Source organism: Natronosalvus amylolyticus (assembly GCF_024298845.1).
Taxonomy (GTDB): domain Archaea; phylum Halobacteriota; class Halobacteria; order Halobacteriales; family Natrialbaceae; genus Natronosalvus; species Natronosalvus amylolyticus.
Genome location: NZ_CP101156.1, coordinates 2,511,676 through 2,569,346, shown reverse-complemented (window position 1 = coordinate 2,569,346; position 57,671 = coordinate 2,511,676). Strand labels below are relative to the sequence as shown.

Here is a 57,671-nt window from a genome sequence, read left to right as displayed (position 1 = left end):
TGGTACATCGCAGTGGGCGCCCTCGAACAGGGACTCTGGGTCGTCACTGCCTTCGTCGTGTTCTCGACGCTCTTGACGCTCGGATACGTCATCCCGTTCGTCGACCGGATTTACTTCGGTACGTTCGATGGGGTCGATAACGGGTCTCAGTCGATCACCGCCACGATGGTGGCTGTGGTCGTCCTCGCAGCGCTGCTCTCACTGGCTATCGGCCTCGCCTCGGTGACCTTCGAGGCGTTCCTCAGGGAAGCGATCGAGGGGCTCGTGGCGGCCCCCGTCGAGTGAGCGTCAGGGGAGTGGTTCACACTCGAGAAATCGACGAACGTCCGCTCAGCAGTCAGAACGTCCACTCAAGGGAACGTTCGTTTATTTTGAAACCGAGTTATATTTGTTCGTTTATGGTTGTGTGTAGAAATAATATTTATGTGTGAAAAACAATTACATCATAATTGTCTATGCGAACATCCAGCACGCCACTCGCCACCAGTGACCGCACGCCGGAGGGACCGCGATGAGCGAATACCAGCCTGAAGCCGAGCTCTCGCGGCGTTCAGTGCTTCGAGGAATGGCCGCAATGGGGGCCGTCGCCGCCCTCGGGAGTCAAACAACCGGTGGCGATACCGGTACGGGCACACTGTTCCCGAGCGGTTTCGATCCCGAGACGCCTGTGGAGTCACACCATCCTGGAGCTCCACGGTTCATCAGCGTGGACGAACCGATCGTGAATCCTGTCTGGACACTCGGAGCCGACACCCGCGGCCTCGAGGCCGACGAACCCCCGGCCTGGGCTCTCTGGGATAAGGGCCGTGACAACCTCGCACCCCGCCTGCCCGATCTTCGGGCCGACCCACACGACTACGACGCAAGCGACTTCACGTGGACCCTCGTCGACTGGCCCGAGGCGAGCGACGGCCCCGACGTCGTCTCTTTCGCGACCGCCACCGGGGACGACCTCGGACGATACGACGAAGGCCAGGACACCGTCGCGGAGTTCCGCGCGGACGCACCCGGCGACTACATCCTCGAGCTCGAGGCGCCTGACGGTACCCACGAACTCACGCTCCACGCATTCCCCAGGGGCGACGGCGGCGCGGCGGTCTACAATGGCGACCCCGATAACGCCCCACGTCTCGAACTCGAAGCGACCTACGACGACGAGGCCGAGGAGTTTCGGCTCGAGACCAACGCCCAGCCCGCTCCCTTCGCCGACTCCTCGAGCGACGACCTGTGGGGCGTCTTCCGGGCCGACGACCGGGACGCCCTCTCGAGCGCAGCGATCGAAGAGGCAGACGGCGGTCTGCGGGCGACGATTCCCGTTGACGCTCTCGAGGGAGAATCCGCCCGTGTTCACGCGGCGGTTTACGACGACGGGGCGGCGACAAAGAGTGCACAGGACCTCGTAGTACTCGACCCCGACGGGAGCGTCGACCTGCCGAACCGGCCGCCAGAATGGATGGCCGACGGCATCATGTACCAGCTCTTCCCCCGCTCGTGGGCGGGCGAACGCGAGGCGACCACGCTCGAGACCCTGATCTCCGGCGACGACGACACGGGAGCACCCGGTCTCGACTATCTCGACGAGATGGGCGTCGACGCCATCTGGCTCACCCCTACCGTCCCGGCGACGAGCGTCGAACGGCAACTCGACGGCGAACTGTCCGGCGGCGGTCCCCACGGCTACGATACGGCAGACTACACCGGCGTCTCCGAGGATCTCGTCCCCGACGGCGAGGACCCGCTCGAGGTCTACCGCCGGTTCGTCAATGAGTGTCACGACCGGAACATCAAGGTCGTCTTCGACATCGTCATCAACCACGCAGGTCGTACGAATCCGCTATTCGAGGATACCATCGGCGAGCGTGCGGACGGCCCCGGCCCGTGGGACACCGTCACCGAGTGGGACGAGGACCACCGGGCGTTCGACTGGTGGGATCGCGCCGAGGTTCCCCGACGGAACGAGGACGGCGAGTTGCTCGAGGCCGAACCACGACCAACCGGCTTCGCCGATCTGCAGGTGATGCCCAACCTCAACTTCGAGAGCCTCTCCCTGCGCGAGTACATAATGGGCGTGGCCGACTTCTGGTCGCGGCCACAGTCTGCGGGTGGCATGGGCGTCGACGGCTTCCGCGCGGACATCGCCTACGGCGTACCCAAATCCGTCTGGAAAGAAATTCGCGAGATCGGTCGGTACAACAACGAGGAGTTCCTCATGTTCGACGAGACCATCCCGCGGGACGCCAGCTACACCGAAAGCGAGTTCGACATGCACCACGACACAGCTGGGTTCCTCAATCAGGCACAACAAGTCGCTGCCGACGACGCCCACGGTGGCAGCCTGTTCGACACGATCGACGAGCGGAGCCAGATCGGGCTCCCCGACCACTCCCTCGTCGTGAACGCTCTCGAGAACCACGACGAACATCGCATCCTCAACCAGGCCGCAGTCGACCTCCACGACCCGAACCACGACGACATCGACGACGGCACGTGGGCGTACTACGCCAACCGGGTTCGGTGCTGTGCGGCCGCGGCGTTCGTCCTCCCCGGCGTGCCACAGCTATACTACGGCATCGAGCGCCAGATCAGCCGGTATGGAGAGGGTCGCCACCTGGGCGAAGACGATCACCGCGGCTACGACGACGACGGAAACATCAACGTTGCTGCCGACGTCCGCGAAGGTGGCCGCCAGCGAGCGTTCATGAACTGGGATGACGGCCCAGACGAGTACCACACGAACTTCTTCGAGAATCTCTCGACGCTGTACGACGAGGTCGAAGCATTGCACCCGGATGCCGAGTTCGACGGCATCCCCTTCGAGGCCGATGACGACGCCGAACTGCTGCTCTGTGAGCGTCGCGTCAGCCGACGGGAAGACATCGATGGACCGTCGACTGTCGCCGCCATAGTCAACTTCGGCGACGGCGATACCGAAGTCGAAATCGACGCCAAATACGAAGGCTACGACCTGTTCAAGGACGAAGACGTCCTCCTCGAGGACCACGGCGACACCATCACGGTTGAGGTCGGCGACCTCATCGTCCTGCCGGCTGACGACGAGGAAGACGAAAGTCTCGAGGGAACGTACCGTATCCTCGCCGATCACAGCGGGAAGGCCCTGGACGTTGCTGACGTCTCCACCGATGACGGCGCGAACGTCCACCAGTGGGAGTACGTCGGCGGCGACAATCAGCACTGGACGCTCGAGGCCGTCGGCGACAACGAGTACCGCATCGTCGCCGACCACAGCGGCAAGGTACTGGACGTCGAAAACGCCTCGGGCGAGGACGGTGCGAACGTCCACCAGTGGGAAGACGTCGGCGCCGACAACCAGCGCTGGTTCGTCGAGCCGGTCGACGACGCCGATACTCTGTACACGATCACGGCCGTCCACAGTGGCAAGGTCCTCGACGTCGAAGGCGTCTCGAGCGACGACGGGGCGAACGTCCACCAGTGGGAGTACGTCGGCGGCGACAACCAGCACTGGCGACTCGAGGAACGGTAATCACACGGCAGGTCAACTGCACACGGCGACAGACGGCACTCGTTCCCACCCTCCCCTTCGAAATCGCACGGGCACGGTTTCTGTCCCGCAGCCGGGGACACGTTTATTTCCCTGACCGACAAAGGGGTCCACATGGTGAAACAACGAATCAACCGTATGCTGAGCCGTGCACGCTACGCAGCCATCGGTGCCGCTATCGGCGGCTTCCTCGGTGGACTATTCAACAAGAACCTTGCGAGCTCCGGTGCCGCCGTGGGTGCTCTGGCCGGTGCCGTGATCGGCGAGCGTCGACCCGACGCCGAACAGCGCTTTGGCGAGCTGAAAAATCGGGGCGAGGAGAACATCAAAGGGCTTCGATCGGGGTCCGAGTCGGCCGAATAGCCCTTTGTGACAGCACTCCGTTCTCGAACAGCGTAACGACGCTCGAGTCAGTCGAAACGCCGCTCGAGCGGACACTTGTAGCGTGAACCTCAGGCGGACCGAAAATCAACGAACCCCCGATCGTTCAGCACCGAGAGCACCGTACCAGTGGTTGGCAATATGACTGACATTCATATGCGAATCAGCACTACGTGGGCCTGGAACGCCAGTTTGTGCGTTCTGATTCAAAGAAAGTAAACCGAGTTGCCAACAACAGTTACGGCGCATAGTAGTATTCGCCTTCCCGTTTTTGTTGCCGGTCGAGTTGTGACTCGGGCTTGTTGATACGCGGCCTCGAGGTTCGCTCGTCCCGCCGGAACGTGACCTCGAGGTTTGCCAGGAACTCGTTCATCCCACCGCGCATCGACTGTGGAGTGCCCGCACGACCGTGAACGGCCGGTTCGCCATCGAACACCATCAGGCGGTCAGCGAGCAGGTCGATCATGTAGATGTCGTGGTCGATAACCAGGACGGTGGCGTCCTGCTGTTCGGCATAGCGACGAATCGCCCGCGTCGCCTGCACTCGCTGTTCGACGTCCAGATGTGCCGACGGTTCGTCGAGCAGGTACAGATCAGCTGAATCGGAGAGACAGGCCGCAATCGCCACCCGCTGGCGCTCACCACCGGAAAGGTCAGAGAGATTTTGTTCCATAATTCGCTCGAGTTGCAACGGCTGGGCGATTTCGGTGTTCCAGTACGACGAGCCGAACTGGTCAGTGATCGACGAGAGGAACACGTCGACGCGCATGTGCTGGTCGATGGTGACGTACTGGGGTTTGTACGAGATGTCCAGATCGAGGTCCGCATCGCCCGAATCCGGCTCGAGTGCGCCGGTCAACAGCTTCGCGAACGTCGACTTCCCGATGCCGTTCGGACCGACGATGCCGAGCACCTCGTTCTGTCGAATCCGCCCGCCCTCGACCTCGAGTCTGAACTCGCCGTCGCCGTACGACTTCGTGAGGTCGGGGTATTCGACGAGCGTGTCGGCACGCGAAATCGTCCGTGGGGCGTGCTCTTCGAACTCGATGGGATTCGGTCGAATCCGCATGTTCTCGTTCTCGAGGTAGCCCGCGAGGTACTCGTTGATCCCGTTGCGGACCGATTTCGGTGTCGTGATGACACCGTAGGCGCCGGGCTCACCGTAGGCGACGTGAAGCGTATCGGCGAGTAAATCGAGGACTGCCAGGTCGTGTTCGACCACGAGCATCGACTTGCCGTCGTCTTCGGCGAGTTCCCGGATCAACCGTGCGGCCGTCACGCGCTGGCCGATGTCGAGGTAGGGCGTGATCTCGTCGAGGAAGTAGAAGTCCGTGTCTCGAGCCAGGGTGGCAGCGATGGCAACCCGCTGGAGTTCCCCGCCAGAGAGGTCGTCGATCGCCTGGTCCATGACGGGACCGATGGAGAGTCGCTCGACGAGATACTCCAGTGCGTCCCGTTCGTTCGTCCGCTCGAGGAGTTCGCGCGTGTTGCCGTCGAACTGGTTCGGAATCTGATCGACGTACTGCGGTTTCCGCGCGACCGTCACGTCGCCGTCGCGAACGTCGGCGATGTAGTCCTGCAGTTCCGTCCCGCGGTAGGCCTCGAGGACGTCGTCCCAGTCCGGTGGCTCTTCGAATCGACCGAGGTTCGGCTCGAGTTCGCCCGCCAGAATGCGAACGGCCGTCGTTTTCCCGATGCCGTTCGGTCCGAGAATCCCCGTCACTTTCCCTTCCTGTGGGGCTGGCAGGCCGTACAGCGAGAACGCGTTTTCGCCGTACCGGTGAGCCGGATCGTCCTGCAGTTCCTGGGGCAAGTTGATGATCTCGATCGCATCGAAGGGGCACTTCTCGACGCAGATACCGCAGGTTTCACCCAGACAGATCTCTTCGGAGATACGAACCTGCTCCGGTTGGCCCTCGTCTGCGTCCTCGCCTCGAAGTGTGATACACTCCTTGCCGGTCCGGTTCGGTGGACAGTAGTTCTGGCACTCGTAGTTACACCGGTCCGGTTGACAGCGATCGAGGTCGACGACAGCGATACTGTCTTTGGCCATGTTAGAACGATGCCCCGGTTGACAGAATAATACCCCACGTGATGAACCAGAACGAGAACGTCATCAGCGTGATAAACAGGTAGTGTTTGATTCCGAACTCGTCCTCGTCGTAGATGCCGAGGGCCGGCAACAGGACGAGCTGGGCGACGATCACCCCGAAGACGAGGAGATAGGTGAGCGGGTCGGCCGCCGCGTCGTTGGCGGCCTCACCAGCAGTGAGTATCGCTGAGCCGATCGCGACGCCGACGCCAGCGAGACAGGCAAAGGCCGTCACGCTGATCGAGCGTATGTGTTCGCGCCGCGGGCTCATCGTTTCGGTCGACATAGGCGTACCTCTGTTTCCGGTGTTAAAAAGCCGTTCGCATTGCTCGAGTGGCGGTTTGCCTCGGGTTAGGTGTCGTCGATAACCTCGACACCATCGCGCTCGCGGAGTTCAGCGATGAGTTCTTCGTGAGTGTCGAACGCATCGAGTTCGTCGATATCGACCTGCTCGAGTTCGGATTCGGTGACTGTGGTCGATCCAAGTCCATCGGCGTGTTGCGTTGTCATCGTTCCAGTAGCAGCCGATTCCGTTATCCAGAACGAATCCGTACCCGACTCGCCGGAATCACTTCGCGTAAATTCGGCGGATCCGAATCCGAAGTCGAACCAAAAGCTCGAGACCGTTTCGACGTTCGAGAGTTCGACGACGAGCTCATCACCATCTTTAATTTGACCTTGTGCAGTTACCTCGAGGACGATCTCGCCGCCATCAGCAGCGACGATTTCGACGTCATCGTTCGCCTGTCCAACGATGTCGGCGGATGCGTCGGTGTAATCGGCCCCGATGAACCACCCACCCTGGGTTGCACTCACCGCAATCGTCACGGTGTCACCGTTACCGATAGACCCGTCAGGCGTAAACGAGAGCGTCTGTGTAGTCGGACCCGGCCCGTCAACATCGCCCGCCTGAACGGTCGTAAACCCACCGCCAGGATCGCCCTGTCCAGTGCAGGTGTAAGCGAACGTGTGTTCGTACGTCACTCCCTCGATAGCGAGTTCGCTACCGAAGGCGTCAGCGTCGACCCTAACAGTGGCCTCACCGCCACCACCGCGTTCACACGTAACCTCGAGTCCGGTCTGCTCGTCCGAAGCAAGTTGGTCGTCGAACGGGTCGCTCACGCTGATTCGATCGTTATCGCCCTCGATCGTCACCGAAGTCTCGAGTGAGGTGAAATCGACATTCGCATTGTTCGTAATCTCGAGTATCACTGCATCGTTCTGATTCGTCGGCGTCGCATCCGTTCCCGAAATGGCGAGCAACGCCTGCTCGGTTTCGGCGGTTTCGGCGGTGACACCGCGGTCGGCGCTAAACGTCGTAAAGCCAAACACTGGACCCGAAAGTAACAGGATACCGACGACCACCAGAACCATCGCGACTTTGGAAACCACGTTCATCGGCTTTCCCTCACGGTGGGCGTTCCCCCTGCCCCAGCCGCATCCGGCGGTTCTCGAGGACGTGCACCACAGCAGAAACGGCGAACAGGCCGACCAGTATCGTCGCCCAGCCGAGCAGTGGGACGGTTTCGGTTGGGACTACCTCGAGCCATAATCCAGCCAGCACGACCCCAGCCAGTGCGGACAGGCCGAGGTAGTACACCCCCCACGGGACCGAGTCCTCGGGGACGACGTCGAGATACACCTCGAGGTCGCGGGCGTTTTCGGTGAGTTCGATCGTCCGATCGTCGAAGGTGACCATCTCCGCGCGCTCGAGCGTCGGCAGATGGGTCTGCTGGAGCGAGGTGTAAATCCGCTTTCGCTCCGTCGAGGTGAGTTCGGCGACGTCTTTCTCGAGTTCCCAGGCGGCGACGTGTTCGGCGAGTTCCCCGAGTTCGACGGGGTCTTCCTCGCGTTTGAGATAGTGAATCGTATAGCGCCGGCGCTGATTGCTCAGCAGGCTAAAGACATCACCACGGCTGGTCCCCCCGGACGTGTGCTGTACACCCATGAAACGTGTCGCTCGTAGTGATAGATTGCCGATTGGGACATATATCTCTGTTGGCCAACGTGCGTGAGCGTGACTCTCACGACGGCGTTCTCAAGCCCGGCCTGTAGCCTATCGCTGACTCGAGCAGCGGCTTCAGGCCGGGCTTGAACGGCGGTATCAGTCGGTGTGAACGGGTTCGGGCACCCCAATACAAAGTGGGTAGGTGTGTGTAGGTATGGATAAGAACTGCCTCGAGTAACTGGCGGTTACGGTTACTCGGGCAGGTCGTACGGAGACATTACCAATGAGAGCAAACAGACGCAACGTGTTGATTGGACTGGGAACGATTGTCGCTGGCGGCGGTGCCGCACTCGGAACGGGTGCGTTTAGCAGTGTGGAAGCGACTCGAGACGTGGACATTGATACTGCAGGTGACGACGCTGCACTGATTCGGTTTGATGTCAGTGGAGACTTAGCTGGTGGGGACGCTGACCAAATTGAATTAGATCTAGACGGTGACGTAAATGAAAATGCAGTAACTAGGTTTGATGACGTTCTCACCATCACCAACCACCGCGAAAACGAGGAGGACAAAGTAGATATCGAGATCCAAGATGCTAATGAAGCATCTAATACCTATATCACATCAAATGCTGGAGATGACGGCGGATTCCAATTTGAAGTAATCAGTGGCGGCGATTACGACAGCGTTGACGATAACGAGGTTAAGCAGTTGGATGGAGCTGGAGGAAAGGTTGAATTTAATGTGGTATTTGGTTACCAGGATACGAGTTCACCCAGTGACATACCGGAAAATGGGATCACCATCATAGCAAATAGCGCATAACTGCGAACTGCCGTTTGGATTGGCCTCGGTACGTAGTGATGACTCTGAGATTATAAATGCAAACCAAACTCGTGGCAATCGCGGTAGTATTCGTCTTAACGCTAGCCGTGCCCACAGCCGCAATCTCACTCGAGGACGATGCCTCCGGCGACATCCGATTTGATGCCACGAGCGAATACGCCGACATCGAGGACGGTAAGCTGGTGCTCGACTTCGAGGGACTGAACGAGGACGCGGTCACGAGCGTCGACGAACTGTTTACCGTCGAGGCCGGTGACGACCGCGTTGCTCATCTGTGGATTGAGCCCGAAAGCGATGGCCTCAGCTTCTATGGGACCGGCGACCGAAGCGACGAAATCAACGAGAATGAGCCGCTAACCCTCGAGACTGACGACCCGACCGGTGTCGGAATTTCCATCGATACCGAGCGGACGATGGAAGGCTCGAGCAACATCACCCTCGCGGTGGCCTACGACGACGGGGACGGCACGCCACCACCAGCCCCGCCGATGATGCCATCGCCGGACCCACCAGCAGATGACGACGAACCACCCGCCGGACCGTCACTGGTCGACCTCGAGGTCACCCCACTCGAGCTAACCGCCGGCGAGTCGGTCACCATCACCGGGACCTACGAAGGCGGTGACAGCGACGAGGACGTGACCGCCCGGCTCACCGTCGATGGGGTCGTCGTCAGCCAGCAAACGGTGTCCGTGCCCGCGGATTCGACCGCCACCGTCACGTTCGAGCAGACGCTCGAGGACCCCGGGACGGTTCCGGTCGGTATCGGAGACGAAACGAGAGACGTCGAGGTGTCCGCGGACGAAACGGGCGAACCAGCCGCGAACATTACCGTCTCGAGCGTCTCCCTGAACACCGGACAGATTCAGCCCGGAGAGTCGGTGACGCTGACCGCGAATGTAACCAACGCGGGCGAACTCGCCGGCGAACGCACCTTCGACGTCGTCGTCGGCGGCTTCGTCGTCGATACGGTGACCGTCGACCTCGAGCCGGGCGAATCGGAGACGGTGACCCTCGAGCGCACGTTCGAGAACGCCGGGAGCTACAGCCTCGCGTTCGGTGGCGTCGATGCTGGCAGCGTCGCCGTCGTCGAGCCAACGCTCGTCTCGGCCTCGGTGACCGAACTCCCCGGACAGACAGGCGTTGCCCTGACGGTTCCGATACTGTTTGGCTTCGGACTGCTGTACTCGAGACGCATGGGCTGGCTGTGACGTGGCTCCGATGGCTAGAAGCAAACACGAGGACACCCCGACCCGCTTGTCGGACCAATTAAGATTCTTCGGCCTCGAGAGAGGAACGACTGTGAACGGGCTCGAGTGGGTGAACGGGAGATGCAGGTGACGACAGCGCTCAAGGGAGGGGTGAGCTTCGTCGTCGGCCTCGCGCTCGTCTTGCTCATCGTGGGCCAACTGCTGGGCCAGCCGGTGTTGCTCGGCTACGTCGCGACGGGGAGCATGGAACCGGCGCTGAACGCCGGCGACGGGTTCGTCGCCGTCCCGAGCATCGTTGCGGACGATCCAGAACCCGGCGACGTCGTCGTCTTCGACGCCCAGACCTTACACGAGGGTGGCCTGACCACACACCGCGTCGTCGAGGAGACCGACGAGGGGTACGTAACCAAAGGCGATGCGAATCCGTTTACCGACCAGGACGGGGGTGAGCCCCCGGTCACCGATGGCCAGATCGTCGCCGTCGCCTGGCAGGTGAACGGGGCGGTGGTCCGGCTCCCCCATCTCGGCACCCTCATCATGAGCGTCCACAGCGTGGTCGCCGCGATTTTCGGGCTGCTCGCCGCCCCACTCGGCATCGCGGCCGCGTTCGACGCCGACGGCGCCGGTGCGCTGCTCGTCGCCATCGGCATCGCACTGCTCGGTGTGGGGTTGCTCCTCGAGCGAACCGGGGCGACCGAGCGGGATACGGAGCGAAAGACGAACCGTGAAAACGTCATCGGACTCTGGTCGGCGATTTCGGTCGTCGTCCTGTTGCTCGCCGTGTTCGCAACCGCAGCGATGGTTATCCCCGCAGGTGGGGCGACCTACGAAGTGCTGGCCACCGAAAATCCGACGGCTGACCCACAGACAGTCGCCCCCGGAGAGGTGGCAACGGTGACGCGGACGATCGACAACAGCGGCTACGTGCCCATCGTAGCAGTGCTCGATACCCCGGGAGAGGGGGTTTCCGCAGACCCGCGGTCGACGACCGTCTCGCTTCAGGATACGGGCGAAGTGACCGTTTTGATGACGGCACCGGACACCGAGGGTCGGGCAACGATGACGGTGTACGAAAACCGGTATCTGCTCGTGTTGCCCCCCTCGATGCTGGTCTGGCTCCACGGAATCCACCCCTTCGTCGCCATCGCCGCCGTCAACGTCGTCGTCGTCGGCGTCGCGGTCGGGTTGATTCTGGCGCTCTTCGGTCGCAGCGACTTTCGACTGCGTTCGACCGGGCGAAACGTCTCGCTTTCGACGCGACTCGACCGACTGATTGACAGGTGGCTGTAGTGGCGTCACTGTAGTGCAGTGTTCGAAGGCAACAACAGAGCCACTACTGTTATACCATTCGACACCTGAGTTATCAGCAATCGGTTCAATCAGCAAAACGCGGATGATTGCACCTGAAGAGACGTCAGGTGGGGCCTGACTGGAGGACGTTGTGACCGAAACACCACGACTTGACCTGCTCATCGCCCAGCACGGGCGTTCGATACTGATCGCCTTACTCGTCCTCGGAGCGGTTGCACTGCTCGCAACCGGCTGGGTCATCGCGACCCCCGGAACCACGACGGTAACCGAAGAGATTGGCCAGCAAACAGTCGAAACCGAAGTCGAGACGAGTGCCAGGGTCGTCGAATCCGGCCTCTGGGAGGAAGGCACCCACCTCGAGAACAACCCTGCCTACATCACCAACGCAACCCCCGAGTTGCAGGTCACTGCGGAAACCAGCATGCCGACCGACGACACTCGAGTCAGTCATGCGATTCAACTCAGATACGAGGCGAGCCGTGACGGCCAGGCGTTCTGGGACGACACCGTTACCCTCGAGCCCACGGAGGCCTTCGCGACGAATCAACGGGCGGTGACACAGACGACCATCGATGTGGAAGCCGTCGCCGAACGCGTCACCGAACTCGAGGACGAACTGGCCGGCATCAGTACCGTCGACATCGAACTCGTCGTCGTCACGAGTTACGATACGGGCACCCACGAGGGTACCCAGACGGCGTCGACACCGTTCGTCCTCACCGGCGAGACGTACTACCTCGAGGAGCACCCATCGTCGAGTGACACCCACCCGTTGACACAGACGTCCGAGCAAACCGAGAGTCCGAGTTCGGCTCTTCTCGGCGCACTCGTCCTGGTCGCGCTCGGTTCGTTCGGCGGAGCCGCGTTCGTCAACGCGCGTTCGGACGTCGACGTCGAACACGCCAGACAGCGGATTCACGAACAGCGGTACGCAGAGTGGATTTCACAGGGGTCGCTCCCGATGTGGATCGGTGACGAACAGGTTTCCCTCGATACCCTGGAAGACGTCGTCGACGTTGCTATCGATACGAACGAACGGGTGATACAGGACCGAAGCCGTGGACTGTTCGCCGTCGTCAGCGACGGAGTCGTGTACTACTACAGCGACCGAGGCCTCTGGGAGGAGACGGCCTGGCCCGACTTCGACCTCGAGCGACAATCGCTCGAGACGGATTCCTCGAGCGAGACAACCCCACCGGACGACGCAACGACAGCACCGCCAACCGCTGAAGAGGCGAGTGAACAACCGCCGAAGCTCGATGACTTGCCGGACCCGGAAGACGACGACGCCTGGCAAAATCTTTGAGGGCCACCGTAGGGGCGTGGAACTTTCTCCGGGAATTGTGGTAATCGACTCCCACCGACCGCCTCGCCGATTGACGAGCACGTGACGATGTGGTGGAGTCGCGTCCCGGGTTGGGTATTGACATGGAAAAATCCGCCCGTTATGGTCGAATGCAGCTCCGGCCAACGACAAGCTGTACAAAAACTGACTGACCAGTCAATTTTTTGCTTCACGGTAGCCAGTGGCCTCCTATCGACAATTTACAACACAACGTTCGCGGATCAAAGTCGCGATTGGCAACCCAGTAAGGCTCAACTTTTATACCCCTGGCGGCTTTCGTTTCGTAATATGGTAGAGACTGACGGGGAAGAAATCACTGACTTGCCCCCAAGCGCGAAACTCGTCTTCAAGGTACTCGAGTACGACGGCCCGCTCACCCAGAAACAGATCGTCGAAGAATCCATGCTCTCGGCCCGAACGGTCCGATACGCCCTCGAGCGACTGAACGACATCGGCATCGTCGACGAAGACATCTACTTCGCTGACGCGCGCCAGAGCCTGTATCGCATCCGAGAACCGGTTGCTGCAGACGGCGGAAAGGGCGGGAACAAAGACGCCTGCTGTGCGGAGTGAACTCGCTCGAGTGACACGGTTCGAGTCGTAGACGATTCTCACGATTCATCGGGACTATTCTCGCCACGCTTCGCCGAGGGTCGACTCCGTAGTGAGCACTCGAGACAGAAACGACAGCACACCCACACACCAACTGGAATTATTCTTGCTAAGACGACGACACGGCATCGGGACACCCCTTCGAAATCGGTTTCAGACACCTCGAGAGTCAGTCGAAACTGTATTTTGCCGGGGTGACCCACTGTCTGTATGGACAAAGATTCGTTGCCTCAGTGGGCGTGGTTGTTGCTCTCGCTCATGGCCGCTGCCGTGTTCGCCAACGCAATCGCACTAGGGTTCGGTGTCTCCGAAGACTGGCAGATCGCCGTCGTCGTCACGGTCATGTCGCCCGTGCTCATCTACGTGGGTGTCTGGTACGAAGAAGAACGCCAACACTACTGGGAGCAAGCACGAGCGAAAATCGTCGGCGACCTCCTGTTTTTACTCACTGGAGCAGCGATCGGTTCGGGTATCGCTATCGCGCTAACGCTCGACCTTATCGGGACGCGAATCGTCCGTGACATTATCGCAATGATCGGCGGCTTCCTCGCCGGTTGGCTCCTCTTCTGGTGGCGGAATCCAGGGCTGTATCGACCGACCGAGTGAGCGGGTGCCGTGGCCAGCCTCGAGCCTGCACCGGTCACTGGACAAAATCGAGCAGTTCGACACTCGAGTGATGATTCGTCAGCGGACACAGTACAGTCACTCGAGTGGACGGATTAGTACTCCGGCCAGCGTCGATTGATGCGGGAAACCGGACACCCGCAATCGATTTCATTCATCCGTTCAGGTTTGGGAAGCCACTAGAGGCTGTACAGGTCGGTAAACTTCTCGTCGACGTACTCGAGGAAGTACTTCGCAGTCAGCGGTTCGCCCGTCGCAACTTCGATCAGTTCCTCGGTTGGATAGCGCTGGCCGTGACGGTGGACGTTCTCGGTCATCCACTCGCGAAGCGGGTCGAACTCGCCTTCGCGGATGAGGTCGTCCACGTCGGCGTCGAGATCCTCACGCATCGCCGCATCGAGTTGGGCCGCGAGTACGCTGCCGACGGTGTACCCCTGGAACCCGGCGAAACCGTACGACCAGTGGGTGTCCTGTAGACAGCCGTCGGTGTCCGTCTCCGGGCGGACGCCGAGGTAGGACTCCATCTTGTCGTTCCACACCTGCGGAATCTCCGAAACCTCGAGGTCGCCTTCGACGAACGCCCGGTCGATCTCACACCGGAGGATAATGTGGAGGTGGTAGGTGAGTTCGTCCGCCTCGACTCGAATGCGGTTGTCGGGGTAGATCCGGTTGGCCGCCGCGTACGCCTCCTCGACGGTCACGTCCTCGAGGTGGGGGAAGTGTGTTTTGACCGTCGGTAAGAACAGTTCCCAGAACGCCTTCGTTCGGCCGACGTGATTCTCCCAGAAGCGCGACTGGGACTCGTGGACTCCAGAGGAGCGAGAGGCTCCGAGTGGCGTGCCGTACTGGTCTTTTCGGAGGCCGAGCTGGTAGGTGGCGTGGCCGAACTCGTGAATGGTGGCCGTGAGCGCATCCAGCGGGTCGTCCTCCCTGAACCGCGTCGTGATCCGGGCGTCGAACTGGTTGCCCGACATGAACGGATGGGGAGCCGTATCGAGACGGCCGTGTGCTCGGTCGTATCCAAGCACGTCGAGTGCGGCCTCCGAGAGCTCCATCTGCGTTTCCTCGTCGTAGGTGTGGCCCGAAAACGGGGTCGGGAGGTCGCGGCCGTGTTCCTGAATTTCGGTAATGAGCGGCACCAGATGGTCGCGCAACTCGTCGAAAATTCGTTCGACCGTCTCGAGAGGCAGATACGGCTGGCTGTCCTCGTACAGCACGCGATAGGGGTTCTCGGCCGGGTCGATGGCGGCCGCCCGTTCGCGATGGAGGTCGATCAGTTCCTCGAGCGCCGGGGCAAATTGCGAGAAATCGTCGGCCGCTTTCGCTTCCTGCCAGGTCTGTTGGGTCTGGGTCTGGTGGGCCGTCAGCCGTTCGACCAGTTCGGCTGGAACGTCGACTGCCCGGGAGTACTCGTGACGAAGCTCCCTGACGACCGCCGCCTGTTCGTCGGTCAGTTCGTGGCTAGAAGCCGTTTCCGGCCCCCCGACACCACCCGTCTCGAGTGTCTCGAGCCACGCACCGACGTCGTCGTCGACCAACAGTTCGTGGGCCATCGACGATAACGTCGATAGCTGACCGGCTCGAGCCGGCGTTCCCCCTTCGGGCATCATCACGCGCTGGTCCCACCCCAGTACCATCGACGCCATCCGGACGTTCGTCAGCTTCTCCGACCGCTCGATCAGCCGCTCGTAAGCGTCCGGAACGTCAGTGGCAGCCTCGTCAACAGTTGCCATGTTTCGTCTCGAAATGCCCACGGAACCGTCCTAAATGTTTGGGCCACCGACAGCTCTCTCGGAGTGCTGTCGAACCTGGGGCGCGATGCTCGATCGGCGTTCGGGAACGATGGCCGCCGACGAGACGTACAATCAGCAGGTCCTCGAGTCACGAACCGTCGAAAAGAAGGAGCCGCTGCTCGGCTCAGTACGCCTCGAGGTCGTACAGCTCGCCGTATTTCGTTGTCGCGTAGTCGATGAAGTACTCGGCCGTATAGGCTTCACCGGTGGCGTGTTCGACCAGTTCGGGCGTCGTGTAGCGTTTGCCGTGGGCGTGAATCGCCTCGCGCAGCCAGCTATTCAGATCCTCGAACTCGCCGGCTCGAGTGCGTTCCTCGAGGTCGCCAAGTTCGGCCTCGGCGGCCGCGTAGAATTGTGCCGCCAGTACCGAGCCGAGCGAGTACGTCGGGAAGTAGCCGAAAGAGCCGTGGGACCAGTGAATGTCCTGCAGACAGCCCTCAGCGTCGGTTTCGGGGCGAACGCCCAGGTACTCCTCGTACTTGTCGTTCCAGGCTTCGGGAACGTCCGACACCTCGAGGTCGCCCGCGATGAGGTCCCGTTCGATCTCGAACCGAACGACGATGTGGAGGTGGTAGGTGAGTTCGTCCGCCTCGACGCGAATCAGGTTGTCGTCGTACACCTGATTGGCCGACTGGTAGGCCTCCTCGGCTGTCACGTCCTCGAGTTCGGGGAATCGCTCGCGAGCGATGGGCAAGAAGTGCTCCCAGAAGGGTCGGGACCGGCCGACGTGGTTCTCCCAGAGCCGCGATTGGGATTCGTGTACCGTCAGGTCTCGGGCCTCACCCAGCGGGGTGCCGTAGCCCTCGTCTGGGAGGCCGAGGGTGTAGTTCGCGTGGCCGAACTCGTGGATGGTCGAGGTGATCGACCCCAGCAGATCGGACTCGTCGAAGCGGGTGGTCACCCGGGCGTCGAACTGCGTGCCAGAGGAGAACGGATGGGGCGCGGTGTCGAGACGGCCGCGATCCCAGTCGTAGCCCAGCGAGTCGAGGACGTCGCGGGCGAGTGCCTCCTGGTCGTCGTCGTCGAACTCGCCGGCGAAGGCGTCCGTCTCGATCTCCGCGTCGCTCTCGTCGATGGCCTCGATCAGGGGGACGAGTTCGTCGCGCAGTCGCTCGAGGACGCGCTCGGCCGTCTCGAGGTCGAGGTAGGGTTCGTACTCCGCAAAGAGGACCGCGTAGGGGTCGGCGTCGGGGTCGACGTGGGTTGCGTACTCGCGCTTGAGCTCGACCAGTTTCTCGAGGGTGGGCTCGAAGATCGAGAAGTCGTCCGCCTCGCGGGCCTCCATCCAGGTCGGGTGGGCGTTCGAGGTCGTCTCCGAGATCTCCTCGACGAGGTCCTGAGGGACGCTCGTTGCGCGGTCGTACTGGCGACGAACTTCGCGGACGACGGCGGCCTGTTCGCCCTCGAGGTCGGCCGCCTCGAGTTCGTCGAGCAGTTCACCCGTCCGTTCGTCGGTCAGCAGTTCGTGGCTGAGCGAGGAGAGTGTCGAGAGCTGTTTCGCCCGGGCGGGCGTCCCACCCTCGGGCATGATGACCTCCTGGTCCCAGCGGAGGATGCCGGCGGCGTTACCCACGTTCGCGATGCGTTCGATCCGCGTCTCGAGTTCGTCGTAGGCCTCGAGATCGGCCTCGGTTTCCTGTCCAGTTGCCATACCCGTACACTTCTTGGGCCCGCGGTAAGAGCGTCGTGGTTCCGGTGACGTCACCGATCTAACGGGTGAGACCGTGTCGAAGGTGGACGAGCTCCACGCTTCGAAAGACAGTCCGCTCAACTACGTAGGTTGCTTGGTTACCATAGAACCCACCACAGCTTCTTGAGCAACTGGCAGGTAGCCGAGTCGGCCATCGGTGTGTCACTGGTTGCAGGTGTGACGACGGGCGAATCGATTCGGATCCCGCAACGCGGTTTGCGAGCGAACCTCAACAGACCACTAACCGGAATCGGAGACCGTCGACGACACAGACAGCTCCGTCCTCACCGAGAGTGCAGGGCGAACAGGGCGGGGGAGTTCACGACTTATCAACGACTGGGTCTAAATGTTGTCCCTGCGCAGCCGAGTGGTCGCCGTCGAGCGGAATTGCGCTCTGTTCCCAGAGCGTCCCCGATAGCCCCGTGCTCACCTCGTGGAGCGTCTGGGTGGCTTTGGTATGCACTTCGCTTTCGATAAACCTCGACCACTCCTCGAGCGACTGAAACCCGAACCGGAACCTGATCTCTGGCGACAGGCCGTTTCGGTTGTGCTGGACGGTAAACGATCCCACAGCCTGATGGCTTACCCACTGGATGGCGTTCCGTGAGAGCCAGCGCTCGTAGGCCGCTCGAGACGACCGAACGATGTCGAATTCGATTTCGTACGTGTATTCTGTGTCCATATTGAACTCCGTTTGCGTGGCTTTTGCAGAGGTGACCCCACAGTCGGTGCTGCGTGTGATAGGTATACGCACATCTCCGACTTCGGTGTGTAGCTCAATAGTTCAGTATTTTAAATGCACCCGTCACCGAAATGCCGAGACAGCGAGTTTCGATTCGACAGCAGAAAGGCGCTGTGACATGGCCGATTTCGAGATTCCAGCCGCAGCCGCGAGTTCACCCACGGTTGCCTCCCGAGGCGTTTCGTAGTAGCCAGCGGCGACGGCGTTGGCCGCGGCTTCACGTTGTTTGTCAGTTAAGTCATACAGCTCGAGAACAACTTTGTTCGACCGTTCGGTTCCGTCGCCGTCGATGCGGGTGAGTCGACGCAGTGAGACACCCGCAGTCGCGTGTTTGAGGCCATCGATCAGTGCGGTGAGTCGCTCTCGGTTGGGGAGATAGGTCTCGACAATGAGGGAATCGGCACCGTACTCGGTAATATGGGGGATACAGTCGAACTCGACGAACACCGGACAGTGACAGCTCGCATCGAGTGCCTTCTTCGAGTGAACGATATCGGTTTCGTCGTCGTTCTGGACGGTCGTGTCCGTATGACAATCGTCACCAACCAACTGTTGGTTGATGGATTCGACGCTGCCATCGAGGTCGTCGATTGGGCAACTCACCGAGTCTGCAGGAGTGATCTCGAATTCGGCGTATAGCCGATGAGTTTCGACCGCTCTACTCGGCTGGTCATCACTCATATCGCCCATATCGTGTCGTTTCACGCCACGTCTACATAGCTGTTGGGCCTCTATACTGGTCTGTAAGAATGGATGAGGTCGCTACAACAGGGGACCTGACGCAGAGCAACCTCAGTGACGGAGACGGCTGGGATAACGGAAGGACTCACTGCCGAGGTCGGGGTTTTCGGCCTGCGACGTGGGTGAAACCTATCCCAGAGGGGGTGTTTCGGAGTTACACTGTCGACGCATCATCGTGGGATTGAACGTCGCGCTTACATACGTCTCGAGTAAATACGTGTTGTCGAGGCCGCTCGCTGCGATACCACCGACCCCAGTATGACACCGCCAACTGCAGGTGACCGGGCCCAACCCACGCGGGTCTCCGTGCTGTTCGAGCGGCGACGCCGACTGCTACTGGCGCTGTTAGTTGTCGTAACCATCGTCGTCGGTAGTGGTCTCGTGTTCGGCTCGGGGGGCGGCTTTGAGGTTGCAACGTTCGGGGTTACGTCCCCGGAACACCAGGCACTCGAGTCGAGCAGTGACCGGTTCGACCGGGAGACACGGCCAGTCTCACAGGTCGTTATTCGGTCCGAGTCGACCGATACAGCCTCGAAACCAGTGCTGTTGGAGACGCTCAGACTCCAACAGGAACTCCGCACAGACCCGACTGTGAACGAGACACTCGTAGAGAGCCAACCGACAGTCGGAGTTGGGAATGCGGTCGCGCTGGCGTCGGATCCGCGGATGGCGTTCGGTGATGAAACAGACGCTGAAACGAAGTATCGAACGCTCGAGGGACGTACCGACGAGCAGGTCGAAGCCGCACTCGGGGTCGCCCTCAGAAGCGACGATCTGTCGCCGCCCGGTCAGCCACCAGTATCCGCACTGCTCCCGCGGGGGTACGAGGCCGGCGAGCACGCCGACGCGCAACTGATCGTCGTGGTTCACGACAGCGAAGCAACCGACACGGAGTTGCTGGCAGCCCAACAGGCGATCGAATCGACCACGGAATCGCACATGGAGGCGTTCGACGTCGACTCATTCGTATTCAGCGAGCAGCTTGTTTTCGATCGGAGCGGCCAGGCGACCGCGGAGAGCATGCTGCTTGTCGGCCCACTGATCGTGCTCGTCGTGGTCGGCCTGTTGGCGTTGAGCTACCGGGATCCACTCGATGTGGTCCTGGGGTGTATGGGAATCGGCATCGTCTTCGTCTGGTTGGGCGGTTCGATGGCCTGGCTCGGGCAGTCGTTCAACCAGTTGTTGATAGCCGTCCCGTGTCTGTTGGTCGGACTGGGCGTCGATTACGCGCTCCACGTGGTGATGCGATACCGGGAGTCCCGATCGGCCCACCCGGAGTGGCCTTCCGAGATGGCAATGGCTGCCGGGATCACCGGCGTGGTAATCGCGCTCGGAACGACGACACTGACGACTGCGACCGGATTTGTAGTGGGCGTTGTCAGCCCAATCGAGATCCTGCGCGTGTTCGGGCTGGCTGCGGCTATCGGCATCGGATCGTCGTTTGTCGTGTTTGCGCTGTTTATTCCGGCACTCAGAATCGAAATCGAGACGCTACTCGGTCGGTCCGAGCGGCCGGCACAGCCGCCAGCCACCGTTGGCTCACTCGCCAATATTCGTCGGCTGCTCAACGCTGTCGGGTCCGTTGGAATTCGGCAACCGCTGCTCATCGTTGGGGTGGCAATGCTGGTGGCAACCGGCGGCATGATGGGTGTAACTGCCGTCGAGACGTCGACCGACCGAACCGAGTTCTTACCCGAAGAAGGGGCCGCCTGGATGGAACCGCTTCCGGAGGCACTCCAGCCGGAATCCGCCGGGGTCAGGGAGCACGCACAGTTTTTGGAGACGACGTTCGAGCCGTCGTCGGATCGGCAGGTCGAGATACTGATCGAGGGGAATGTCACAGCCGACTCCGTCGGTCCGACACTCGACGGGGCACACGAGCAGGCAGCCGACCAGCCCACAACCGTCCGATCACCCACGGACGAACCGCGAATCGAGACGCCGCTCACGACTATCGAGCGAGTCGCCGCCGGCAACGAAACCGTCGCCACCCTGTCCAACGAAAGCGACAGCACGGGTGATGGTGTGCCCGATCAGAACCTGACGGCCCTGTTCGACGCCGCCTACGCCGCTGACGAAGCCGCGGCGAGCGAAACGATCCACCGCACCGACCAGGGCGAGTACGATGCCGTTCGGCTGACCATCGTGGTGGACGACACTGCCGACGCTGCCGACGTCCATGCTGACGCCGAGTCCACGGCAGCACTCGTCGATTCGGACCCGAATCTTCGGGCCACGCCGACCGGCGAACCAGTGATCGAGGCCGTCGAACAGCGGGCGATCCTCGAGACCGTGCTCACCACGTTCGTGCTCGCACTTGCGGTAATTACCGTGCTACTGGTCGGCGTGTTCCGCCTCCGCCACCGCTCGTGGGTGCTTGGACTGGTGGCGATCATGCCGGTGCTGTTGGCCATCGCGTGGCTCTTTGGGACGCTCTCGTTGCTGTCGATCCCGTTCAATGCCGAGACTGCACTCATCGTTGCCATCGCAATCGGGTTGGGAACCGACTATACGGTTCATCTCACCGAGCGGTTCGCGACCGAACGCCGGGAGCATGGCCGTCGCCGGGCACTGCACTTGGCAATCACCGAAACGGGTGGGGCCGTGCTCGCCAGCGGGCTGACGACGATCGCTGGCTTCGGGTTACTCATGTTGACGGTCATCCCCTCGTTACAACGGTTCGGCTTCGTGACTGCAGTCGTGACCAGCTATGCACTCCTCGCGACGCTCGTCGTGCTTCCAGCGCTGTTAACGCTCTGGGATCGACACTGGCGGTGAACGCCGACCGGGCGGACGGCTTTGGGAACCTGTTCGTCACCCCCGAACTGACCAATGTAAACCGTGCTCAGTAATATAAATACCTGTATTGTGAAGAAATGATTAATTGCGATGGGAGTGGCTACGTTCACCTGTTATGGCTAACGATAGCGACGAAGCGCTACCACTCGACGACGAGGAGGTAGCCGAAATCGAGGAGGAGCTAAACGGGACATTCACTATGCCCCGCGGCAGTTCCGAGACGCATCGCCGACGCCTGCTCGGCGCGATTGCCGGCGCTGGGACGGTCGCCGTGGCTGGCTGTCTGGGACTGTTCCAGGAGCCGGATGGTCGAGAAGAGACCGACGATCCCGGAGCTGACGATGACGAGCCCGCGGACGACGATGATGAGATAACCGAACGACCGGATTATACCGAAATCGATACGATGATGCCGGACTGGGTAATGAAGGATCTCGTCATCCCGCTCGATACCCAGATCGCGTACAACGACGAGCAGATCTTTTTCAATTTCACGTGGGAGTGGGACGTGCCAAACGGTTGGTTCCATGATCTATTCGTCTACGAAGATGATGAGTGGGTTCGATACGGCGAGCCAAATCCTGGAGTCGCAGACCCCGATTACGGAGTCGGTGATATCTTCAGCGGCTTCACTGAAGATCGGCTCTCGTTTATGATCGACGACGGGAGCGTCGAAGGGTTCGAAAATTTCGGTGGATGGCTAACTATTCACGAAGGGACGCGGACATTGCCCGGTGCAGTCGAGGGTGAAGAAGTCGAAGATCACCCACACCACGGCGACATTCTCGAAAACGACGACGTTCGCAAGTACATTCCACAGTCTCGAAACGGTGAGTGGTGGGAAAACGACTGGGACGACGTCAAAGATCAAGAAGAACTCGACGAGATGCTGGAAAACGGCGAGTTCCTCGATATGCCGATGTTGCGAGCAGCCCGAGGTGCCCCTGGTGGGTACGCAACGACCCACTGCATTCTCGATCACCGACACGGTGCGATGGACGAACCATCGACGCGGATTCGTGACAGCCAAGATATCGTCGACGGCAACCCGGAGTTCATGTTTGACCCTGAGGTGGTCGACGGTGGAACACTTGATCTCGATGAAATCTATGAGGGCAACGTTCCGCAAACCGACACACACGGGCTTATTGAAGGCGAAAACATGGTTCCATTCGACGAGGATGAAGCCGATGTCTATGAGGGCGCCGTGATCCCACGTCGGTACAACCGCCCGGATGCGGTCGAAGGCCCTGGTGCAATCTGGCAGGTAGATGCGACGTATGAAAACGGCACGTGGACCATGGAGATGTGGCGGGATCTATCGGTTGATTTCCTCGGCGAAAAAGAGTTCGAACCAGGCGAAGTGTATGATTTCTCCCCAGCAGTCCACGGCGGCGGCGCTCAACGATGGCACTGGGTTGGGTATCCATACAAACTCGGCCTCGGCGTTGAACCAGAAGACCCTGTCCACGAGGATGCAGGTCTCGTCGCCCAAGAGGTCGACGGCCGACCTGACTGGGATGAAGTCGAGACGTATACCATTCCGCTGATGTATCCCGGACAGACCGACTGGACATGGCTCGTGAGCGATGAACACCCTCGCGTCGACGAAATTCGCAACAACGAGATCAACATCTGGGAGTACCACGACGAAGACCCCGAGGCGTTCGCCCAGCGGATGATCGACCTCGAGGAAGCGATGGCCGCCCGGAAGTAACACTCCGACGCGACTCCTTTTTTCGAGGATGCACAGCCAAGTTACCGGTACAAAGAGCCTCCCTCTCGGGGAAGCGATCGATCAGGAAGGGACTGGAATCGGACGGTCACTATATAAATTGCTGAATTATACAGCGGGGGTGATAGGCAGGTTGCGTGAGCATCTAGATGTATGAGCACATCAGATCCCCCAGACGATATCGAGAGTGAAGCCTGGGAGCAGTGGGCGACAGATGTCGTCGAGGGCACCGGATTCGATGCGGACCTCGGCGTTGGCCTCGCCCGTGACGCCCAGCGTGTCGCCAGAGGCGAGATGAGCGAAACCGAATACCAGGCCAAATACCACGACGACGTTCTCGAGGAGTTCGGTGTCGACGACCGGCCAACGGCACCGGAGCCACAAGCCGCCGACGGCTCGCCACTGCCCGGCGTGCCCGGCACTGGCAACGGCGAGCGATCCCGACGCTCCGTGATGAAAACGGCCGGTGCAGTTGGACTGGGTGCACTCGGACTGAGCGCAGTCCAGCAGTCGACCCGATCCGCCGCCACCCAGACCGGTGATGACGAGTCGGCGTCGGACGTCCAGATGGGGATGGCGATCAACACCGATCGCTGTATCGCCTGTCTGCAGTGTATGGACGCCTGTAACGAGGAAAACGGTAACCCTGCGGAGTCGCTGTGGATGGCCGTCCTCCGGTACGAGGAAGACGACTACACCGACAACGAGGAGTACCTCACTCGCCCCTGCCAGCACTGTTCGGACGCCCCGTGTGAAACGGCCTGTCCGACCAACGCGCGCTACACCCGCGAGAAAGACGGGATCGTGCTCACCGATTACGACCAGTGTACCGGCTGTCGGTACTGTGAAGTGGCCTGTCCGTACGGCGTCAACTACCTCGAGTGGGCCGAACCCGACGAGGCCAACAGCTTCGAGGGGGACACCCAGGTCGGCGATCGGACCGCCGCCGGCTCGGCCCCACAGGGGACGATGGGCAAATGTACGTTCTGTGCCCACCGCCAGGACAGCGACGACGAGGCGCTCCAGGGGACGACCGCCTGTGAGGATGTCTGTCCGGTGGATGCCATCCACTTCGGCGACATGAACGACGAATCGAGCGCGCCACGACAGCACCTGGCCAACGACATCGACGGCCAGCCGACCTACAAACTGCTCGAGGAGAAGGGAACGGAACCGAACATCGTGTACGTCGGCAACGAGCCCTCGGCGACGGCAACGCAGGTAGACGGGCCGACCGGCGAAGACGAGTTCGACCTCGTACGTGAACGACACGGACGAAACGAGATCGACCTCGGCAGCAACGAGGATGATGACTGATGGCAACAAAAACAGATGACGTTCTCGACCCAATGCGGACGATTGGCACGAAGTTCCTCGCGCTGGTCGCCGTGCTCGGTATCGCCGCACTGATAACGGTTGAAGCGATCATCCACCAGTTGCGACACGGGCTTGCCGTCACGGACCTGGCCAGCTGGGGCACCCAGGAGGGTGTCACCTGGGGACTGTACATCGGTACCTTCGAGTGGTTTGCCGGGATGGCCGTCGGCTCGATTGCGGTCGTCGGGTACGTCCGGTACCGCGAGCTGACCCGCTACGACGTCATAGCGCGAATCGGCGAGCTGTGGGGGCTCATCTCGGGGCTCTCGGCGGCCTACCTGATCGTGATCGATCTGGGTCGACCGGACCGCGTACTCAACATTCTGACTGCGTGGTTCGTCACCGTCCAGTACTCGCCGCTGGCGTGGGACGTGACGTTCGTCACTGCGCTGTTGGTGATGACCTCGACGATGCTCATCCTCTCGTTGCGTCGTGATTTCAGCGAGATGGACCGCGACAGCCTCCCGGTTTACACCGCCCTCATCGGTGAGGTGCTGACAGCCGGTTACCGCCCGGCCGAACGCGAAAAGCTCGATTCGATGCTTCGCTGGCTCGGATTGGCGCTGTTGATTCTCGCCTTCACAGGCGGGATGGTGCCCGGCTGGCTGCTTGGCGTCGTCGGCGCGCAGGCTGGCTGGTACGGCGGCATCGCTGGGGTGTCGTTCCTCGCCGGCGGGCTGTTGAGCGGCGTTGCGGTCATCGCCCTCATCGCCGGTGTCATGCGCTACGTCTACGATTGGGAAACAGTGCTGCCGACCGACGTCCTCATCGGGCTCGGAAAGGCACTCACACTGTTCGGGTTCGTCTACCTCGTGATCCTGTTCAACGAGCTCCTCCCGAGCATCTTCCCGATGGCCCCGCTTGCGGAATCGCGTGTCGGGGAGGCAATGTTATACGGCCACTTTGCGGCCGACTTCTGGCTCGCAATGGCGGCCATTGCGATTCCGGTCGTCGCGCTAGCGGTGTTCCGCGAGCGGATGCTCATCAGCGGAACCGGGCTAGCAGTCGCAAGCGTCATCATGCTCTGGGGGGTGTTCGTCAAAAAGCAGCTGACGGTCATTGAACCGCTCATGTACCCCTCGGGGCTCCCGTACGAGGTCGGCAGCTACGTCCCCACGCTCGTCGAGTGGGTGATCACGATTGGGGCGATCCTGATCGCAATCCTGTTGTTCGTGATCGCAACAAAGATCTTGCCGATGGGTGGCCCAACAGGTGGCCAACAGTCGACAACGGAGGTGAACGAACAATGACAACCGCAATCGGGATCCCCATTCTGCTTGGAATCCTGCTGTTGCCGATCTACACCGTCGTCGCCGGCTTTCTGCTCGGCGAGCCGCGGGATTTCAGAACCGCAGGCATCGGCCTCGGCGTGATGCTGGCGATGGCGATCTTCATGATCGCCTCGACCGCGATGATGGGGGTCGTCTTCGGCCGTATCACACCGTTTTGACCAACACCCCCCGTATCGTCCGTGCCGTCTCGGTTCAGCGTCGCTCACCATCGCATGGCTCGACACTCAGCTAACCCGAAGATGACGGTTGCACCAGCAGCAGACGAGGGGTCTGCACTCGAGTTGCAGGCCCACGTACAGCGGTACGTCGACGAGATCGTTGCCCGAGAGGTCGCAACTGCAGAGCAAACGTTGGCCGCACAGTCGACGCTGACAGAGGAGGAGGCTATCGTTATCAGAGCACTGGCCGACGCAATCGCGGCCGAGTTGATTACGGAACGGGTTCGGTTGGCGGTCAGTGGCGAACTCGACAGCGGTCCGTTCGAACACCCAGACGGGGAGCAATGCGAACGAATTGCCTCGCTGTTTGAGCTCGCAGCTGTCGACGGCGATGGTGAACAGTCGACAACCGCTGTCGATCAGTGAAGGAATCCGTGGGTGCGCGGTGTTTCGGCTGTGTACAGACGAGACGAACCCGCAGGTTCATCGATGACGCAGTTGACGGAGATGGAAACACCATCATTATCAGCGTCCCAGCCATCCGCTCACGCAACCGCTCATGACTGAAACACTTCGCGAGGAGCTACGCACGGTTTCGGCACCCACCCCACTCACGACACGGCCTGATGGAACCGAACTGGCAGACAACATCGTGTCACAGGGACTCGTTGGCGACATCACGGTTACCGACGTCACCGCACATATCGAACTCGCTCTGGGGGCGCCTCACTCGCCAGCCGAGACCGAACTCGTCGAGTCGGTCCGCGAAGTGATCGCGGACGCAGGCTACGAGCCGACAGTGACGGTCGACATCGATGATAAAACCCCCGCGTCCGAGGGGCCGATCGTGATCGCCGTCTCCTCCGGCAAGGGTGGCGTTGGAAAAAGCACCATCTCGACGAATCTAGCCGCGGGCATTGCCGACCGGGGGGCGGCGGTTGGGCTGTTCGACGCTGACGTCTACGGCCCGAACATTCCGCGTATGCTCGGTGTCACTGACGAGATGGTCCAACCCGGAGGCGAAAATACGATCTTACCGGTCGAAACACACGGCATACGGGTTTTGAGTGTCGGCTTCATGGTCGACGACTCGAATCCAATCGCCTGGCGTGGCCCGGTCGTCGATCGAATGCTGACCGATCTCTGGCACGACGTCGACTGGGGCGATGTCGATTATCTCGTGATCGATCTCCCACCGGGGACCGGTGATGCCCAGTTGACGATGCTCCAGCAGATGCCGGTCGTTGGATCGGTTGTCGTCACGACACCCCAGGACGTCGCCCTCGATAACGCTCGCAAGGGCATCTCACAGTTCGACCCTCACGAGGCTGAAGTGTTTGGCATCGTCGAGAACATGAGCGGGTTCGCCTGTCCGAGCTGTGGTGACCACCACGAGGTGTTCGTCGCCAGCGGTGCCACGCAGTTAGCCGAGGAGTTCGAGGTGCCCTTACTCGGTCGCATTCCGCTCGACCCGGCGATCGGCGAGAGCTGTGAAACCGGTGAGCCGATCGTCTTCGACGACACCGAGACGGCTGCCATTTTTCGGTCACTGGCTGATGATGTGCTGGATGCGGTCGGTCGGCACCGTCGACACGCTCACAGTCGTGGCCTCTAAACGAAAGGCAGCGCGAGTTCCCTGCCCTTCCGAAAACCTGCGGTTTTCGGCTTTCGCAAATCTTCGATTTGCGTCAACACCGCGCCCGAGGTTGTTTACGCTGCTTGTGCAGCCACAACTGGAGGACGATCGACGGCTCGAGTGAATCGACGTCGTCGAAAACGGCCCGTCGCTGCGCACCGCCTCGGCGAGCACGATGGTTGCCATCACGGTGAGCAAGCGCCATGGTCGTCCCTTCCCCTCGCCAGCCACTCGGTCACGAGTCGTCGATACGTCTCGAGACAGCGCTCGAGGACGGCCATCGAGACACTTTCATTTTTTGTGTGTGCCTCGCCCGGTTCGGCAGGACCACAGACCACACAGGCAGTGCCCGCTTTCGCGAGCCACCCGGCGTCCGTAGCGTGTGGTTTGGTGACGAGTTCGGGTGACCCGGACTGGGCGGCGTCGGCTGCTTCGAGCACTCTCCGGGCGAACGATTCGTCAGCACACTGCATGGGCGGCAGGTCCTGATCGACCGTCCACTCGACCCCCTCGAGAGCGGCCACGGTCTCGAGTGCGGCCCGTTCGCCCGGCACGGTGCGTTCGTCCACCGTGATCGAACACGACGCGGGGATGACGTTGATTCCCGAGCCCCCCTCGATTTCCGTCGCGACCACGCTGCCCGCGAGGGACTCCCCAGCCACCTCGACGGTCGGGACCTCGAGATCCCGGAGGACGTCGATGGCTTCGCCAGCGCGGTAAATGGCGTTCTCACCGGCTTCGGGTTCGCTGGCGTGTGCCGCAGTGCCGCGAGCCGTAATGGTACTCCCGCGACGACCGCGGTGGGCGACGGCCACGTCGGTCACGTCCGGGCCCGAGTAGTTGGTCGATCCCTCGCCGACGATAGCGCAGTCGGGGATGAACCCGTTTTCGATGGCGTGTCGAGCACCTCGCCCACCGCTCTCCTCGCCGACGAAACTCGCGAACCACAACTCGGGCGACCCCGTGTCGCCTGCGCCGGTAGAGCCCGTTCGTCCGTCAGCGGCCCCATCTCCAGTCTCGAGGTCGCAGTCTCGAAACGCGATGGCCGCGGCAGCGACTGCCCCTTTCATATCCGCCGCTCCCCGACCGAACAGCCGCCCGTCGCGTTCGGTGAGCACGTACTCGCCATCCCGAGTGACCTGTGTTTCGTCCGGTGGAACGACATCGTGGTGGCCGACGAGCGCCAGCGAGCGGCCCGAATCGGTGCCGTCGTCGGTGCTCGCATTCGTCTCGTCCAGGCGAATCGAATCCGGCCCGCCACGACGGGCGAGAACGTTCCCGGCCGCATCCCGGTGGACGACGGCGTCGGTTTCGCGCCTGAGCCACGACTCGAGAAAGTCGCCGACCGCGGTTTCGTCCTCGTGACTCGGTATCGAGACCAGGTCGCGGGTGAGTTCGCGAAGCTCCATGGTGATGGCTTCGTCGCTCGAGGAATAAATCTGCCACTAAGGTTTATGTCATTGCGTGTGTACGCTCGGTCGATGACCGAGTGCTCACTCGGCGACCTCGTCCTCATCCACCTGCTCTCTCAGTCGCCGGCGGACACCCACAGCGCCGACGCCACAACGCGTAGCCTCGCCACCGTCACCGGTCTCGGAAACACGCTCTCCGGACGCATTTCGCTCGCATCGGCACTCTCCCGCCTCGAGCGCGACGGCCTGGTTACCTCGGAGGCAACGAGCGTGACGGGAAAACGTCGATATCAACTCACAGACCACGGGCTCGAGTACGCACGCGAGTTCCGTGACCGGTTGGTGGAGACATTCGTCGTCGTCCACAGTGACGGCAAACGGCGAGAACTCCCGCTCGGGGACGTGCCCGCAACCTACGACATCTCGCTCGTCGAGGCGCTTGCAGCGCGGTCGCCGGACGGCGACATATACCTCGAGACCGACCTCGAGACGGGGCTGGTCGGGCGGACGACCGAACGTGAAACGCTCGAGTCGATGCTCGGGGCGACCGAAGAGCGTCCGCAGGTCGCCCTCATTACGGGCGAGGCTGGCACCGGGCGGACGACACTGGTGGAGTGGCTGGCACAGACTGCCGACGAGCAGGGTTTCCAAACCGCCGTGGGTCGCGCACGACGAACCGGGGGAAAACCGTATCAGCCGTTTCGAAGCGCGCTCGAAGCCGCACCGATCACCACCGACTCGTTCCCGCTCGATGACGAGGAACGCCTCGAGAACACACAGGAAGGCATGTACGATACACAACAGACCGCCCTGTACACGCGGGTGAGCGAGTGGCTCACAGACCGGGTCGACAGCCAGCCACTCTTGCTCGTCCTCGAGGACCTGCAATGGGCCGATGCAGCCACCATCAACCTGTTCGAATACCTGCTCGAGGACACGGAAATTCCAGGCCTGGTACTGGTGGCAACGTCTCGAGCGAGTGCCCATACCGAAGACGCTGCCCTCGAAGCGATTGTAACTGCTATCGAGATGGACGACAAGGCCCACTTGCTCGAACTCGGCCCGCTGGAGCGAGACGAAGTCGGCGACCTCATCGAACGACAACTCGGCCAGCGCGGCGTCCCATCGGGGTTCGTCGAAACGGTTCACGAACGGACGGGTGGGAACCCCCTGTTCGTCGTCGAAACGGTGCAAGCGCTTCGAGAGCGCGGTGCGATCGACCTGCAACGGGGAACGTTTCCCACGGCCGACCAGATCGGCGTCGCCGACGCGGTCCAGACGACCATCAGAGACCGCCTCGAGCGCCTCGACGAGGAACCACGGGCCATCCTCGAGGCAGGAGCCGTCATTGGGGACACTCTCTCACTCGATACGCTCGGCTCGGTGCTCGACGCTGATGAGGTCCCCGACACCGTCGTCGACCGACTGGTCGAGATGGGGCTCTGGCAACGAATCGGCAACGAAACCGTGCGGTATCACAGCGACGTCATCCGGAGCGTCGTGCTCGAGGAACTCGACGACGACCGACGCCGCCGATTCAGTCGTCGCGCAGGGGAAATTCTGGCGTCCGAAGACGGCGATGATGCGACGATAGCAGCTCACTACTACCACGGTGGATGCCCCAGACGAGCCGTGGACCACTGGATTGCAGCCGGTGACGAGGCGAGGACGGTGTACGCCCACGACGACGCAATCGAGCGGTACGAACGGGCGCTACAGATCGCCCACGGCCAGTCGCTCGAGGACGTCGTGCTCGACGTCCTCGAATCGCTCGGCGACATCTATTACACCCAGGGCGAATACGACCAGGCCGACAAGCATTTCCGGTACATCCGGGCCCGGACGGACGACCCCGAACGGCTGCGTCGAACCTACCGGTATCAGGCGCGAATGCGTTTTGAACAAGGTGCGTACGACGAAACCGCCGAAGCCGCCCGCGCAGGCCTCGATATCGACGGCGAGCCGGTGACCATCGAGGTCTGCTGGCTACACGATTACCTGGCCGGGTCGTACATGAAACGAGGCGAATACGAGACGGCTATCGAGGGGTTCGAAACCCAGCGCGACCTCGCCGCCCAAATCGATGCGGACGTGCTGTTGGGGCGCGCCTACCAGAACCTCGGCTCTTGCTACGCCCAAACCGGCGAGATCGAAGCCGGCGTCACGTCGCTCGAGCGAGGCGTCGCTCTGCTGGAAGCAGCCGGTGACGAGCGTGAGCTCGCCCGGAGCCTCAACGATCTCGCAATTGTCTACGACGACGCGGGTCGCCAACAGCAGGCCGAACGAACGCTCAGGCGGGGTGAACGGATCGCCAAACGCACCGACAACTTTCGCGTCCAGTTGCTCGCGCTCAACAACCTCGGCGTTTTCGCCCAGTACGACCTTCGCTGGGACGATGCAGACGAGTACTACGACGAACTCCTCGAACTCGCCGACCGACTCGACCACGACGAGTACCGTTCACTGGCGCTGGTGAACAAAGCCGGAATCGAAGCCGAACGCGGGTCGCTCCAGGCCGCCATCGACATGGTCGAACGCAGTCTCGAGTTGATCGAGAAGCTTGGACGCACCCACCAGGTCGTCCATCGGAACCAGGTGCTCGGCGGCTTCGCCCTCCTGGCCGGGAACCTCGAGCAGGCGGCGGAGTACCTCGAGTCGGGCCGAACGTTCGCCACCGAACACGAGTTTTCCGCTTCGCTGGCCGAACTGGAAAAACTCGAGGGGACCATCGCCCGCACACAGGGTGAAGCGGAGACAGCACTCGCCTGTCATCGCTCATCGCTGGAGCGAGCACTCGAGGTCGCCACACAGCTCGCTATCACGAGTCAACGGATCGAACTGGTCGAAACGCTGTGTGCGGCCGATCAGCCTGAGGAAGCGCTGGAAATGGCCGAGACAGCCGTCGACGAACTCCCGGACGGATACCGGTTGCTCGCTCTGAAAACTGATACCGCTCTCGGCGTAGCCTACCGGCACGCTGGTCACGAACAGGCACGCGAACACCTCGAGAGCGTCCTCGAGCGAGCCCAAGGCGCCTCGAACGAAGCGACACTGAAAGCGCGACGTGAACTCACAGCCCTCGCGTTCGAGAACGAACGGTTCAGGGCCGCACACGCCCACCTCGAAGCAGGGCGGACGCTCGCTCGAGAAACCGGGTTCGGCCACTATTACGAGCAGTTCGAAGCACTCGAGGCGAACTACCGAGTGCGCGAGTAACCGATCGGGCAACGGCCGCTCCGGCGGCGGCTACGTCGCCGACTCGAGGCTGACCCGGAACCGAGCCCCACCAAGTGGAGAGGATTCGACGGCGATTTCACCGCCGTACGTGTCCGCAATCCGTGTCGCGAGGTAGGTGCCGAGACCGGTCCCAGCCGCCTCACCCGCAGTTTCACCACGCTCGAGGATCGTCTCTTTGACCGCTGAATCGATGCCGACCCCGTCGTCGTCAACAGTGACGTCGACCCATCCTTCCCCGGCGTCCTCGTCGGTCCCAAGTCGAACCTGCGAGCCGTCCGAATGGACCAGCGCGTTCTCGAGTAAATTCGAGAACAGTTCCGGCAGGAGCGCACCACCACGGATCCGACAGTTGGGGGCGACGTCGACGGTGACGGCAATGTCGTGTTTTTCAGCCAGGTCGACGTGACGATTGACGCTCTCGCTGAGGACCCCCTCGAGATCGATCGGCTCGACCGCCTCCTCGGCTTCCACTCGGTTGAGCGTCCGAACCTTCCGCACCAGGTCGATGGCTTCGTCCACACCCCCGGTCGCATACGAGAGGTACTCACGCTGCTGGTCGGTCAGCGACGTCTCGCCGAGTAACTCGAGATAGCCGTCGGTCACGGTGAGTTTGTTTCCGAGGTCGTGGCGCAACAGCGAGTGAAGGAACGCCGCACGCTCTTCGGCCTCGGTTCGTTGTGAGATGTCCGTTGCGACACAGACGATGCCGTCGATCGCGCCATCGTCACTCTGGAGGACTGACGCTGATAAACTCGTCCGGACCGGCTCACCCGAAGCTGTCTCGAGAACCGTCTCGAACTCTGTCACCCGCCCGTGGGCGAGCAACTGCTCGACGAGTCCGCCACCGTTCGGTCCCGCGCCGTCGACTCCCTCGCTTGCGAGAATGTAATCGATCGGCTGTCCCTCGAGCGATGCGGGTTCGTAGCCGAGCACGTCGGAAACGGCCGCATTGGCCAGCAGAATCCGACCATCAGGCCCGATTTTGAGGAGGACGTCGACCATCGTGTTCATCACGTTCTCGAGGTCGGCCGTCCGCTGACGGACGCGTTCGGCGAGTTCCTCCCTCGAGAGGATGGTGAGTTCGTCGCCCTCGGAGAATCCGGTATCGTCCATCTGTACCCGATTTCGGACCGAGAGCAGTTAAATCCGATTGCCCCCTCCCGTCCGATAAGAACGACCGGCAGCTTCCGTTCCTCGAGGGAACGCGATCGCGTTTGCCTACGCTTTCAGGCGTGAAAACACACTGCAGGCGGAAAACGATGCACTCCTCCGATACTCCCAATCAGTGTCGATCGGACATGGAGGGCTGGTCCGTTTCCTCCTCGGTAACGAGTCGGTCGACGGCTGCCGAGATTTCGCCGACGCTCGCGGTCTGTTCTTCGGTTGCAGCAGCCACCGAACTCGCCGAGTCGGCGATTTGATCGGCTGCCTCGGCTGCCTCGCTCACGGTATCCGCCGCCCGTTCGACGTTCGTCGCCTGCTGGTTCGTCGCCACGGCCACGTCGTCCATCCCGGCAACCGTTCCCCTGGCCGAGTCGTGTATACCCTCGAGCTGCGTTACGGTGTCACGGACCTGCGTCGTACCACGGTCGACCGCCCCGACGGTCTCGTCGGTCGTCTCGAGCGTTCGCTCGGTCTGTTCACGGATATCCTCGAGACTCGCTTCGATGGCCTCGAGATCGCGTCGTGACTGCCGGGCAAACGACGACACCTCTTCGGCGATGACTTCCATCGCACCACTCCCGCTCCCGCTTCGACGAGCCTCGACCCCGGCATTGGTCGCGAGCATCGACGTGCGTTCGGCGAGCGAATCGATGCGTCGGACGATAGAATCGATCTCTTCGACCCGTTGTTCGAGCGTGCTGGCAGCCGTGGCAACGCTTTCGGTCGCCGTCTCGATGGTTTCGAGGGCGTCGCTCGCATCGTCCGCCGATTCTCGGGCCCGTTCGACGCGTGCTTCGGTTTGCACGCTCTGTTTTCGAACCTCGTCTGCGGTGGCCGCGATTTCTTCGACGGCAGCACTCACGTCAGTGATTTCTTCGGCCGCGGTCTCCAGGTTCCCCTGCTGGGTGTCGGTCAGTTCGGTGATCTGGACAGCCTGATCGGCGACAGCCTCGCTCGTCGTCTGGAGTTCGTCGATCGGCGTCTGAACGTCGGCTTCGACGGCCGCAGCAAGCCGTTTGCGGCGCTCGATCTGCTCTTCGAGGCGCTGAGCGTAGGAGTCGACGTACGTGTCGGTCGCGACCTGCAAATCGAGATTGATGATTTTGAGCAACGCGAGGACGTCGGCCATTCCGTCGTCGATAGCCTCACGGACGACCCGCTCGAACGACTCCTCGAGGCCGTCCTCGTCTCCCGTCTCACCGAATCCGAACGCTTCGACGAACCGGCCAAAACTGCCCCCGTCGGCTTCTTGCTCGTCGGCCCAGGTTTCGATGGCGTCGATGACCTGTTCCTGTACCCGGTCGTTGACCTCGTCGAACAACAGGTCGTAGTAGACGCCGTACTGGCCCACGTAGTGTTTCAGCGGCATCTCGAGCAGTTCGTGCAGTTTCCCGATTCGGGCGCGGTTTTTGAAATACGCCTCGTCGTATTCACCATCAGCGAGCGAAACCAGATACGCCTGCTGGGTCATCTTCAGCGCGTCGACGCCTTTCGGCGAGCGGTCGATGACGTCCATCGTCTGCTCGTGGGCGAGCAAATTGTCGTAGAAGTCGTCGGCGATCGTCTCACGGTTGCGCTGGAGCAGTGATTCGAGGTCCTGCAGTCGGCGTTCGTCCTCACTATCGAAGCCGATGAACGATTTTCGCCAGGCGATTTCCTCGTTATCGAGGCCGATTCGGTCGACCAGGTCGTCGGTGTCGACGAGCGTATTGAGTTTTCCACGCCCGAACTGCGTCTCCGGATTCATATCGTGTCTCGAGGTAGTCGAATTTGAAAATAAGCACCCATCGGTTATTCCCACTATCGTAGAATCACCGCAAGGGAACGGCGATAACACGAGCCACACCGGTCCCGCAGCCTTATACCTGCAGGTACCCAAGCGACGCCCATGAACGTCGTACCGGATACGAGCGTCGTCATCGACGGCCGGGTATCGGCTTCGATCGACGACGGGCAGTTCCACGGCGCGACCGTGTCGGTCCCCGAAGCCGTCGTCGCCGAACTCGAGGCACAGGCCAACGACGGCCTCGACAGCGGCTGGGACGGCCTGGGCGAACTCAAACGCCTGGCCGAACTCGCCGACGAAGGTATCATCGAACTCGAGTACGTCGGCGAGCGCCCATCCGCCATCGAGCGTGGCCACGCCGCCGAGGGAGAAATCGACGCCGTTATTCGCGACATCGCAGAGGACCTCGAAGCGACGTTCGTCACGAGCGACATCGTCCAGGCCGAAGTGGCTCAGGCGAAGGGACTCGAGACGGACTACCTCTCGCCGGAGGTTCGCCGCGTCGGCACCCTCGCTATCGAGGAGTACTTCGACGACCAGACGATGAGCGTCCACCTGAAGACGGACACCCTGCCGAAGGCCAAACGCGGGGCGATCGGCGAGATGCACTACGAGGCCGTCGCCGACGAACCACTGGACGAGGCGACGATGGACGAGTACGCCCGCGAGATCGTCGACGGGGCTCGCGAGGCGACCGGCGGCTTCATCGAACTCTCCGAACCGGGCATGAAAATCGTCCAGTTCCGCGATTACCGTATCGCCATCGCCCGCCCTCCGTTTTCGGACGGCATCGAGATCACGGCGGTTCGGCCGATCGTCCAGACCGATATCGACGACTACGAGCACGCCGACGAGTTGAAAGGGCGACTGCTCGAGCACCAGCGCGGCGTCCTGATTTCGGGTGCACCGGGGGCCGGCAAATCGACCTTTGCCCAGTCGGTCGCCCGCTTCCTGAACGACAACGATTACGCGGTGAAGACGATGGAGAAACCGCGAGACCTGCAGGTCGGTCCGGAGATCACCCAGTACACCGAACTCGGCGGCAAGATGGAAAAGACCGCCGACGCGTTGTTGATGGTGCGCCCGGACTACACCATCTACGACGAAGTCAGAAAGACCGACGACTTCGAGGTGTTCGCCGACATGCGACTGGCCGGCGTCGGGATGATCGGCGTCGTCCACGCCACCCGTCCGATAGACGCCCTCCAGCGACTCGTTGGTCGCGTCGAACTGGGGATGATTCCACAGGTCGTCGACACCGTCGTCTACGTCGACGCCGGCGAGATTTCGACCGTCTACGACGTGAAAACCGAGGTCAAAGTGCCCGCCGGACTCACCGAAGAGGACCTGGCTCGCCCCGTCATCCTCATCACGGACTTCCAGACCGGCAAACCCGCCTACGAAATCTACACCTTCAACCGGCAGGTCGTCACCGTCCCGCTCGAGGACGGCGTCGAGGAGAAAGAAAGCGGCGTCGATCGGATCGCCAAAGCCGAGATCGAACGCGAGATTCGAGCAATCGCCCGCGGCTACGTGGACGTCCAGCTCAAAAGTCAGGACCGTGCTGTCGTCTACGTCGACGAATCCGATATCTCGACGGTCATCGGCAAAGGTGGCGGCCGAATCACCGACGTCGAAAACCGACTGGGTATCGATATCGACGTCCGGACCCACGACGAGAACCCACATCACGGCTCGAGTGGAAACGGTGGGGCGAGTCAGGCACAGCAGGGCCAGCGGTCGACCGAGCCACAGGGCCAGATCGTCACCCCGGAAATCACCTCGAGACACATCATCATCCCCGTCGACGGCAATCAGGGTGAGACGGTCGAAGTGCAAGCCGGCGGCGAGTACCTCTTTACCGCGACGGTGAGTCGCGGCGGCGAAATACAGGTCTCTCGAGGGAGCGCAATCGCAGACGACCTCGAGGCGGCCATCGACCGGAAACGGCCGGTGACGGTCGTGCCGTCGTAGGCCGTTTCTTTCCGCAGGGAGCAGCGAGTGGCGTTTTAGTGGATTTTTCTGAACGGTGAGCGTCGCGGTTCAGAGTGAAATATTACGGTCGGAACCCGCGATGTGAGCGCTGGGGGCCTGAAGGAAGTGAGTGAAACCGAGCGGAAAAGGGGTCAGTGAGTGAGAGACAGGTCCCTTGAGGGAGGAAATCACTGCCGACCTCGAGGCAGCAATCGACCGGAAACGGCCGGTGACGGCCGTGTTCGAAACAGGGCGAAAATGGTGTATTTTTACCAGCGATTCTCTGGTGTCAACCAATGTGAGCAGTTATCGGGTAGCACACCGTCTTACTTCCATGGCGCGTATCGGCAACATCACATTTGCATGCGAGGACCCCGACGGTCTCGCCGCGTTTTGGATCGCAGCAATCGATTACGAGTTACAGGAGCCCCCACCAGGGGTTCTCGAGGCAATAGAGGATGCGGGTGGCGATCCGAACGCAGCCGCGGCAGCAGTCGATCCGGAAGGGGACGGTCCCAGACTGTTTTTCAAAAAAATGCCCCGGTCGTCACCCGAACATATTCCGATCCACCTCGACCTCAACGCTGCTGACCGTGAGAAAGAGGTCGAGCGACTCGCGGCACTCGGTGCATCGATTGTGGAAACCAAGACCGAAACCACTGGCCCGTACACTGAAACCTGGACGGTTATGCGCGACCCCGAGGGAAACGGGTTTTGCGTGCAGGCACCACCGGAAGGATAGGTTCCTTAGGAACGACTGGGGCCGCCCTGGCTCTGCACTCGCCAGCTTCCCTCGAGGCCACAGGCCTCCCGAACGGTGTACTCGATTTCGGTTTCCTCGCCGATGTGCACACCACCCTCGAGTGATTCGACGCGCAGGGGAACGTCGAGTGTGCTGCCACAGCAGCCGACGCCGACGAACTCCTCCCAGATGTCTCCGGGTTCGGCCGCATCTCGCGTTTTGCGCAGATAGGCCTGAAACGAGGGCTTTTCGACCTGAAACCGTCCCCAGTTCGAGAGGTCGGCCGGGTACGACACCACGAGGCGTGTTGCGGAACCTGAGGCATCGCCAGCGGCATCCGTCTGGGTCTCTGGAGCCATACGGTTGGTACGCGCTCGAGCGCAAAAGCGGTTTCTGCGATGGGAATTCATCACGTCCGTCGGGGACCTCTGACGGGGTGTGCCGAAGTTGGCCTCTCTGGATGACGAACTACAGAAATTAAGAAGGCTTACTTACGACGACTCCCACATCCGGTGTATATGGGGAAACTCGAGGTACCGGAGATCGATTACACCCGGTACACGAACCGCCAGTTGGCGGCGGTTCCGCTTGCAGTCCTTGCCTTTGCGCTGTTGATTCTGGCGGGCGGCTATCTGGTCTATGGCTCGCCGGTTGCGCTCGGGATGGATTTCGCCGGTGGAACCGAGTTGACGATCGAAACGACGGCATCGGAAAGCGAGGTCGAGTCTGCGTTCAGCGTCGAGCCCGAGTCGGTGCAGGCGATTCAGGCCGCGGACAACCAGTATATCGTGCAGTTCGCACCCACTGACGCGGACGTGTCAGATGAAGCCGAGGCAAACCTCGAACCAGTCTCCGAAGACCGTGGAGTGGTCCAGCTCTCGGCGACTACGTCTGCAAGCTTCGGGGCCGGAGCACAACAGACGGCTCTGCTCGGCCTCGGTGCGGCGTTCGTCGGCATGAGCATTCTCGCCTTCATTCTCTTTCGGTCGTTCGTGCCCTCGGTCGCAATCGTGGCCTCGGCGTTTTCGGACCTCGTCATCCCGCTCGCGTTTATGAACATCGCCAACATTCCACTCTCACTCGGTACCGTTGCTGGCTTGCTTTTGATTATCGGTTACTCAGTCGACTCCGATATCCTGCTCAACAACCACATCCTGAGACGCGGTGGTGACTTCTATGAAAGTTCCCACCGAGCAATCCGAACTGGTGTAACGATGACCGTCACGTCGATGTCGGCGATGCTCGTGATGGCCATCGCCGCCTGGGCACTCGGCGTCGAGCTCCTGATGTCGATCGGGCTGATCCTCTTCGTCGGCCTGGCGGCTGACCTGATGAACACCTATCTGTTGAACTTCAGCCTGCTTCGCTGGTACAAATTCGAGGGGATCGCACGATGAAGCCGATTGCGTTCGCCAAATCGAACTGGCGAGTCCTGCTGTTAACCCTGTTTCTCTCGCTCTCGCTGGTGTTCCTGTTTTACCCTGGCGGCGTGATGGGCGGTGAGACCTACATCGGGAACGAAACCGAAGATCAATCGCTCCACAACCTCGAGTTCGGACTCGGACTCGACGGCGGGACCAAAATCAGTGCCCCCGTCGTCGGCATGACCGTCGAAGAGATCGAGGTCGATATCGATGACCCCGACGAGTTCGAACAACGCGGCCCGGAGATCCAGCAGACGATGTCCGACGAACTCGAACTCGAGACGGGCGACGCACTCGTCCGAACCGATTACGAGAGTCGCCAGATGAGCGCGGAGGTGTTCACCGACAACGTCACCGAAGGCGAGTTCGCCGCGGCCCTGCAAGAAGCGGGCCTCGACGTCACCGAGGACGACGTCAGACAGGGCGTCACCCGCGACACGCGAAACGACATCGAGACGACGATTCAGTCCCGTATCAACGAGGCCGGCCTCTCCGGGAGTCGCGTCTCCCAGGCCGAGATGGATGGGACGTTTTACATCGTAACGGAAGCACCCGACATGACCGACGACGAACTGCGGGCGCTGCTCGAGGACCGTGGTGTCGTCGAAATCGTAATGCACTATCCCGACGGCGAGGGTGGACAACAGAACGAAACCGCGCTCGTCCAGGCGGATTTCGGCACGATCGGCACTGCCTCGTACAACCCCGAACAAGACTATCACTACGTCCCAGTCGCGGTCAATCCCGGATCGGCAGAGGAGTACCAGCGTATGATGGTCGAGAACGGCTTCACCCAGAACCCACAGTCCTGTTCGTACGGCGAACCATCACAGGAAGGACAAAACTACTGTCTGCTCACCGTGGTCGACGGCGAAGTCGTTCAGGCACACAGCGTCGCACCGCGCCTGGCCAACAATATGGAACGCGGCGAGTGGGCAGCCAGCGGGAACTTCGAGATGATTACCTCGAGCCAGCAGGAGGCCCAGGCGCTGTCGGTCAACCTCCGTGCCGGAGAACTGCGCGCACCGTTGAACTTCAACGAGGCCCAGACGCTCACCGTCAGCCCCGCGCTGGCCGACCAGTTCAAAAACTACTCGCTGCTGATCGGGATCCTCTCGGTGCTCACCGTCAGCGGCGTCGTCTACCTGCGGTATGGCGACCGCCGGGTTGCACTCCCGATGATCGTGACGGCGCTCTCGGAGGTTGTCATCCTGCTCGGCATCGCCGCCCTCCTGCGGATGCCACTGGACCTCTCCCACGTCGCCGGATTTATCGCCGTCGTCGGAACGGGGGTGGACGACCTCATCATCATCGCCGACGAGGTGTTAGACGAGGGTGACGTCAACTCGAGACGCGTGTTCGAATCCCGGTTCCGGAAGGCGTTCTGGATTATCGGGGCTGCCGCAGCCACGACCATCATCGCGATGTCGCCGCTGGCCATCTTGAGCCTGGGCGACCTGCGCGGGTTCGCCATCATCACCATCCTCGGGGTGCTCATCGGCGTACTCATCACCCGACCCGCCTACGGTGACATCCTGCGCCGCCTGCTGACGGACAAATAATCACCTCACCTCCAGTGGGACGGGGAATCGGACTCGAGGAACCACCACGACTCCATTACACCCGAGGCGGTCGACCGAACTCGAGCGCCTTCATCCGACGCTACAGAGAAGCAAGGCGAGTGCCTCGGAGTCACGCCCCGAGGCAATTCACCGACCGCACCGACGTGGTGATCGAAACGCGGCCGCTCGAGTGTTACCACTATACTACCATCCACGAATTATTTTGATAGTACATTCAGACAGTATAGCTACAGTTCCCGAACCATAACGATGGCGTCCTCGCCGTCCTCGTAGTACCGCGGGATCCGTCGCAGCGAGTCGAAGCCAAACCCCCTGTAGAGCCGTTTGGCCCCCTCGTTGGAGTCGCGCACCTCGAGTTTGACCGAGTACGCACCCGCGCCCGCAAGCACGGCCAGCGACCGGCCAAGCAGTGCCGAGCCGATACCGTTACCCCGACACTCCGGGTGGACGGCAATGTCTTTGACGTGGCCGATGTCACGACCGTAGTTGGGCATCACGTCAGAAACGACGTAGCCTGCAACCTGGCCGTCTGAGGTCTCAGCGACGAGAAAGCCCGGTTCGCCGAGAAACCCCTCGAAGGCATCGTATGGCCACGGCTGGGGAAACGACGTGTTTTCGATACGGACGATAGCGAGCAAATCCGCCCGTTCCGCCTGCCGAATCGTCACGCCATCTCGAGTCACCGCCGGCGAACTCGGGGTGGTCACGGACGTCTGTACTCGCTGAACGGTCAAAGCCTCTCCGACCGTTTCACGGCACTCGAGGTGAGGTTACGCCGACGACTCGCCGAGGGCCGTTTCCACTCGAGCCGCGTGTTCCTCGAGGTCGGCCGCCAGCGCTCGTGCTTGCTCGGGCGTGAACCTGAGTTCTTCCATGTGCGCAGGGAGGTGGGTTTCGGTCATGTTGTCAGCTTCGAACTGGAGTTTGACGTGTTCTGGTGATTTTCGATCAGCGGTCGCGTCAACCACCGCGTACTGTTCGGTCTCGAAATCGTGGCCTTTCACGAGGACGTCGGCCAGCTCGAGTGTCGTATACGCGGTAACGCGCATCAGTCGGTCAGCCATGGTCAGTCGTCGGCACTGATCGGTGATCCGTCGGGACGAGCCGGGGCCGGGCTCTCGTCCAGCCCGTCCTGATCCGCGTACGGATACCACGTTCGTTTCGTGTTGTGCATGAACGGATCCTCGTAACTCGTCTCCTCGGGCTCGATTAGTTCGGCCAGTTGCTCGTCGTCACGCTCGAGGACGAACTCCCTGAACGACTGGCCCGTCTCGCGTTCGGCCTCGAAGTTCGCAAGCAAGTTCGCGATTGCTCCAGGAACCTCGTCGACGGGGACTCGCTCTGTGACCCAGGAGGCAAACTGCGGGTTCCCGCCCAGGCCACCCCCCAACCCGATGTCGAGCGCCTCGACCGGTTCGCCGTTCTTGCGGGTCTTCATCCCGCGAAGCGAGACGTCGGCGATCTGGGGCTGGGCACACGAGGCGGTACACCCCGACAGGTGAATGTGGAAGTTCTCGACGCCCTCGGGCAACTCGACGTTGTCGACCAGCCAGCGCGAAAACCGCACCTGTCGATTTTTCGTCTCGACGATCGAGAGCGAACAGAACTCCGTGCCAGTACACGCGATAGAGCCACGTTGGAACGGATGTGGGTCCGGACTGTAACGCTCGAGTTGAGCCTCCGATTGCAACGCTTCGAGGTTCCCCGCTGGAACGTCAGTCAGGACGATGTTCTGTCGCTGGGTGAGTCGAACCTCGCCCGAACCGTGTTCGTCGGCGATGTCGGCCAATTCGAGGGCATCGTCGGCCCCGATTCGACCCACGAGGACGTTCAAGCCGACGTAGTAGTTTCCGTCGTCCTGTTCGTGGACGCCGACGTGGTCGTGTTTCCCGTCGGCCTCTCCAGCGTTGTACGAATACTCCGAACGCAGGTCCTCGCCAGCGGTCTCGAGTTCCCAGTCGATGTACTCCTCTTGAAGCACCGTACGAACCTTCTCGGGACCCCACTCGTCGACGAGGAATTTGATGCGTGCAGCGTAGCGGTTTTCGCGGTTTCCGTGGTCACGAAAGAGCGCGGAGATGCCGCCCGCGACCTCGACGGCCTGTTCGGGCGTGGCGAAGACGTCGATGTTCCGGGCGAATCGAGGTTCGTTCCGGGCGAGGCCGCCCCCGACGCGAACGTTGTACCCGGTGACTGTTTCGCCACCGATCTCCTTTCTGGCCGGTTCGAACGCGAGGTCGTTGATGTCGCCCTGTCCACAGCCCTCGTCACAGCCCGTCACCGATACCTTCCACTTTCGTGGCAGGTTCGAGTGCGCCTCGTTTTCTTTAAACGTGTCGTGGAGGTCGTGGGCCAGTTGATGGGCGTCGACGTGCTCGTGTTTGTCCTTGCCGGCAACCGGACATCCGACGATGTTTCGCCAGGAGTCACCACAGGCCTGCACCGCAGACAGCCCTACCTCGTCGAGTCGGTCGAAAATCTCGGGAACGTCCTCGAGGTTGATCCAGTGCAACTGGATGGCCTGGCGCGTCGTCACGTCGAGCCAGCCGTTGCCGAACTCGGGGTTTTCGATCGGCCCCGTCGAATACTCCTTCGCGAGTTCGGCGAGCACGCGAAACTGTCCCGGCTCGAGCACACCGGCCGGTGGGCCGATTCGAAGCATGAAATACGACTCCTGGCCCGCGCGCTGGTGGTACAACCCGTACCATTTGAACCGCTCGAACCAGGCATCTTTCTCGTCTTCGGGAATCGTCTCCCAGCCTGACTCGGCGAATCGATCGATTTCGGCCCGAATATCCGTCCCGTACAGTTCGTCCTTCCAGTTCTCGACGTCGCTCGGCATTGAACCATGGTACGTCCAGGGGGTACAAGGCCCCGAGCGTCGCGTCAGTTCTCCCCGTTACTCGGCGCTCGAGGCCGTATTTGCCAGGACCTTGAACCCCTGGACACCCCGTTACAGCGACTCGACCGCCCCCCGAACCCTCGAGACGCTCGCCGGGTCGTAGCGCTCGAACTCGCCGTCGATCACCCGGCCGACCGGCAGCCGATCGATAGAGACCCGCTGTCCACACTCGAGACACCGTCCCACGGTTCCGGCGACGACGTGGGTGCCATCGACGCGGACATCAGTGAATCCCTCGAGGAGGATATACGAGAGCGGACACGAACAGCAGTCCTCGCACTCGAGTATCCAGACGTCGCTCACGCCGACTTCCCGGGAGTCGTTGACGCTGATCCACGCACCGTCGTCCAGCGTACGAAGGGCGATTGCCATACCGAAACCTCGGCCCAATCCACCCTGCATCCATCGACCGGCACAATCCTTATCATCGCCCATGACAGACCCCGTGGGAAAAACCGACAGCAAGGGGCGAGATACCCCCACACATCGGCGACCGAGATACGGGCAATCGTTACCGCCGTACGAGAGTGCGGGTATCGCTTGCTTGCGAAGTCGGTGTTAAACGGGTGACCTCCATACAGCAGGGTATGACAGCCGACCTGTCGACACGAAGCCGACAACACGCCCCCGCAGACGTCGCCCCGGAACTGTTCGATACCCGTTCGGAATCCGATCTCGAAACCACACCCGCGACCACGGAGGAGACGCGATGACCCACCTCGCAACGAACGATCTACAGCCCGAAGACGAGCAGGCCGCTCGAGCGGAACCCACCGACTCGGACGATACGAGCGACGAAACGGATACCAGTCACCTCGACGACGTCGAACCCGGTGCCGGCTGTACGGAAATCTGGGAGCACCTCGCTGAAAAACGCGAGGAGTGAGACAGTCTCCTCTCGACTCTCGAAGATGGTATCATATTGGAGATCAGTTACAGTCCGTACGAACACTGAGAGATATTCACCAGGGAACAACCCTTTTTCCCTACCCGCCACCAACCCCACCCAATGACCGCTGATCGCGACGACGATAACCCACGCTCGAGCCCTCCAGCACGAGTGCCGACTGATCGCGAGTCGCCCGTCGGTGCCCCGGTCATCCGCGGCGACGAATCGGTTACCGGCAGCCACGCCCGCCAGGCCGTCCAGTTCGACCCCACCGATCCGGAAAGCCTCGCCCTCGCCGCCGAAACCGTCGCGGAGTTCGCTACCGGAGCGGCCGACGAAGATCACCTGTACATGCTGCGCGGAGCAGCCGCCTGTGCCGCCCTCGTTCGCGGCGAAGGCTCGTATAAAGCCGCCGCAGAACGGGCAACCGCCACACTCGAGGACGGTAGCTCAGTCTCCGTCTCGTTCATCCGGAAATGGGCTCGCGTCCACGACCTGCCGAGAGCCGTCCGCCGGCAGGTCGCCATGGGAGCCATTGCGCCCTCGGCCGCCAAACACATCGCCCGTGTCGGTGGCGAAGCCCGACTGCTGCTCGCCTGGGCCACTCTCGACGGCAACCTCACCGTTCGCGACGTGCGTACCGTCGCCAGTGAAATCAACGACGGTGTCCCCATCGAGCACGCACTGGCCGACCACGGCGTGACCCTTGGCCACCTCGAGCTCACGCTTCCAGCCGCAGCCTACCGGGACCTCCGTCGACACGCCAGCCTCGAAGGCCTCAATCCCGGAGCCGTCGTCGCCGCTGCACTCGAGGAGTACCTCGAGTAATCGACGACCAGGACCGCACCGAGAACCATCTACGACGACAGAAAGACGTGCGCCGCCTCCGTTATCGCCGACGTCGCTCGTTCGACCGACTCCCACTCGATTGTTTCCTCTGGAAAGTGTGCCTGTTCGATACTTCCTGGACCGAAGACGACCGTCGGAATCCCCGCCGCGACGTAGTGGCGACTGTCCGCACCGTAGGTCACCCCTCGAGGCGACGTTTCCGACAGCCCCGTTCGCTCCATCCCAGTCTGTAACGCTCGAACCACCGGTTCGTCGCTCTCGGTCACTCCAGGCTCGAACTGGATCGAGAATCGCTCCATCGTCGGCCCCGCAATCCCATCCCAGTCAGCTTCACGCGCAACCCCCTCGAGATGAGCCCGTAGCTCCCGCTCGACCGAAGCCACCGTCTCACCGGGGGCAACGCCAACCCGAACTGACGCCGTCAACTCATCAGCAACCGAGGACGCCCACTCCCCTGCCTCGAGACGCCCGATACACACCGGCCATGGAATCGGGTACGACTCGTACAACGGGTGGACGACACGCTCGCTTCGCTCGCGTTCGAACGCCTCGAGTCCAGCCCGAAGGTCCTCGAACGCCTCGAGAACCGACGCGCCCCGCCAGCGCGTTGCCGCGTGTGCCGACCGACCTTCGAGGCCGATTTTCACCATCAAACTCCCCTCCGTAGCCGTCACCGGCCGCAACTCCGTCGGTTCGGCCACGATAGCCGCGTCGCGGTCGAACGGATATGGGTTCTCGATGGCCGCCGCTGCTGCCCCGATACCGCCCTCTTCCTCACCGACGACGCTCTCGACAACAATTCGGCCATCGAATTCGGTCGACGATGACTCGAGCGCCTTCGCCGCCCCAACACACGCCGCCAGCCCCGACTTCATATCCGCCGCACCGCGTGCCGTCAACCGCCCGTCCTTCCAGCGCGGCTCGAACGGATCACCCTCCCAGCCACGGCCCGCCGGAACCACGTCGACGTGTCCGTTCAACACGAGGGTTTTGCCCGCTTCCGGGTCACCGAACTCGAGGACGCCCCCGACACTCGGCCGTCCATCCGTGTCGATCAGTGCCGGATCATCCGGAAACGATGGGTGGGAAGCGAGGCGCTCTGCATCGCCTTCCCAGGTATACACGTCGAATCCGGCCGACTCGAGCGTCCCTTGCAACCACTTCTGGGCCGATGCCTCGTTACCGCCCGTCGTCTCGAACGAACACAGCGTCGCTGCAATCTCACGAACCGTCGTCTCGAGGGACCCATCTTCCATGTGAGGGCGAACGAACGGGGCCGATAAATAGCCGCCCGGTCGTCTCTTTTGTGGCACAAACCACGGGCAAACAGTCACCGGAGAAAGAAACGTTTAACCCCGCGTCCCGTAAACGAGTTACTACAGGGCCGGTAGCTCAGTCCGGCAGAGCGTCTGGCTTTTAACCAGACGGTCGCGTGTTCAAATCGCGCCCGGCCCGTGCAACGAACCGATGAGCGTAGCGAATCGGTGAGTGAACCGGCAGGCACGATTTGAACGCAGGGAGGAGCTTGCTCCGACCGTGTGTTCAAATCGCGCCCGGCCCGCTTTTGCGACGAACAATTTCTGGAGGAGCAAAGCAGCCAGAGCAATTTGAAGGAGACTAGAAAGGCGCAGCGAACCGAGCATTTCTGGGCGTCGTTCACAATCGTTCCCGACCCATTTCATCGCCAACGCCTCGAGATAGCCCCCACGCTTTCGACCACTCCAAGCGACACGCGAGCATCGCCACTACAAAGCGAAACCCAACAGCAAAATTGCGTGAATCGCCTCGGGGTCAAGCCCCGGGACATGCTACAAAAACCGTCTCAGCCGCGAACCGGCATAAACGCCAGCCCCGTCAGCAAGATTACCGTCACGATCGACAGACCAATGACCCACCAGAGACCGTGTACCCGCTCGTGGTGTTCCTCGACAGCCGCGTGCTGGGCCTCGAAGCTCTCGACATCCTCAGTCAGGTAGGCGTAGCTTGGATGCGGGAAGTGCACACCGAATTCCTCACCGTTGATCAACACGACTTCGTTTTGCTCGAGCGACACCGTCGACACGTCTTCACCCACGTACTCGAGAGTCACCGACTCCGCGTCAATCTCGACGATCTCACCGTCGACCTGTCCGTCTTGGTCTGGCTCGAAGTACGTCAACTCGTCACCCAACTCGAGTTCGAAGGTATCGATTTCCTCGACTTCGTTGACGTGCACAACGGTTTCGTCGCCATCGTCATCCACAGTCACGTAGACGCCGTCCGCACGCTCGATCGGCGTGAACTCATCCTCGTCGAACTCCTCGACGAACAATATCGTCTCTGGGACCGGTTCTTCTTCCTCATCCTCATCCGCCTCCGGCGGGGCATAGAGGTACACGTAGTACTCCACACCTTCTTCCTCGAGTTGCACGCTATCGCCAGCGTCCCAACTATCACCGTCGGCCGCACTCGCTCCGGACCAGGTGACATCAAACACTGCCTCCGTGTTCACGTGCTCGAGGGTTGCCGTCCCCGCATTCCCGTCGAGTTCGGACACGTTGTAGGTCAAGTCCCCGGCCGTAAAGTCATCTCCCTGCTCGATTTGGTAGTCCGCATCGGCTTCGTCAATCGCCACTTCAGGTGCCTCCGCGGTCGCAATAACAGCGTATGCGCCCGCAGTGATCACCAGGAACAGGACGATATAGACGATCCCTGCGCGTAATTGCATGTGTGAGGGCTTGTTCGCCCGTCGTATAACGGTTACTAAGTTCGCGAATCAGCACCCACGGTATTACTGTGAAAATGACGAGGTGAACAATCATTCGAATAACACATACCGGCAGTTGCACCCGCGCCATCAACCAAAATGAAAGGAACCGTTCTACCGGCTCCTCAACGAGACAGGGAATACCGCCGTGAAGCCAGTAATCAAAAAGCCAAGGGCCGGATTTGAACCGGCGGTGGGCTGCTCTGCAGGCAGCTGCGTTCGGCCGGACTCTGCCACCTTGGCGCGTCCGAATGTACCAGTTGCGCTTGTTTAAGCATAGCGGTCCGACGCGAGTGAAATGCAAAAATCCCCACAGAGCAGCTGCTCTGTGAGGATAATAAATGTGTTATGAGTGGTCGGCGGCGAATCAGATTTCCCAGAGGGTCTCCCACTCCAGTACTCACCAATACGCAGACGGGCTTATCTTCCGTGTTCGGGATGGGTACGGGAGGAACCCCGCCGCTCTGGCCGCCGTAATGCCGATAGACGGACTCGAACCGTCTCTCACACGACCCTGAAGCCGTGTGAGTCAACCTGTAATCGGTAAACCGTATGTCCGTGTAGTCCAGTTAACGCCTGGACCCGTTCACGGGTCCAGTGCAGATCCATGTGAAATGAATGTGTGGCTCGGTCTGTTAGTGCTCGCGGGCTCAACACCTCGTTGCCTCGGTGCGTACACCCCGAGTCTATCGAACTCGTCTTCTACGAGTGACCTCGGTGGAATTTCTTTTTCAAGTGGGTTTCGAGCTTAGATGCGTTCAGCTCTTACCCCGTGGTGCGTAGCTGCCCGGCACGTGCTCTCTCGAACAACCGGTACACCAGTGGCACCCATTCGTAGTTCCTCTCGTACTATACGAACGTTCTCGTCAAATTCCATGACACCCCCAATAGATAGCAGCCGACCTGTCTCACGACGGTCTAAACCCAGCTCACGACCTCCTTTAATAGGCGAACAACCTCACCCTTGCCCGCTTCTGCACGGGCAGGATGGAGGGAACCGACATCGAGGTAGCAAGCCACCCGGTCGATATGTGCTCTTGCGGGTGACGACTCTGTTATCCCTAAGGTAGCTTTTCTGTCAGCAATTGCCCGCATTGGGCAGGCTAATTGGTTCGCTAGACCACGCTTTCGCGTCAGCGTCGATTGTTGTGCTCGACACTGTCAGGCTTCCGTATGCTCTTGCGCTCTTTCTCGGGTCTCCGACCCGAGTGAGGAAACCTTGGGGCGCGCTCGATATCTTTTCAAGCGCGTACCGCCCCAGTCAAACTGCCCGGCTACCGGTGTCCTCCTCCCGGAGTGAGAGTCGCAGTCATCATCGGGTAGTATTTCAATGTTGCCTCGGTGGCCCGCTAGCGCGGGTACCTGTGTAACGGCTCCTACCTATGCTGCACAATGACGACCACGTCTCAGCGACAGCCTGCAGTAAAGCTCTATAGGGTCTTCGCTTCCCCTTGGGGGTCTCCAGACTCCGCACTGGAATGTACAGTTCACCGGGCCCAACGTTGGGACAGTGGCGCTCTCGTTAATCCATTCATGCAAGCCGCTACTAAAGCGGCAAGGTACTACGCTACCTTAAGAGGGTCATAGTTACCCCCGCCGTTAACGGGTCCTTCGTCTCATTGTACTGAGTGTTCAGATACCCGCACTGGGCAGGATTCAGTGACTGTACGAGTCCTTGCGGATTTGCAGTCACCTATGTTGTTACTAGACAGTCGGAGCGCCCGAGTCACTGCGACCTGCCACTTTCCGTGGCAGGCATCCCTTATTGCGAACGTACGGGACGAACTTGCCGAATTCCCTAACGTCGGTTGCTCCCGACAGACCTTGGCTTTCGCCGCCATGAGTACCTGTGTCGGATCTCGGTACGGACAGTGTGCTCGTCTTTTCACGGGCTCCAGGTTGACCTCACTTTCGCTATCCTGACATTCATTCGCTTCCTGCCATTACGGCTTCCACGAACTTCGACAGTTCGACCGGGCGAAAGCCCGGCTGAGGTGGCCCCAAAGCGTCGACTTCTATTGCACACTGGCATAGGAATATTAACCTATTTCCCTTTTGTCAGCTTCGACTTACGGGCTGACTTAGGACCGGCTAACCCTCAGCTGATTAGCATTGCTGAGGAACCCTTACTCGTTCGGCCGTCGGGGGTCTAACCCGACTAACGCTGCTACTATGACCAGAATTTTCGTTCCTGCACGGTCCACACGAGATCTCTCCCGTGCTTCCACCCGAACAGGACGCCAACCTACAGGATCGCAATGTGAATTGCGCCGCTAGGTCTCGGTGATGAACTTGAGCCCCGATCATTTTCGGCGCCGCAAACCTCGGCCGGTAAGCTGTTACGCTTTTCTTAGAGGGTAGCTGCTTCTAAGCTCACCTCCCGGCTGTCTAGGGCTTGCGACCACCTTCAATCGCACTTAGTCCATACTTGGGGACCTTAACCCAGCTCTGGGTTGTCTCCCTCACGGTACACAGGCTTACCCCGCGCACCGGACTCCCCGCGTCGACGGCGTTCGTAGGTTCGGAGTTGGACAGGGGGGCGAACTCCTCTCGGAGTCCGGTCCCCCAATCCGTCGCTCTACCCCACGAACTACCTCAGCGGAGGTCATGCTTCGACATGTTTCGGTTGGAACCAGCTGTTTCCGAATTCGATGGGCCTTTCACCCCTAGACGTAAGTCACGAGAGGGTATTGTAGGACACCAACTCTAACGGGCCTCCACGTGCCTTTCGGCACGCTTCACCCTGCTCACGCCTAGATCATCCGGTTTCGGGTCGTCCCCGCCTGACTCCCCGCGCTTGAACACGGTGACCCTCACCCGAAGGCTGCGGTCATATCGGTTTCCCTATGCCTACCCGGATACTCCGGTTAGACTCGTCAGACAGGCACACTCTCTGGTTCGTTTTTCAAAACGTACGACGGAACATCGGCTTCCCACTCCGCTTACTACAGGTTTGCACCTGATTCATTGAGAGTGGGACCTTTCATGCCCCGTCGTTCTATCGCCAACTGATTTCACGCCCTATTGCACCTCCCTTTTTGGGGTGCTTTTCAGCGTTCGCTCACGCTACTAATTCGCTATCGGTCTCGAGGAGTGTTTAGTCTTCGCGGTCAATGCCCGCGATATTCACGAGGGATATCCAACCCCCGCTACTCTGGAGCTGACGCACGGAGTACTGATCGACGGTACGGGACTGTCACCCTGTTTCGTACTCTATTCCAAGAGATTTCTCGTCAAAGTTCGTCCGATGAGAGTCAGTCCGAACACCACATTGCCCTAAGGCTTCGGTTTGGACTGTGTCGGGTTCACTCGCGGTTACTAACGACATCGCGTTGCTTTCTTTTCCTGTCGATACTAAGATGTTTCAATTCTCGACGTTCCCTATTGCGCAAAGCAATTGCAAAGAGGATTCCTATTCGGAGATCCCAAGTTCTTCCCCTCCGTGCGGGTCCCTTGGGCTTATCGCAGCTTGGCACGTCCTTCTTCAGCTCTCGAGCCGAGCGATCCACCAGCTGGCACAGTAGCCACGTTCTTTCGGATCTTGGGTGCTGCTCGTAATGAGCAGCGATGTGACCCGGGAACGGGTCCAGTGGACGCCTGGACTACACGTACATACGGTGTCATCTGCACAGCCAGTAGACGGCTGGCGTGCATTCACCCTTCCCTACCTCGCTTACGCGGGGAGGTGCATCGGTTAATTCGGGATCAGATGAGGAACACTCACGAAGAGTGTATCGATCATCACCCGAGAGATGGACCCACAGGGATTCGAACCCTGGGCATCCTCCTTGCAAAGGAGGCACTCTACCACTGAGCTATGGGCCCACCCCCTCTCGGGGGCACAACGTTAGCCTTGATAGTTCAAAGGTGCTCGGTCGGCCGAGCGGGCGGTCGCGAACGGACCGTGGTGGGCTGGGGCGTCGCCCCAGTCCCGTTCTGTGGAGGTGATCCAGCCGCAGATTCCCCTACGGCTACCTTGTTACGACTTAAGCCCCCTTGCGAAGCCCAGATTCGACCGGCGTTGCGCCGGCCTCATCCGGACCTCACTCGGGTGCTTTGACGGGCGGTGTGTGCAAGGAGCAGGGACGTATTCACCGCGCCCTTCTGAGGCGCGATTACTACCGAATCCAGCTTCATGAGGGTGAGTTTCAACCCTCAATCCGAACTACGATCAAGTTTAGGAGATTAGCGTCGCCTTTCGGCGTAGCATCCCACTGTCTTGACCATTGTAGCCCGCGTGTAGCCCAGCACATTCGGGGCATACTGACCTACCGTTGCCCGTTCCTTCCTCCAGTTTGGCACTGGCAGTCTCCCTAATGTACCCAACCACCACAAGGGTGTTGCTGGCAATTAAGGATGCGGGTCTCGCTCGTTGCCTGACTTAACAGGACGCCTCACGGTACGAGCTGACGGCGGCCATGCACCTCCTCTCAGTAGCTCCACTAAGCTCATCACACTGAGCTTCACAGCATACTGTCGGTGCTGGTGAGATGTCCGGCGTTGAGTCCAATTAAACCGCAGGCTCCTCCGGTTGTAGTGCTCCCCCGCCAATTCCTTTAAGTTTCATCCTTGCGGACGTACTTCCCAGGCGGTCTGCTTCACGGCTTCCCTACGGCACAACGCTGGCTCGTAGCCAGCGTCACACCTAGCAGACATCGTTTACGGCTCGGACTACCCGGGTATCTAATCCGGTTCGTGACCCGAGCTTTCGTCCCTCACCGTCGGATCCGTCTTTCTGAGGCGCTTTCGCCACCGGTGGTCCGTCCAGGATTACGGGATTTCACTCCTACCCCAGACGTACCCCTCAGATCTTCCGGTCCCTAGCCGAACAGTTTCCGCCGGACGTCTACTCGTTAAGCGAGTAGATTTCCCGACGGACTTGTACGGCCGGCTACGGACGCTTTAGGCCCAATAATAGCGGTCATCACTCGTGCTGCCGGTATTACCGCGGCGGCTGGCACCGGTCTTGCCCAGCACTTATTCGTGTACCACCTTACGGTACACAAAAGCGAGGACTATATGCCCTCGCACTTGGAGTCCCCCTATCGCACTGTCGTGCAGTGTAAAGGTTTCGCGCCTGCTGCGCCCCGTAGGGCCCGGAATCTTGTCTCAGATTCCGTCTCCGGGCTCTTGCTCTCACAACCCGTACCGATTATTGGCACGGTGGGCCGTTACCCCACCGTCAACCTAATCGGCCGCAGCCACATCCTGTCGCGCCTGAGCATTTCGAGCTCGAGCCAGTTCCAGGCATCGAGCCGTATGCGCTATTAGCCTCAGTTTCCCGAGGTTATCGCGCTCGACAGGGTAGTTTGGCCACGTGTTACTGAGCTATCCGCCACGAATCTAAGTTCGTACGACTAGCATGGCTAAATCGGACTCCAATAGCAATGACCTCCGGCAGGATCAACCGGAATGCTATCCCCCAGCGAAGCTGGGGCATTTGGCGGTGAATGTAGGTACACACTCACACTAAATGGGTCCGTTCGGTGACCGCGATCGTCGACCGATCGAGCGTCACCGAACTATCAAGGCTAACATCAGATTTCATCTGTACGGCGGACCGCAGGGGTGAAATCCTCATTTCCTTCGGACTATATCTTAGGTCTTCCGGGGTACTTAACCCCTTCGAACCGAGTCCGAGACGATGGAGCGAGTTGAACGCCCCATCAATCACGCGTTCTTTGCGTTTACATCCAAATGCCCTTGTTTACTTAAGGGCGTCGGATCGGACCGAAGCCGGCGAAGCCGACCTCGAGTACATCCAATCCGAGTGGCCTTACACACTTAAGGGCATCGGATCGTTGCCCGCCGGAAGTCGCATCCGGCAAGGCGTTCGCGTTCTAATCCGAATTGGCCTATGTATATAAGGGCATCGGATCAGTGTGTCCGGCCGAAGCCGACCACGTTTGCATCCAATCCGAGTTGACTTACACACTTAAGGCCGTCGGATCAGACCGACGCCGATGTAAGGTATGGATGTAGTGCCTACCTCCGTGCCGGGATACGGCCAGAGGGGACGTGGCGGCGTGCGCCACGTCGTTCGCATTCTAAACGAGGAGAGGGTTAGTATATAAGGCCGTCGAACCAACTTCTCCGTGGGAACTCGCTACCATGCCATGGTTTTCCACCAAACATGTGGGTGTTTCTCGAGGTCAATTTACTTATAAATCTATCCTCGGCCTGGCAGTGGCTCGTGGGCAAAATGTCCCGCGGGCGGAGGTCGATCGGTCATTCCTCCCTGGCAGGGTTGGTCGAATCGAGTGGTACCCGCGTACGTAGACGGTCGTGCGTACACGCGTATGAATATGTTGAGATGGTCTGAGTGGTTCGTCACGCCTGCGTATGGAAGCCGAACCGATGGGTTCGATTTACACGGCAACGCGTGACGGAGTACTGAGTGGAGCTCCCGAAACACCGAGAGCGAGAGACCTATTGTGTCGCCGACGAACGATCTAGTATGACCTCGAGGCCAGGAGGACACACCAGACGAACGTTGCTCAACGCGGCGAGCGTCGCGGCAGTGAGTGCCTTCGCCGGCTGTCTGTTCGGTGACGGAGAGGACGACTACTACGACGGCGAGGCGTTCGTCGACGACGAGCCAGATTTCGACGGCCATCTCGAGGGAATCGACCACCCTGGAACCGTCGACTGGACCGAAGCGAGCGACGACGAGAAGATCGTCTACGTCGGTACAGGACTCGAGGGAATGGGGTATGCGCCCCGTGCTGCCCGCGTGACGGTCGGTTCCACGGTCACCTGGGAGTGGACCGGTGACGGCGGCAGACACGACGTCGTCGACACTGACGGCGCGTTCGACAGCGGCGAGTTACACGAGGAAGGCGCAACCTTCGAGTTTACGTTCGACGAACCGGGCATCTACACGTACTACTGTACGCCCCATCGCCATCGAGCGATGAAAGGGGCCCTCGAGGTCGTCGGTGACTGATACTGGTTCGCGAAAGTATCGAGATATTCGAGTGAAAAACGGTACCGCTCGAGTGTCTCAGGACGTGCACAGAGTCTTTTGAAAGGAAAGCGGAGACTACCGGTTCAGCGTGTGGATCGCCTGCCCGAGCGCGTTTTCGGCGGCTTCCATCACGGATTCGGCGAGCGTCGGGTGTGCGTGGACCGTCGAGGCAACGTCCTCGAGGGTGGCCCCGAGTTCGATGGCGAGTCCGAGTTCGGCGATCAGTTCCGAGGCTTCGGGGCCAACGACGTGGCCGCCGAGAACGAAGCCGGCCTCCGCGTCGGCAACGATTTTGACGAAGCCATCGGTGTGCCCCGTCGTCAGTGCGCGCCCGCTTGCCTGGAAGGGGAACTTGCCGACGACCGTTTCGAAACCGGCGTCTTCAGCCTCGCTTTCGGTCATCCCGACCGTACCGATCTCGGGATCGGTGAACACCGCGGCGGGCATCGCCTGGTAATCGAGGGCAGCGGGTTCACCCGCGATCACTTCGGCAGCGACCTGGCCCTCGTTGCTCCCCGCGTGGGCGAGCATCGGTTCGCCGGCAACGTCACCGACGGCGAAGATGTGTTCGACGTTCGTTCGCGCCCGGTCGTCAGCCGTGATGAAACCCCGGTCGTCCGTCTCGATACCTGCTGCCTCGAGGTCGAGTGTGTCAGAAACGGGTTCGCGGCCGACGGCCACCAGAACCTTCTCGGCGTCGAGTTCGAGCGCTTCTTCCTCGACGGCCTGCCCGCCGTCTGCTGCCGCGTCACCAGCTGGTTCGGCTTCGACACGAATGCCGTCGCCGTGGGGTTCCCAGTTCGAGGCCCCGTAGCCAAAGTGGAACTCGATGCCCAGCGATTTCGCCCGCTTTTTTACGGGCCGAGCGAGGTCACGGTCGAAGCCGGGGAGTGCGTCATCGAGCATCTCGATAACCTGCACGTCGGTGCCGAGTTTGGCGAACACCGTCGCGAGCTCCATGCCGATGTAGCCCGCGCCGACGATGACCAGCGAGTCGGGGACGGAATCGAGGGCGAGCGCCTGACGAGAGTCGAGTACGGGGTCGTCGCTGTAGGCGAAGTTCGGGATTTCGATGGGTCGAGAGCCCGTTGCGATGATCGCGTGTTCGAAGTCGATGGATTCACTCCCCTGGCCTTCGCCACCGTGGGAGACGCGGACGGTGTTTTCGCCGTCGAAGGTCGCAGTTCCCTCGATGAGGTTGACGCCGTTTGCCTTACACAGCTTTTCGACACCCCCGGTAAGCTGGGAGACGATGTCGTCTTTCCAGCCGACCATTCCCTCGAGGTCGACCGCAGGATCGGCGTAGATGCCCATCTCCTCGGCGTTGCCCGCCTGGTGGGCGACGTCGCTCGCGGTGAGCAGGGCCTTCGAGGGGATACAGCCATGGTTGAGGCAGGTGCCTCCGTAGGCTTCCTTTTCGACGAGCGTTACGTCCAGATCGAGCTGTCCGGCCCGGATCGCGGCCACGTAGCCTGCGGGTCCGGCACCGATCACGAGCACGTCAGTTCCGGTTGAAATATCTCCAACGACCATTGTAGTGTCTTACTCCAGTAACAGCAGTTCGGGGTTTTCCAGGTACTCCATCACCTTGTTCGTAAATCGTGCGCCCTCGGCGCCGTCGATCAGTCGGTGGTCGAACGACAGCGAGAGGGTCATGACCGAGCGCGGTTCGATCGACTCGTTCCCGTTCTCGTCTGTGACGACGCGCGGCTTGCGTTTGATCTCACCGACAGCGAGAATACCCGCCTCCGGATAGTTCAAGATCGGCGTGGCGTACTCGCCGCCAATACCGCCGATGTTCGTAATCGTGAACGTCGAGCCGCGCAGTTCGTCGGGCGAAATCGTGCGCTCTCGAGCTTTCGTCACCAGTTCGTCCGTCTCCGAGGAGAGCTGAAGCATACCCTTGTGATCGGCGTCTTCGACGACGGGAACCATGAGCCCGGCGTCGGTTGCGGCCGCGACGCCGATGTTGTAGTAGTTGCGATGGACGATCTCTTCGTTCTCGTCGTCGATCATCGCGTTCATCTCGGGGAACTCCTTCAGCGCGGCGACGACGGCCTTCATGATGAACGGCATGTACGTCAGCCGGATGCCCTGTTCTTCGGCCATCGGCTTGAGCCGTTCGCGCGTCTCCACCAGCCG

45 protein-coding genes, 3 tRNA genes and 3 rRNA genes (2 of these 51 only partly in view) are annotated in these 57,671 nt (G+C 61.0%); 26 read left to right on the top strand and 25 right to left on the bottom strand.

The features are described from left to right. The 3 genes from NLK60_RS11985 to NLK60_RS11975 all read left to right on the top strand — a co-directional run. Window positions 1-285, top strand: partial view of a proton-conducting transporter transmembrane domain-containing protein gene (locus tag NLK60_RS11985; RefSeq protein ID WP_254808010.1) — the 3' portion only. It extends 1,182 nt beyond the left edge of the window; the window shows 285 of its 1,467 coding nt (coding positions 1,183-1,467); its start codon lies beyond the left edge, outside the window; its stop codon occupies window positions 283-285. 226 nt (window positions 286-511) lie between these two features. Continuing rightward, a complete protein-coding gene (locus NLK60_RS11980) occupies window positions 512-3,502 on the top strand; it encodes an RICIN domain-containing protein (protein ID WP_254808009.1) in 2,991 nt (996 codons plus the stop codon). 132 nt (window positions 3,503-3,634) lie between these two features. Beyond that, a complete protein-coding gene (locus tag NLK60_RS11975; protein ID WP_254808008.1) occupies window positions 3,635-3,883 on the top strand; it encodes a glycine zipper 2TM domain-containing protein in 249 nt (82 codons plus the stop codon). Between the two features lie 256 nt (window positions 3,884-4,139). Here NLK60_RS11975 and NLK60_RS11970 read toward each other — a convergent pair whose 3' ends face one another. The 4 genes from NLK60_RS11970 to NLK60_RS11955 all read right to left on the bottom strand — a co-directional run bounded on the left by NLK60_RS11970 (window position 4,140) and on the right by NLK60_RS11955 (window position 7,941). After that, window positions 4,140-5,954, bottom strand: a complete 1,815-nt coding sequence (locus tag NLK60_RS11970) for a ribosome biogenesis/translation initiation ATPase RLI (protein WP_254808007.1) — start codon at window positions 5,952-5,954, stop codon at window positions 4,140-4,142. Between the two features lies 1 nt (window position 5,955). Further along, window positions 5,956-6,279, bottom strand: a complete 324-nt coding sequence (locus tag NLK60_RS11965) for an EMC6-like membrane protein (protein ID WP_254808006.1) — start codon at window positions 6,277-6,279, stop codon at window positions 5,956-5,958. A 65-nt stretch (window positions 6,280-6,344) separates the two neighbouring features. After that, window positions 6,345-7,391 carry a hypothetical protein gene (locus tag NLK60_RS11960; protein ID WP_254808005.1) on the bottom strand — a complete coding sequence of 349 codons (1,047 nt, stop codon included), beginning with the start codon at window positions 7,389-7,391 and terminating at the stop codon, window positions 6,345-6,347. Window positions 7,392-7,401: 10 nt separating this feature from the next. Beyond that, window positions 7,402-7,941 carry a DUF7344 domain-containing protein gene (locus NLK60_RS11955; RefSeq protein WP_254808004.1) on the bottom strand — a complete coding sequence of 180 codons (540 nt, stop codon included), beginning with the start codon at window positions 7,939-7,941 and terminating at the stop codon, window positions 7,402-7,404. Between the two features lie 283 nt (window positions 7,942-8,224). On the opposite strand from NLK60_RS11955, the gene NLK60_RS11950 reads away from it, so the two are divergent. From NLK60_RS11950 to NLK60_RS11925, 6 genes are all read left to right on the top strand, one after another. Beyond that, window positions 8,225-8,767: a hypothetical protein gene (locus NLK60_RS11950; RefSeq protein WP_254808003.1), complete on the top strand. Its 543-nt coding sequence runs from the start codon at window positions 8,225-8,227 to the stop codon at window positions 8,765-8,767. A 56-nt stretch (window positions 8,768-8,823) separates the two neighbouring features. Continuing rightward, window positions 8,824-9,999, top strand: a complete 1,176-nt coding sequence (locus tag NLK60_RS11945) for a CARDB domain-containing protein (RefSeq protein WP_254808002.1) — start codon at window positions 8,824-8,826, stop codon at window positions 9,997-9,999. A 120-nt stretch (window positions 10,000-10,119) separates the two neighbouring features. Then, on the top strand, window positions 10,120-11,289 hold the full coding sequence (locus NLK60_RS11940; RefSeq protein WP_254808001.1) for a signal peptidase I: 1,170 nt from the start codon (window positions 10,120-10,122) through the stop codon (window positions 11,287-11,289). Between the two features lie 151 nt (window positions 11,290-11,440). Next, on the top strand, window positions 11,441-12,616 hold the full coding sequence (locus tag NLK60_RS11935; protein ID WP_254808000.1) for a DUF5305 domain-containing protein: 1,176 nt from the start codon (window positions 11,441-11,443) through the stop codon (window positions 12,614-12,616). Between the two features lie 327 nt (window positions 12,617-12,943). Continuing rightward, a complete protein-coding gene (locus NLK60_RS11930) occupies window positions 12,944-13,228 on the top strand; it encodes a winged helix-turn-helix transcriptional regulator (protein ID WP_254807999.1) in 285 nt (94 codons plus the stop codon). Window positions 13,229-13,477: 249 nt separating this feature from the next. After that, window positions 13,478-13,873, top strand: coding sequence for a hypothetical protein (locus NLK60_RS11925; RefSeq protein WP_254807998.1), 396 nt, complete (start codon window positions 13,478-13,480; stop codon window positions 13,871-13,873). Between the two features lie 197 nt (window positions 13,874-14,070). Here NLK60_RS11925 and NLK60_RS11920 read toward each other — a convergent pair whose 3' ends face one another. The 4 genes from NLK60_RS11920 to NLK60_RS11905 form a co-directional block, all read right to left on the bottom strand. Continuing rightward, window positions 14,071-15,624, bottom strand: a complete 1,554-nt coding sequence (locus NLK60_RS11920; protein WP_254807997.1) for a carboxypeptidase M32 — start codon at window positions 15,622-15,624, stop codon at window positions 14,071-14,073. A gap of 184 nt (window positions 15,625-15,808) precedes the next feature. Further along, entirely contained in the window at window positions 15,809-17,335 is a 1,527-nt protein-coding gene (locus tag NLK60_RS11915; RefSeq protein ID WP_254807996.1) for a carboxypeptidase M32, read from the bottom strand. Between the two features lie 358 nt (window positions 17,336-17,693). Then, window positions 17,694-18,056 (bottom strand): hypothetical protein, encoded by a 363-nt coding sequence (locus tag NLK60_RS11910; protein WP_254807995.1) that lies wholly within the window; start codon window positions 18,054-18,056, stop codon window positions 17,694-17,696. A 123-nt stretch (window positions 18,057-18,179) separates the two neighbouring features. Further along, window positions 18,180-18,806: a helix-turn-helix domain-containing protein gene (locus NLK60_RS11905; protein ID WP_254807994.1), complete on the bottom strand. Its 627-nt coding sequence runs from the start codon at window positions 18,804-18,806 to the stop codon at window positions 18,180-18,182. A gap of 309 nt (window positions 18,807-19,115) precedes the next feature. Between NLK60_RS11905 and NLK60_RS11900 the strand changes: the two genes are divergently transcribed. The 7 genes from NLK60_RS11900 to NLK60_RS11870 all read left to right on the top strand — a co-directional run bounded on the left by NLK60_RS11900 (window position 19,116) and on the right by NLK60_RS11870 (window position 27,833). After that, window positions 19,116-21,635 carry an efflux RND transporter permease subunit gene (locus tag NLK60_RS11900; protein ID WP_254807993.1) on the top strand — a complete coding sequence of 840 codons (2,520 nt, stop codon included), beginning with the start codon at window positions 19,116-19,118 and terminating at the stop codon, window positions 21,633-21,635. 136 nt (window positions 21,636-21,771) lie between these two features. Further along, entirely contained in the window at window positions 21,772-23,373 is a 1,602-nt protein-coding gene (locus NLK60_RS11895; protein ID WP_254807992.1) for an ethylbenzene dehydrogenase-related protein, read from the top strand. A gap of 171 nt (window positions 23,374-23,544) precedes the next feature. Beyond that, on the top strand, window positions 23,545-24,708 hold the full coding sequence (locus NLK60_RS11890; RefSeq protein ID WP_254807991.1) for a 4Fe-4S ferredoxin N-terminal domain-containing protein: 1,164 nt from the start codon (window positions 23,545-23,547) through the stop codon (window positions 24,706-24,708). Continuing rightward, window positions 24,708-26,018, top strand: coding sequence for an NrfD/PsrC family molybdoenzyme membrane anchor subunit (nrfD, locus tag NLK60_RS11885; RefSeq protein ID WP_254807990.1), 1,311 nt, complete (start codon window positions 24,708-24,710; stop codon window positions 26,016-26,018). The genes NLK60_RS11890 and nrfD overlap by 1 nt, the downstream gene beginning before the upstream one ends. Continuing rightward, on the top strand, window positions 26,015-26,218 hold the full coding sequence (locus tag NLK60_RS11880) for a hypothetical protein (protein ID WP_254807989.1): 204 nt from the start codon (window positions 26,015-26,017) through the stop codon (window positions 26,216-26,218). Before nrfD ends, NLK60_RS11880 begins: the two co-directional genes overlap by 4 nt. A 54-nt stretch (window positions 26,219-26,272) precedes the next feature. Further along, the gene (locus NLK60_RS11875) at window positions 26,273-26,644 is read left to right on the top strand and encodes a hypothetical protein (RefSeq protein ID WP_254807988.1); all 372 of its coding nucleotides are present in this window, start codon (window positions 26,273-26,275) and stop codon (window positions 26,642-26,644) included. Window positions 26,645-26,777: 133 nt separating this feature from the next. Next, on the top strand, window positions 26,778-27,833 hold the full coding sequence (locus NLK60_RS11870) for an Mrp/NBP35 family ATP-binding protein (protein ID WP_254807987.1): 1,056 nt from the start codon (window positions 26,778-26,780) through the stop codon (window positions 27,831-27,833). A 206-nt stretch (window positions 27,834-28,039) separates the two neighbouring features. Here the strand turns inward: NLK60_RS11870 and NLK60_RS11865 are convergent, their stop codons facing one another. Next, window positions 28,040-29,263: a M20 family metallopeptidase gene (locus NLK60_RS11865; RefSeq protein WP_254807986.1), complete on the bottom strand. Its 1,224-nt coding sequence runs from the start codon at window positions 29,261-29,263 to the stop codon at window positions 28,040-28,042. 72 nt (window positions 29,264-29,335) lie between these two features. Between NLK60_RS11865 and NLK60_RS11860 the strand changes: the two genes are divergently transcribed. Then, window positions 29,336-32,482 (top strand): tetratricopeptide repeat protein, encoded by a 3,147-nt coding sequence (locus NLK60_RS11860; protein ID WP_254807985.1) that lies wholly within the window; start codon window positions 29,336-29,338, stop codon window positions 32,480-32,482. A 30-nt stretch (window positions 32,483-32,512) separates the two neighbouring features. Here the strand turns inward: NLK60_RS11860 and NLK60_RS11855 are convergent, their stop codons facing one another. After that, entirely contained in the window at window positions 32,513-33,616 is a 1,104-nt protein-coding gene (locus NLK60_RS11855) for an ATP-binding protein (protein WP_254807984.1), read from the bottom strand. A gap of 169 nt (window positions 33,617-33,785) precedes the next feature. Beyond that, window positions 33,786-35,414: a globin-coupled sensor protein gene (locus tag NLK60_RS11850; RefSeq protein WP_254807983.1), complete on the bottom strand. Its 1,629-nt coding sequence runs from the start codon at window positions 35,412-35,414 to the stop codon at window positions 33,786-33,788. Window positions 35,415-35,555: 141 nt separating this feature from the next. Between NLK60_RS11850 and NLK60_RS11845 the strand changes: the two genes are divergently transcribed. Together NLK60_RS11845 and NLK60_RS11840 are read left to right on the top strand one after the other, a co-directional pair. Beyond that, on the top strand, window positions 35,556-37,427 hold the full coding sequence (locus tag NLK60_RS11845) for a PINc/VapC family ATPase (RefSeq protein ID WP_254807982.1): 1,872 nt from the start codon (window positions 35,556-35,558) through the stop codon (window positions 37,425-37,427). A gap of 334 nt (window positions 37,428-37,761) precedes the next feature. After that, on the top strand, window positions 37,762-38,169 hold the full coding sequence (locus NLK60_RS11840; RefSeq protein ID WP_254807981.1) for a VOC family protein: 408 nt from the start codon (window positions 37,762-37,764) through the stop codon (window positions 38,167-38,169). A gap of 5 nt (window positions 38,170-38,174) precedes the next feature. Here NLK60_RS11840 and NLK60_RS11835 read toward each other — a convergent pair whose 3' ends face one another. Then, window positions 38,175-38,528, bottom strand: coding sequence for a DUF7968 family protein (locus NLK60_RS11835; protein ID WP_254807980.1), 354 nt, complete (start codon window positions 38,526-38,528; stop codon window positions 38,175-38,177). A 159-nt stretch (window positions 38,529-38,687) separates the two neighbouring features. On the opposite strand from NLK60_RS11835, the gene secF reads away from it, so the two are divergent. Beyond that, window positions 38,688-39,566 (top strand): protein translocase subunit SecF, encoded by an 879-nt coding sequence (gene secF / locus NLK60_RS11830; RefSeq protein WP_254807979.1) that lies wholly within the window; start codon window positions 38,688-38,690, stop codon window positions 39,564-39,566. Further along, on the top strand, window positions 39,563-41,155 hold the full coding sequence (locus tag NLK60_RS11825) for a preprotein translocase subunit SecD (protein ID WP_305880180.1): 1,593 nt from the start codon (window positions 39,563-39,565) through the stop codon (window positions 41,153-41,155). The genes secF and NLK60_RS11825 overlap by 4 nt, the downstream gene beginning before the upstream one ends. A 248-nt stretch (window positions 41,156-41,403) precedes the next feature. Here NLK60_RS11825 and rimI read toward each other — a convergent pair whose 3' ends face one another. The 4 genes from rimI to NLK60_RS11805 all read right to left on the bottom strand — a co-directional run bounded on the left by rimI (window position 41,404) and on the right by NLK60_RS11805 (window position 44,450). Further along, window positions 41,404-41,883: a ribosomal protein S18-alanine N-acetyltransferase gene (gene rimI, locus NLK60_RS11820; RefSeq protein WP_254807978.1), complete on the bottom strand. Its 480-nt coding sequence runs from the start codon at window positions 41,881-41,883 to the stop codon at window positions 41,404-41,406. A 63-nt stretch (window positions 41,884-41,946) separates the two neighbouring features. After that, entirely contained in the window at window positions 41,947-42,240 is a 294-nt protein-coding gene (locus tag NLK60_RS11815) for a DUF6360 family protein (RefSeq protein WP_254807977.1), read from the bottom strand. Window positions 42,241-42,242: 2 nt separating this feature from the next. Beyond that, window positions 42,243-44,018, bottom strand: coding sequence for a nitrite/sulfite reductase (locus tag NLK60_RS11810; RefSeq protein ID WP_254807976.1), 1,776 nt, complete (start codon window positions 44,016-44,018; stop codon window positions 42,243-42,245). Between the two features lie 111 nt (window positions 44,019-44,129). After that, entirely contained in the window at window positions 44,130-44,450 is a 321-nt protein-coding gene (locus NLK60_RS11805) for a DUF8134 family protein (RefSeq protein ID WP_254807975.1), read from the bottom strand. A 215-nt stretch (window positions 44,451-44,665) separates the two neighbouring features. Between NLK60_RS11805 and NLK60_RS19540 the strand changes: the two genes are divergently transcribed. The 3 genes from NLK60_RS19540 to NLK60_RS11795 all read left to right on the top strand — a co-directional run bounded on the left by NLK60_RS19540 (window position 44,666) and on the right by NLK60_RS11795 (window position 45,795). Then, a complete protein-coding gene (locus NLK60_RS19540) occupies window positions 44,666-44,791 on the top strand; it encodes a hypothetical protein (protein WP_256530373.1) in 126 nt (41 codons plus the stop codon). Beyond that, window positions 44,788-44,964, top strand: coding sequence for a hypothetical protein (locus NLK60_RS11800; RefSeq protein ID WP_254807974.1), 177 nt, complete (start codon window positions 44,788-44,790; stop codon window positions 44,962-44,964). The genes NLK60_RS19540 and NLK60_RS11800 overlap by 4 nt, the downstream gene beginning before the upstream one ends. Window positions 44,965-45,087: 123 nt before the next feature. Beyond that, window positions 45,088-45,795, top strand: a complete 708-nt coding sequence (locus NLK60_RS11795) for a DUF7119 family protein (RefSeq protein WP_254807973.1) — start codon at window positions 45,088-45,090, stop codon at window positions 45,793-45,795. Between the two features lie 29 nt (window positions 45,796-45,824). On the opposite strand, the gene NLK60_RS11790 is transcribed toward NLK60_RS11795, so the two are convergent. Continuing rightward, window positions 45,825-47,072, bottom strand: a complete 1,248-nt coding sequence (locus NLK60_RS11790) for an ArgE/DapE family deacylase (protein ID WP_254807972.1) — start codon at window positions 47,070-47,072, stop codon at window positions 45,825-45,827. Window positions 47,073-47,197: 125 nt separating this feature from the next. On the opposite strand from NLK60_RS11790, the gene NLK60_RS11785 reads away from it, so the two are divergent. Continuing rightward, window positions 47,198-47,271 (top strand) — tRNA-Lys (locus NLK60_RS11785). A 367-nt stretch (window positions 47,272-47,638) separates the two neighbouring features. Here NLK60_RS11785 and NLK60_RS11780 read toward each other — a convergent pair. From NLK60_RS11780 to NLK60_RS11755, 6 genes are all read right to left on the bottom strand, one after another. Continuing rightward, window positions 47,639-48,523 carry a hypothetical protein gene (locus tag NLK60_RS11780; protein ID WP_254807971.1) on the bottom strand — a complete coding sequence of 295 codons (885 nt, stop codon included), beginning with the start codon at window positions 48,521-48,523 and terminating at the stop codon, window positions 47,639-47,641. Window positions 48,524-48,729: 206 nt separating this feature from the next. Next, window positions 48,730-48,805, bottom strand: a tRNA-Cys gene (locus tag NLK60_RS11775). A 111-nt stretch (window positions 48,806-48,916) separates the two neighbouring features. Next, window positions 48,917-49,038: ribosomal RNA gene (rrf, locus tag NLK60_RS11770) — 5S ribosomal RNA — on the bottom strand. 141 nt (window positions 49,039-49,179) lie between these two features. Then, window positions 49,180-52,095, bottom strand: a 23S ribosomal RNA gene (locus NLK60_RS11765). A 220-nt stretch (window positions 52,096-52,315) separates the two neighbouring features. Then, a tRNA-Ala gene (locus NLK60_RS11760) sits at window positions 52,316-52,387 on the bottom strand. A gap of 114 nt (window positions 52,388-52,501) precedes the next feature. Beyond that, window positions 52,502-53,976 (bottom strand): 16S ribosomal RNA (locus NLK60_RS11755). Together the 16S, 23S and 5S rRNA genes with 2 tRNA genes alongside form the textbook arrangement of a ribosomal RNA operon. A gap of 1,043 nt (window positions 53,977-55,019) precedes the next feature. On the opposite strand from NLK60_RS11755, the gene NLK60_RS11750 reads away from it, so the two are divergent. Next, window positions 55,020-55,508 (top strand): halocyanin domain-containing protein, encoded by a 489-nt coding sequence (locus tag NLK60_RS11750; RefSeq protein ID WP_254807970.1) that lies wholly within the window; start codon window positions 55,020-55,022, stop codon window positions 55,506-55,508. 96 nt (window positions 55,509-55,604) lie between these two features. Here the strand turns inward: NLK60_RS11750 and lpdA are convergent, their stop codons facing one another. Together lpdA and NLK60_RS11740 are read right to left on the bottom strand one after the other, a co-directional pair. Next, complete coding sequence (gene lpdA, locus NLK60_RS11745) at window positions 55,605-57,062, bottom strand: dihydrolipoyl dehydrogenase (RefSeq protein ID WP_254807969.1); 1,458 nt, start codon at window positions 57,060-57,062, stop codon at window positions 55,605-55,607. A gap of 9 nt (window positions 57,063-57,071) precedes the next feature. Next, window positions 57,072-57,671 carry the final stretch of a 2-oxo acid dehydrogenase subunit E2 gene (locus NLK60_RS11740; protein WP_254807968.1) on the bottom strand. The gene runs 918 nt beyond the window's last position, so 600 of the gene's 1,518 nt are visible here — the last part of the coding sequence; its start codon lies off the right edge, out of view — the gene reads right to left on this strand; its stop codon occupies window positions 57,072-57,074.

What these genes read in the sequence shown, in the direction of transcription:
- NLK60_RS19540 (WP_256530373.1), top strand. Translation starts at nt 44,666, where the DNA reads ATGACAGCCGACCTGTCGACACGAAGCCGACAACACGCCCCCGCAGAC.
- NLK60_RS11750 (WP_254807970.1), top strand. Translation starts at nt 55,020, where the DNA reads ATGACCTCGAGGCCAGGAGGACACACCAGACGAACGTTGCTCAACGCG.
- nrfD (WP_254807990.1), top strand. Translation starts at nt 24,708, where the DNA reads ATGGCAACAAAAACAGATGACGTTCTCGACCCAATGCGGACGATTGGC.
- NLK60_RS11920 (WP_254807997.1), bottom strand. Translation starts at nt 15,624, where the DNA reads ATGGCAACTGTTGACGAGGCTGCCACTGACGTTCCGGACGCTTACGAG.
- NLK60_RS11815 (WP_254807977.1), bottom strand. Translation starts at nt 42,240, where the DNA reads ATGGCTGACCGACTGATGCGCGTTACCGCGTATACGACACTCGAGCTG.
- NLK60_RS11835 (WP_254807980.1), bottom strand. Translation starts at nt 38,528, where the DNA reads ATGGCTCCAGAGACCCAGACGGATGCCGCTGGCGATGCCTCAGGTTCC.
- NLK60_RS11845 (WP_254807982.1), top strand. Translation starts at nt 35,556, where the DNA reads ATGAACGTCGTACCGGATACGAGCGTCGTCATCGACGGCCGGGTATCG.
- NLK60_RS11800 (WP_254807974.1), top strand. Translation starts at nt 44,788, where the DNA reads ATGACCCACCTCGCAACGAACGATCTACAGCCCGAAGACGAGCAGGCC.
- NLK60_RS11960 (WP_254808005.1), bottom strand. Translation starts at nt 7,391, where the DNA reads ATGAACGTGGTTTCCAAAGTCGCGATGGTTCTGGTGGTCGTCGGTATC.
- NLK60_RS11915 (WP_254807996.1), bottom strand. Translation starts at nt 17,335, where the DNA reads ATGGCAACTGGACAGGAAACCGAGGCCGATCTCGAGGCCTACGACGAA.
- NLK60_RS11905 (WP_254807994.1), bottom strand. Translation starts at nt 18,806, where the DNA reads ATGGGCGATATGAGTGATGACCAGCCGAGTAGAGCGGTCGAAACTCAT.
- secF (WP_254807979.1), top strand. Translation starts at nt 38,688, where the DNA reads ATGGGGAAACTCGAGGTACCGGAGATCGATTACACCCGGTACACGAAC.
- NLK60_RS11940 (WP_254808001.1), top strand. Translation starts at nt 10,120, where the DNA reads ATGCAGGTGACGACAGCGCTCAAGGGAGGGGTGAGCTTCGTCGTCGGC.
- NLK60_RS11870 (WP_254807987.1), top strand. Translation starts at nt 26,778, where the DNA reads ATGACTGAAACACTTCGCGAGGAGCTACGCACGGTTTCGGCACCCACC.
- NLK60_RS11950 (WP_254808003.1), top strand. Translation starts at nt 8,225, where the DNA reads ATGAGAGCAAACAGACGCAACGTGTTGATTGGACTGGGAACGATTGTC.
- NLK60_RS11795 (WP_254807973.1), top strand. Translation starts at nt 45,088, where the DNA reads ATGACCGCTGATCGCGACGACGATAACCCACGCTCGAGCCCTCCAGCA.
- NLK60_RS11930 (WP_254807999.1), top strand. Translation starts at nt 12,944, where the DNA reads ATGGTAGAGACTGACGGGGAAGAAATCACTGACTTGCCCCCAAGCGCG.
- NLK60_RS11855 (WP_254807984.1), bottom strand. Translation starts at nt 33,616, where the DNA reads ATGGACGATACCGGATTCTCCGAGGGCGACGAACTCACCATCCTCTCG.
- NLK60_RS11910 (WP_254807995.1), bottom strand. Translation starts at nt 18,056, where the DNA reads ATGGACACAGAATACACGTACGAAATCGAATTCGACATCGTTCGGTCG.
- NLK60_RS11875 (WP_254807988.1), top strand. Translation starts at nt 26,273, where the DNA reads ATGGCTCGACACTCAGCTAACCCGAAGATGACGGTTGCACCAGCAGCA.
- NLK60_RS11780 (WP_254807971.1), bottom strand. Translation starts at nt 48,523, where the DNA reads ATGCAATTACGCGCAGGGATCGTCTATATCGTCCTGTTCCTGGTGATC.
- lpdA (WP_254807969.1), bottom strand. Translation starts at nt 57,062, where the DNA reads ATGGTCGTTGGAGATATTTCAACCGGAACTGACGTGCTCGTGATCGGT.
- NLK60_RS11895 (WP_254807992.1), top strand. Translation starts at nt 21,772, where the DNA reads ATGGCTAACGATAGCGACGAAGCGCTACCACTCGACGACGAGGAGGTA.
- NLK60_RS11850 (WP_254807983.1), bottom strand. Translation starts at nt 35,414, where the DNA reads ATGAATCCGGAGACGCAGTTCGGGCGTGGAAAACTCAATACGCTCGTC.
- NLK60_RS11805 (WP_254807975.1), bottom strand. Translation starts at nt 44,450, where the DNA reads ATGGCAATCGCCCTTCGTACGCTGGACGACGGTGCGTGGATCAGCGTC.
- NLK60_RS11945 (WP_254808002.1), top strand. Translation starts at nt 8,824, where the DNA reads ATGCAAACCAAACTCGTGGCAATCGCGGTAGTATTCGTCTTAACGCTA.
- NLK60_RS11840 (WP_254807981.1), top strand. Translation starts at nt 37,762, where the DNA reads ATGGCGCGTATCGGCAACATCACATTTGCATGCGAGGACCCCGACGGT.
- NLK60_RS11790 (WP_254807972.1), bottom strand. Translation starts at nt 47,072, where the DNA reads ATGGAAGATGGGTCCCTCGAGACGACGGTTCGTGAGATTGCAGCGACG.
- NLK60_RS11825 (WP_305880180.1), top strand. Translation starts at nt 39,563, where the DNA reads ATGAAGCCGATTGCGTTCGCCAAATCGAACTGGCGAGTCCTGCTGTTA.
- NLK60_RS11925 (WP_254807998.1), top strand. Translation starts at nt 13,478, where the DNA reads ATGGACAAAGATTCGTTGCCTCAGTGGGCGTGGTTGTTGCTCTCGCTC.
- NLK60_RS11880 (WP_254807989.1), top strand. Translation starts at nt 26,015, where the DNA reads ATGACAACCGCAATCGGGATCCCCATTCTGCTTGGAATCCTGCTGTTG.
- NLK60_RS11900 (WP_254807993.1), top strand. Translation starts at nt 19,116, where the DNA reads ATGACACCGCCAACTGCAGGTGACCGGGCCCAACCCACGCGGGTCTCC.
- NLK60_RS11965 (WP_254808006.1), bottom strand. Translation starts at nt 6,279, where the DNA reads ATGTCGACCGAAACGATGAGCCCGCGGCGCGAACACATACGCTCGATC.
- NLK60_RS11860 (WP_254807985.1), top strand. Translation starts at nt 29,336, where the DNA reads ATGACCGAGTGCTCACTCGGCGACCTCGTCCTCATCCACCTGCTCTCT.
- NLK60_RS11980 (WP_254808009.1), top strand. Translation starts at nt 512, where the DNA reads ATGAGCGAATACCAGCCTGAAGCCGAGCTCTCGCGGCGTTCAGTGCTT.
- NLK60_RS11955 (WP_254808004.1), bottom strand. Translation starts at nt 7,941, where the DNA reads ATGGGTGTACAGCACACGTCCGGGGGGACCAGCCGTGGTGATGTCTTT.
- NLK60_RS11970 (WP_254808007.1), bottom strand. Translation starts at nt 5,954, where the DNA reads ATGGCCAAAGACAGTATCGCTGTCGTCGACCTCGATCGCTGTCAACCG.
- NLK60_RS11810 (WP_254807976.1), bottom strand. Translation starts at nt 44,018, where the DNA reads ATGCCGAGCGACGTCGAGAACTGGAAGGACGAACTGTACGGGACGGAT.
- NLK60_RS11975 (WP_254808008.1), top strand. Translation starts at nt 3,635, where the DNA reads ATGGTGAAACAACGAATCAACCGTATGCTGAGCCGTGCACGCTACGCA.
- NLK60_RS11865 (WP_254807986.1), bottom strand. Translation starts at nt 29,263, where the DNA reads ATGGAGCTTCGCGAACTCACCCGCGACCTGGTCTCGATACCGAGTCAC.
- NLK60_RS11890 (WP_254807991.1), top strand. Translation starts at nt 23,545, where the DNA reads ATGAGCACATCAGATCCCCCAGACGATATCGAGAGTGAAGCCTGGGAG.